The following is a 57,671-nucleotide window of genomic DNA, read 5'->3' as shown; positions in this document are numbered from 1 at the left end:
TGGTTAACCTCTCTAGAATATGAGCTATTAAAGAGATTAGTAATTGAGATATCTATGACAGCATTACCCATTATTGTCGGTATGGGAGGCGTGAACGCTGCCGGCCGTACATCATTTCATCAAGGTTTTAGAAGAATTGTACTCGACAAGCTTTCGCAAGAAACACGTCAGGAAACGTTTGTTGGTTTAGCCACTATGATGAATTTGTTGTCAATTAAAGATGATCAACTTGTCGATGGCGAAGGCAATGTAGTAGCTCGTCATGAAGTTGAACAAAAATTTGGTCAGCAAATTCTTGATGGTACGCTCATTCGAAAAATCGAAGATAATCACTTCGATCCTGATGCTACCCCTTGGCACCAGAAATTTACGATGCAATCAACTGAAAAGGGCATTTGTTTCGAGACGCGTGCTCGTGACTTACCAGTACCCTTGCCAAGAGCGTGGCAAGTAACCGAACTTGAAGATAAACGCGTTCGTGTTGAAATTTTTGATCAGCTTGAAGTCAAGCATGAAGCATTTAGAGACAATCCAATAAAAGCGGCGGGCCAGTTTCCTACTGGATTCGATCCTGCAATATTGTATAACAGCCGTTATCAACCACGAGGACTGCAAGCAACTATCTTTGGTGCTGCAGACGCAATCCACTCGTCAGGCTTTGCGTGGGAACAGATTATGACTCACGTGACACCAGATCAAGTGGGTACGTACTCGGCGTCTGTTTTTGGACAAATGCAAGCAGAAGGCTTTGGTGGCATGATGAAAAACCGATTAAACGGTGATCGTGTAACTACCAAGAATTTAGCGCTTGGCTTGAACACAATGTCAACAGACTTTATCAATGCTTATGTGACGGGCAGTGTAGGTACTACATTTACTTCTTCAGGTGCCTGCGCGACTTTCTTGTATAATCTAAAAGCTGCAGTTAACGATATACAGGCCGGACGTATTCGCGTGGCGATTGTGGGGAGCAATGATTGTGCGATTACACCTGAAGTCGTTGAAGGTTTTGGCAACATGAGTGCTCTTGCCAATGAAGAAGGTCTGAAGAAATTAGATGGTACCGACACCGCAGATCATCGTAGAACAAGTCGTCCATTCGGTGAAAACTGTGGCTTTACCATTGGTGAAGCTGCGCAATTTATCATGTTAATGGATGATAAGTTAGCGATTGAAATGGGCGCTAATGTTCTTGGTTCGATTGCTGACGTCTATACTAACGCTGATGGCATTAAAAAATCGATTACAGCTCCAGGACCAGGTAACTACATCACAATGGCTAAGTCGGTAGCGTTGGCTAAGAACATCTTAGGCGAAGAAGCGGTTCAAAAAAGAAGCTTTATTCTTGCGCATGGTTCTAGTACTCCTGCAAACCGTGTTACAGAGTCGTTGATATATGACAAAGTAGCAGAGAGCTTCAATATTAATGAGTGGCCAGTTGCTGCACCTAAAGCCTATGTTGGTCATACTATTGGACCTGCAAGTGGTGATCAGGTGGCTATGGCATTAGGGGTGTTTGCCCATAACATAATGCCAGGTATAACAACCATAGATAAAGTTGCAGATGATGTTTACGATGAACGTCTAAATATTGCGACAGAGCATTGGCATTGTCCTGAAATGGACGTTGCATTCATTAATTCGAAGGGCTTTGGTGGCAACAATGCAACAGCTACTTTGTTTTCACCTACTGTCACGCTAACTATGCTGGCAAAACGTTACAGCGAAAGTGACATGGCATCGTACAACGATAAGTTAGTATCAGTAAAAGCTGCGCAAGAAGACTATCGTGAGCGCGCAAATAATGGGCAGTTTGATATTATCTACAAATTTGGTGATGGCTTGGTAGATGAAAACGAAATCAGCATCAGCCAAGAAGCAATTCAACTTCCTGGTTTTACCCATGCGATTGACTTACCTACGAACAACCCATTTGAAGATATGAGCTAGTACAGCTAATCATTAGCTATATAAGCCAGAAAAACCACGTTTGCAGTGTTAAACGTGGTTTTTTTATATCGCAATCCTTATTGTTTCATCACACAAAAGCACTAATAGTTAAAGTCGAAGTAACAATCAACTAAATTCTCCTTTTAAGCTGTATATCGGGTCAAAAATCCAATCGAGCAGGCTTCGACTATCTAAATGAATATCGGCCTGAAAATACATGCCGCTTCGCAGTGGAAAGTGCTCACCGTAGGCGTTTACCGACTGTTCATCTAACACTGCTCTAATGCGGTACATAGGTTCTCTTATACTTATGGGAAGGCTACTCTCTTGTGCAGTAATTACTGTCTTTTCAATATGTGTAATAGTACTGTTAATAAAGCCAAAGCGTTGGTGAGGAAAAGCATCAAATCTCAATTTGGCGTGTTTACCTGTCGTGATAAACCCTGCGGAGCGCGTCGGCAATAATATTTCAGCAACCAGTTGTGCGCCTTTAGGTACCATTGTCAGAATTGGCTGGCTTGCTTCAATTGTATTACCTGCATGACGATGAATCGCAGTCACTTTCCCACTTTGATGTGCCTTTATGACATTGTCTTTACTTGCCTTAACTTCCGCCAATTGTGTGTTCAGACTAACCTTTTGTGCCTTTAGTTCTCGTCGCTTAACGGTGAAATCATTTTCAACCTGCTGTTGCTGGTGTTGTACTAGACTTACTTCGTCTGTGATGTTACTTAAAGTTGAACGATTTTGTTTAAATTCTTGTTTAATTTGTAAGTGCGCTTGTTCGAACTCTTGTACTGTATCACGCGAAACGTGTCCATTTTTGGCTAACTGTGTAATGCGTAAATGTCGTTGTTCAAATAAAGCGAGTTTCTCTTGCAAGATGTCGCCTATCTGCGCTGTTGCGTATGCCGTATTTTGCAATTTAGTGAGCATTAGCGCTAGGCGTTGTTTTTCGGCACCTTCTTGTTGGAAGCTTTGCTGAATATTACTCTCGACTAGCCCCAGTTGCTCTTCAATGTGCACAACTTTTTCGGCTAACAGGCTCTTGCCGTTTATATTGGGCGACTGGTACAAAACTCGGGCTATTATTTGACCCGCTTGAACAACGTCGCCTTCTTTAACTAAGATTTCCTCCAAAACACCTCGCCTTCCGGCGTATACCTTCAAAGCACCTTTATCGGGTTGAAGTATACCTTGCACTGTTTCTTTTCGGGTGTATTGAGAATTACAAACTAACAATGCAATGATTGTCGCACACGCGGCAATGAGAAGAACGCAGGTAGACAGTGACAGTGGTTGAGTAAGTATCACATCACCTGTTAATTTTTGTTGTTGTGCTTTTACAGCTTGTTGCCTAAAAAGAGGTGGCATTTGGGCTTCCTTTGCCTAATGAGTTCCGAATCTATTAATTAGCAACTCATAGACAAATGCTCAAGACCGTTGAAATGTAGTTAACGGCATTGCTTTGTTATCATGTTGAATCGTAAAGTATTTATGGATGTTGTGCTTTTATTGGATTTATATTGTGTGTAGCCCAACAAGAAAGAGCTATTGCGTCGCGGGTGCCATTTGCCATTTTTGTTTGATTTCTTCTAACTTACCTGAGGCGACTAATTTGCGATATGCAGATTGATAACGTTGGACAAGCTCGGGTGACGATTGCAAGTTAAATGCAATGCTCAAATCATTATTTAATTCTGGTACTTCTTTTAATTTGATGAGTTTTGCGAAGTTTAAGCCGAGTTTCTTTGCTCGGGTTTCAAGTGTCAGTTGCGTAGCAACAACTAAATCGACACGTCCACGATATAGCATCAGCATGTTTTGATCTTCCTTAATCAAGTGGTGAATATTAGAAAATTCTTCGTGCTCTAGAAACTCCGCCACGTTGGAATATCTGGATGCTGCGACTCTATAGCGTTGCAGTGCTTGATAGCTCTCTACTGGTCCTTCAAACCTGTCTTTTAGGCCCCAAAAATAGAGTCGCTCATTTTTAAGGCTACCTACCCACTGAAATAGTTGTTCTCGCGTTGGTGTACGTGCCATTGAAAATATCATTATATTGGGTTCACTTTTCGCTATTTCGTAAGCGCGAGCCCAAGGAAGCGCTCGTATGTCGGCGTGGTCGTGTGTGATGTCAAAAAGCGCTCTTACAACTTCGACACAATATCCATCTAAACTGCCATCGTCGGCTTTAATTTGATATGGCTCTAAATACTCAGTGACAACTTTGACGGTACGGTGGTCAGCAGTGCTAGCTGCACAGAATAGCAGGGAAAATATTAAAAGTAGTAATGTCGAAAATTCGCGGCGAGAACGCAATCTAATCGGCTTCATAACACCCAAAAACTCAAAAAACGATGACTTTTATCCATGTCAGCAAAACTGAATGGCGGATTCTACATGAATTGGACTAAAAAGTAGCCTATAAAATGAAAAAAAGTGGCAGTTGCCACTTTTTTATTACGTTACGACGGTGAAAACTAGCTAACAGCTATTGCTTGTTCTTGGAGTACAAAGTCAAGAATACCTAATGCCGCTTTTCTACCTTGGTCGATGGCGGTGACCACAAGATCAGAGCCTAGTACCATATCGCCACCTGCAAATACATTTTGTTTCGAGGTCTGCATGGCAAAGCTCGAATGCTCGCTCGCAATAACTCGCCCTCTATCGTCTAGTTTCACGCCTGCATCTATCATCCATTGGGGAGGACTCGGTAGAAAACCGAATGCGATTACTACCGCATCAGCGGGCATGACAAATTCAGAACCGGGAACTGGCTGCGGTTGTCTACGCCCATTTTGATCGGCTTTGCCGAGTTCAGTTCGGACGAATCTGACCCCCGTCACTTGCTGTTGTTCATTAACTTCAATATCCAGCGGTTGCACATTAAATTCGAAGTTTACGCCTTCTTCTTCCGCATTTTTTACTTCTCGTTGCGAACCCGGCATGTTGGCTTTATCACGACGGTAGGCGCAGGTTACGTTGGTTGCGTCCTGACGAATAGATGTTCTAACACAATCCATTGCTGTATCTCCACCGCCAAGTACTACAACTTGTTTGTTCGCCATTGATACATATGGTTTTACGTTGTTGGTCAAACCCATGATGTGTTGGGTATTGCCGATCAGAAAGTCTAACGCGCTGTATACACCGTTAGCGTTTTCATTATCAAATCCGCCAGTCATATCGGTGTAAGTTCCCAATGCTAGGAAAACGGCATCAAACTCATTACTCAACTGCTCAAAAGGTATATCTACGCCAATGTTTGTATTGAGACGAAATTCAATGCCCATTCCCTCAAAAATTTCGCGACGGCGTTTGATAACATCTTTTTCTAACTTAAATGATGGAATACCAAAAGTAAGCAAACCACCTATTTCAGCATGTTTGTCAAATACGACAGCATCTACTCCGTTTCGGGTGAGTACGTCTGCACAGGCGAGACCTGCTGGCCCCGCACCGACGATCGCCACGCGTTTTCCTGTCTTGATTACTTGAGACATATCGGGTTTCCAGCCCTGAGCAAAAGCGGTGTCAGTGATGTATTTTTCTATGTTTCCAATGGTGACCGCACCGAATTCGTCGTTGAGCGTACATGCCGATTCACAAAGGCGATCTTGTGGACATACGCGTCCACACATTTCAGGTAAACTGTTTGTTTGGTGGCATAGGTCTGCTGCCTCGAAGATTTTGCCTTCAGTGACTAATTCAAGCCACTGAGGTATGTAATTGTGGACAGGGCATTTCCACTCACAATAAGGGTTGCCACAATCGAGACATCTGTCTGCTTGTCCTGCACTTTGTTCATTACCCAACGGTTGATAGATTTCTACAAATTCAATTTTGCGTTGTTCAATCGGTTTTTTGGGCGGATCAATACGCTTAACGTCGATAAATTGATAAACATTCTTACTCATAATAGCTCCTTAATTCGCCCTTATTGTGCCTGAACGCGCAGTTCGGCTGATGAACGGCTGCGATGTCCTAATAAGGTTTTTACATCAGTAGCCAATGGCTTAATAAGTTTGAATTTTGGCGAAAATTCATCAAAACGGCTTAGAATATCTTGTGCTCTTAAGCTGCCAGTTTCTTCAAAATGTTGATTAATAAGGCCGCGCAAATGTTCTTGATGAATAGCTAATGTATCCATTGCCAGCATTTCTATCGATTCATCATTGAGACGATTTTCTAAATCACCGGCTTCATCGAGCACGTAGGCGAAGCCGCCTGTCATGCCGGCGCCAAAGTTAACGCCAACTTGACCAAGCACAGTGACAATACCGCCTGTCATATATTCGCATGTGTGGTCGCCAGTGCCTTCAATAACGGCGATACATCCAGAATTGCGTACTGCAAACCTTTCTCCTGCACGTCCGCAACCGAACAGTTTGCCGCCCGTTGCGCCATATAAACAGGTATTGCCCATGATCATGGTTTCATGGGTTTGATAAGCAACTCCTTTAGGTGGTTTTATCGTGAGTTTGCCACCAGCCATACCTTTGCCGACATAATCGTTGGCATCGCCGGTTAGTGTCATTTCCAATCCACCGGCATTCCACACTCCAAAACTCTGGCCCGCGGTGCCAGTAAGCTCAATTTTTATCGGTGCAGTTGCCATGCCTTGATCGCCATGGTGCTTAGCGATTTCACCAGAAAGGGCGGCGCCCACTGAACGATCAGTATTGTTAATCGAAAATCGGTATTCTCCGCCTTTGCTATGAGCAACGGCTTCTTGCGCAGCAGCTACCATTTGCTTGTTAAGTTTTCCTTCGTCAAACGGTTGATTGTCTTCAGTCTGGTAAAGTGCGGTATTCTCAGTTGCAATAACAGGCGCAATAATAGGAGACAAATCCAGCTTTTGTTGTTTAGCGCTTATGCCTGCAAGCGGTACGAGTAAGTCTGTACGGCCGATAATAGCAGTGATGCTTTCTACACCTAGCTGAGCCAGTATTTCTCGAACGTCCTGTGCGATAAACTTAAAGTAATTCATCACTTGATCTGGCAAGCCTTTGAAAAACTGCTCACGTAGCACATCATCTTGAGTAGCAACACCAGTAGCGCAGTTGTTTAAATGGCAAATTCGTAAGAACTTACAGCCCAGCGTAACCATAGGCGCGGTACCAAAACCGAAGCTTTCTGCACCGAGTATCGCTGCTTTAACAATGTCAGCGCCTGTTTTTAGACCGCCGTCAACTTGTAAGCGTACTTTGTGGCGTAGGCCGTTGCTGACCAAAGACTGATGTGCTTCTGCCAGGCCCAGCTCCCAAGGGCAGCCTGCATACTTAACAGAAGTAAGAGGGCTGGCGCCAGTGCCTCCGTCATAACCTGAGATAGTGATAAAATCAGCGTACGCTTTCGCAACTCCTGAAGCAATAGTACCCACACCCGGGCCGGAAACCAATTTGACTGAAATGACCGCTTTCGGATTCACTTGCTTTAAATCGAAGATCAATTGTGCCAAGTCTTCGATTGAGTAAATATCATGATGTGGCGGCGGAGAAATCAAGGTAACTCCAGGCACCGAAAAACGCAATTTAGCAATGAGCGGCGTAACCTTGTCGCCGGGTAACTGCCCACCTTCACCGGGCTTAGCACCCTGAGCAACCTTAATTTGTAATACGTCGGCATTCACCAAATAGTGCGGTGTTACACCGAAACGACCTGAGGCAATTTGTTTAATACGGGAGTTTTTCACCGTACCGAATCTGCGCTCATCTTCTCCACCTTCACCGGAATTGGAAAAGCCACCTAAGCGGTTCATGGCGATCGCTAGCGCTTCGTGAGCCTCAGGGCTGAGTGCGCCAATCGACATCGCAGCGCTGTCGAAACGTTTAAACAGCTCGCTATCGGATTCTACTTTGTTGAGAGCAATCGCTATAGTGTCCTTTTTAAATGCCAGCAAATCACGCAGTGTCGCTACGGGGCGTTCATTAACTTGTGTTGCAAATGCTCGATAATCCGAGTATTGGCCACTGCGCACCGCTTTTTGCAATAAACTGACGACATCAGGGTTATACGCATGATATTCACCCCCATGGACATATTTGAGCAGCCCGCCATGATTGACTTTTTGATGGGGCAAAAATGCGCGGCGGGCAAGATTAATGCTGTCTTGCTCAATATCTGAAAAGTCTGCGCCTTGAATTCGGCTAGGAATATCAGGGAAACACAAATCCATGATATTTTTATTGAGACCAATAACTTCAAACAAGCCTGCGCAACGGTAACTGGCAATGGTTGAAATCCCCATTTTGGATAAAATCTTAAGCAAACCTTTATTGATGCCGTTACGGTAGTTGGTCACAGCCTCTCGAGCAGTACAAGCAATCTGACCTTGCTCGACTAACTGTTCAATGGTTTCGAAGGCCAAAAATGGATAAATCGCCGTCGCACCTAATCCTAATAACACGGCAAATTGGTGAGAATCTCGCACCGACGCTGTTTCTACAATAATGTTGGAGTCGCAGCGTAATTGTTTTTCTACTAAACGCTTTTGCACTGCTCCAACTGCCATGGCCGCAGGTATAGGCAGTAGTCCTGGGTGAATCTGTCGGTCAGACAATACCAAAATAACCGTGTTTTTCTCTCTTACGAGTTCTTCTGCTTCGTCACATAAACGAACAATTGCGCTTTCTAACCCCTCTTCAGGATCGTAGTTGAGTGTTAAGGTATCGCTGCGATAATGCTCAGGATCAAGCTCTCTTAGCTGTTTTAATCCTGTATACATCAAAATTGGCGTTTCAAATAAAATTCGGTCAGCGTGTCCGGTCGTTTCATTGAACACATTATGTTCCCGGCCAATACAGGTAGCCAAAGACATCACATAGCGTTCACGCAATGGATCGATTGGTGGATTTGTCACTTGTGCAAATTGTTGCCTAAAATAATCGTAGAGCGATCGTGGCTGGCTAGAGAGAACCGCCATAGGAGTATCGTCACCCATGGAACCTGTAGCTTCTTGGCCATTCTCGGCGAGCGTCTTTATAACTTGATGAATTTCTTCATAGCTATAATTGAACATCTTATGAAATTGACTGATCGCTTGGTCGTCAAATACACGCTGTCCTATGAGTTCTGCTGGCAGCTTATCGAATGGGATTAACCGACGAATATTCTTATCTAACCACTCACGGTACGGGTGGCGCACTTTTAAATCGTTATCAATATCGGTGGAGTGAAAGATTTTTCCTGTATAGGTGTCAATGGCGAGCATTTCCCCCGGGCCCACACGACCCTTCTCAACAACTTCGTCTTCTCCATAGTCCCAAATGCCGACTTCTGAGGCTAATGTAATAAAACCATCTCGGGTAATCACGTAGCGGGCAGGGCGCAAGCCATTGCGATCTAGGTTACAGGCAACATGACGACCATTAGTCATTACTACACCTGCAGGACCATCCCATGGCTCCATATGCATCGAGTTGAACTCATAAAATGCACGTAAGTCGTCATCAAGCAATGGACTGTTTTGCCAGGCGGGTGGCATTAATAGCCTCATCGCTCTGAATAGATCCATTCCTCCGGCCAGAAACAGTTCTAGCATATTGTCGAATGACGATGAGTCTGAGCCTGATTCATTGACAAATGGCGCTGCGTCTTGCAGATCAGGTAATAGTGGCGATTGAAAACGGTAAGTACGTGCCCGACTCCATTGGCGATTACCTTTAATTGTGTTGATTTCACCATTGTGTGCTAAATAACGGAATGGTTGAGCCAAGTGCCACTGTGGTGATGTATTGGTAGAAAATCGCTGGTGAAATACACAAATGGCTGTTTGCATGCGGATGTCTGCCAAATCTAAATAAAAATTAGGCAGATCGACAGGCATCATTAAGCCTTTATAAATGGTAACGAGGCAAGATAAACTTGCGACATAGAACTTTTCGTCAGTTATTCGTTTTTCAGCACGTCTTCGTGCCATGTATAAGCGCCTTTCAAGATCTTTATTTCGCCATCCCGGAGGTGCGTTGACAAAAACTTGTTCAATGCGTGGTAAATTACTCGCTGCTATTTCGCCTAAGATTGACGTGTCGGTAGGTACTTCTCGCCAGCCAACGAGTGACAAGGTTTCACGAGCAAGCTCTTCTTCTAAAATTGTTTTGGTTTGGCAGGCAGTAGCCTCGTCGGGGTTGAGAAAAATCATACCAACGGCGTATTTTTTTCCTAGCTGCCATGCATTCTCTTCCGCAATCGATCGGAAAAACGAATCTGGTTTTTGCATGAGTAGGCCACAACCGTCGCCTGTTTTTCCGTCTGCCGCAATACCACCGCGATGCTGCATACGATCCAGTGCAGATATTGCTGTCTTGACCAGCTTATGGCTGGTTTCCCCTTTTTGGTGGGCGATAAGCCCGAACCCGCAGTTATCTTTTTGGTAACTTGGATCGTATAGCTGCATGTTAATTCTCCTAAATCTCTCCGGGTTCAGATTACAAATTAATCGCTTGGAATGTTTTGTGGTTTTAAGTGAATAAATAATCTGTTTTGTGGCCAAGCGAACTTCTAACATTAAACCCTAAATACGGATACGTCAACAAAAATAGAGTTTTTGCTCGTAACTTATTTACATTTTGTTATTCTCTTATTTTATAAGGGTTGCGGGTTGTTTTGTTGGTTTTTTGATTGATCTAAATGTAAATTATTTGCAGTTAACTAAGTTTTTGTCGCTTTGAACTGTTAGTTGTGTAATTTAATTACATTTTGTATGGGAAGTGGGGTTCTAACGTTTAAATAGCTATTTATTCACTTTTTATTCTTTTTGGACGTGTTAAATGTGGTGAGTTGTCGACATTTTATACGGATTAGTATTATGAATGCAGGAAAAGCGCAAATAAAAAACGCCAGCGATTATCTTGCTAGCGTTTAGTCATTGAACTTCAACTTATACGGATTGGTATTATTACGCAGACGATAACGCAAGGTCATCGTTTTCGACGAAAAAGTTAAATTATTAAGGGCGATAGCCGCCGGGAACACCTTTTGTCGTTATACTGACAGCATCATGGGCATGAAGCGACTCTAGATGGTTGATTTTTAACCAGTAGTCTGAGAAATCCGTTTGCTCATTCAAAGTATGCTGTAGATGTCTTGCAGCGTCTTCACAAAACATTAAATTTTGGCCATTGAGGCGAGCGAACTCTTGCTCATCTTCACGTTTCACTGCTGCCTGTACAGGTGTTTTTAATGATTCTTCCGTTACATCAATCAACGCTTTAATAGGGAATTGAGTCACGTGTGCAGCAAGTTTTACTTTCATTTGCCCAATCGATCGTTGACTGTGTGGCGTTGCAACTATTCCCTCGGTTGTTCCTAGCCATTCGTGTATTATTGATTGAGATATTTCTTCTTGATCGGCAAACTTTTCGGTAAACGCTCTCTGGATTAACTGTCTGGCAAGCGCAGCAGAACAAGGGCACGTAGAGGAATAGCGAATATCGACAGCCAATTCAACGTCCATTTTGCCATTGTTAAGCTGCCCAGTAATGGTAACCGGGTAGGCTTTCCAGCCCTGTTTGCCACTGATTAACGATTTTCTTCTTAAGTGATAGTCAAATCGAATAACAACGCGAGCGCTATCGCTTAACTCTTGGTGAGTCGTAACGAATGTATCAAGTAATGCCGTAAGTGTTTGAAAATTTAGAGTGTTACTTGTAGAAAGTTCGTCTAAAGCGAGATACAAACGTGACATATGAATGCCTTTTGCTTGCGGCTCATTTAAATTAACGAAGGCATCAACATATGCCGAAATCATCTGATCTGCCTCATCTTTACTCGCAAGCATTATTGGCATTTCTATATTGCTCATCCCTACCCAATCGAGCGTCCCTTCGGTTTGGGCCGTAGTGTGGTTGGCAATATCTGGCATTGTTGGTGACATTTTTACTCCGAAACTTACTATCGAATACAGCGCTATTTGAATTCAACCTTTAAGAAAACTTTCGCGACTCTTAAAGCCCTAATCCGAGTGTGGTCATTAATATACAAGGATTTAGGGGCGGGTATTTTGAATGAAAAGTACGCTAAAATCAATCATTGAGGTATGCTAATGCATGGTTAGTATTGATAGTTTTTGTTCATTGATAGAGTGACAACTGGTTTTTAACTGATAGAATAAATGCACGGTCAAGATAAGGTTATGATTTATGTCCGATTTTAAAGAAATAGATCAGGAGTTGCTTAATGGTTACTTGCAATCATTAGGTCGTGATGTATTGGCAAAAATGTTGGAGCTGTATGTTCGTCAATCTACGACATATATCGAGAATATTCAGCATGCGCTAACGTCTCAATCACAAGAGTTATGGGAAGAAGCGTGTCATAAAATGAAAGGGGCTGCGGGCAGTGTCGGCTTAATAGAAGCGCATGCTCAATTGGCTATGCTGGAAAAATCTACCCAAAGTTGGAATGAAAAAGCGCACGCATTCCAAAATTTGCAAGTATGTAATCAAGATTCAATTGCAAAGTTTAATCTGTGGTTAACGCAGTAACTCTACGTATTCACGCCAATAAAAAAAGCTAGCAAATGCTAGCTTTTTTTTGTCGCTGAATTGCTATTAGCTCTGTAGCGTGCCAACAAATCGATAGCCTTCACCATGAATGGTATTGATCAATTCAGGCGAATCTTCGACTAGTTCAAAATGCTTGCGCAAACGGCGAATTGTAACATCTACTGTTCTATCGTTTGAACGTAAATCGCGACCAGTCATCTCTTTAATTAATTGTTGGCGTGTAACGATTTGGCCTTGGTTCTCAATAAGTAAGCGCAGTGCACGGTATTCACCGCGCGGAATGGCGACATTATGACCCGCAGGTGAAGTCAATTGACGTGAATTGCCATCAAGAGTCCATTCGTTGAATTTAATGATGGCGTTATCTACTTCATTCTTGCCTTGGTTGATTCGATTCAGAATATTACGAGCACGAATCGTAAGTTCTCTTGGATTAAAAGGCTTAGTGAGATAGTCATCTGCACCAATTTCTAATCCCAATATCTTGTCGATATCGCTATCACGACCCGTTAGAAATATCAGCCCAAGCTCGTTATTATTAGTGAGCTCGCGTGCTAGAAGCAAGCCATTTTTTCCTGGTAAGTTAATGTCCATAATAACTAGATTTATGGTGTTTAACTGAAGTTGCTGGTCCATGCTTTCGCCGTCTGTCGCTTCGGAAACATTGTAGCCTTCTGCTTCAAACAGGTTACGAAGATTAAAGCGTGTTACCTCTTCATCTTCTACTATCAGTATATGGGGTTTCTGCATGCTCGATTTCCAGTTTAATAACTTATTAATATTCTATTTTTTTAGTGTAGACCAAGGGCAATCAACTTTCCTTAATGGATGGTTTACAATTGTAAAATATGCCCTGCGTAATGTTATAAAACCTTTGACGAAAAGACAATTGCTTATTGTCGACATGCTTATAACCATCCGGTATTAAAGTATGCTTTGACTTAGTGGAAAACTTATATCAAACGTGACACCTTGGTTTACTTTACTTTCTAACGAGATATTTCCGCCTAACGCTTGCGTAACAAGGTTATAGACCAAGTGCAAACCTAATCCACTACCTCCAGCGCCCCTCTTGGTCGTTGTGAACGGATCAAAAACTTTACTTTTAATGCTATCGTCTATTCCTTTACCATCATCACTATACTGCAAGTGGAGTTGGCCACTAAGTGACATAAAGCGAATGTCAATCTTACCGTGATCTCGTTCGTCAAACCCATGAATGATTGAATTGAGAATCAGGTTAATCAAGACTTGATTCAAAGGACCCGGTTTACTGACAATTGTTAAGTCTTCAGGACAATCTATGGAAATCTGATAAGGGGTGTTTTTAATTTGAGGTGCAAGAGTCAGTAAGACTTCATTGATAAGTTCATTGATATTAAACTCACGCACTTCTTCACTCGACTGATCAACGGCAACTTTCTTGAAGCTTGAAATAAGCTCTGCGGCGCGTTTCAAGTTGCGATAAATAATGCCAACATTTTCTTGCCCTTCATTTAGAAAACGTTTTAGCTGACTCGATTTTAGTGTCTTGTCCTGAAAAGCCGTATTAATTTCATTGAGTCTGTCTGACAACAATGTGGAAGCGGTTACGCCTAAACCGATAGGTGTATTAACTTCGTGTGCGACTCCTGCCACCATATCACCGAGCGATGCCATTTTTTCACTTTCGACGAGCTGGTCTTGAAACTGGTGAAGCTTCTCCAATGTTGACAAAAGTTCTTGGTTTGACTCTTTTAGGGCTTCAGTACGCTTGGCAACCTTATCTTCGAGTTCGATATTTAGTTTGACGCTGTGTTGTTCAGCCTCGCCGAGCTTAGCTACGTGTTTCTCGGTTCGGGTCAGCAATACGTTTAAATTTCTGGCCAAGATGTCAGCCTCTTTATACGGCATACTGCTGAGGCGTGTACTGTACTGTTTAGTCTGCGAAATTTGCTGAATCATGAGCGCCATTTCTCTCATTGGATTGGTGACAATACGCTCTAGCCTAAAAGTGATCATGAACACAGCGATTAACAACAATATAAAAATAAAACTTAATGTAATAAGTAGCTGATTATCAAAGGTTAACCCAGCATTGATGTTCATTCGAATGTACATGTAGCCAACGACTTGGTCCTGACTATATATCGGTGTGTAGTACTCAATAATCCCATCGTTAATAAGAGGAGACTTTAGGCGCTTCTTATCTGATTCTTGTACATGGATAGTTGGAAAGTTTACGCTTTTATTAAATCGCTTTTGATAATGATAACTTACAACAAATGAGGTGCTTTGGTTGTCGGCGTTATAGTGATATACATCAATTGCTTCTATCGTTCGCATCGCTGAAAAATGGGCCAGCTTGTTATACACTTTTTCCGTATTGTCTGTTAATAGCACCTCATCTTGGTTATCGAGCGTTAGGTCGCTTTCAATCAAACTGCTAATAATTAATGACCAGTTGATTATGCTTTGTTTTGCTTGTTGTTTGGTGTTATTGAGAAATAGGCTAGATACAAATAATGTACTGATTACGATAAATACAAACACAAAGCCCACAATAGAAATCAAAAGTGCACTTCTTAATGGTTTAATGTTTTCAGTCGAACTCATCGCGGCCTATTAATATCTATTGATGTTGTGAACGGATAATTGTTTAAAAAAAACGTGATTGCAAGCACTGAATGTACCTAAGTGATGCGCACGATACAATTACCTGACCTTATTTCTTATTCATTATAGCTTGATACAAGGAAAATCCCTGCTCCTGATGCAACTTTACGGTTTTTCCTATATGTTTTTCCATGATAGGTGGGTATTTCAAGAAACTATTGGCGACAATAGTAACACCTGCATTATTGGCCATATGTTTAGCTATGCCAGCAAGGAAAGATTCTGTGGCAGCATAATGGGTTTTAATTCCTTGGTGAAAAGGCGGGTTTGATATGATGTGATGATAATGGCCACTTATTTCCGATAAACTATCTGTTGCAATAACCGTGGCACATAGGTTATTGAGTTCCATGGTTTTTTGAGCCGATACTAATGCTAGTGCACTGACATCTGCCATGGTAATGTCTAACGCAGGATTGCGCATACCATAAAATGCACCTATAACACCGGCTCCACAGCCAAAATCAAGTATCTTTCCTGTCATCTCTGGGTGAAAATTGTTGAGCAAAACTGATGTACCAACATCTAGTTTTTCTTGGCTAAAAACCCCAGGTAATGCGGCGATTTTAATCTCGGTGTTTGCTACATTTAACGAGTAATAATGGAACCAATCTTCGAGTTTGAAGGGATTGGATTCTGGTTGAATACTCGCTTCAAATAAGACGCAGTGACGAGCGCTGTCGAGCTTTTCACAATACGTAAGTTGCTTATTGGCGAGTTTAGCTAAAGATTTAATGCCACCTTTGTTTTCGCCAACAATCAGTACTTTAGTATCATCTAAACAACAGGAGGAGAGCATAGCCAGATTTAAAAATAGCTCTTTCTTACTTTTAGGAAATTGCATGATGATTAAATCATGTTTAATGGCTGTTGTGTGATAGTAGGCACCGAATTGGGTTTGTGCGTTAGGGGAGAATGTTCGGGCAAGGTGGTGATTTTGAAAGTTATTGTTAAATATAGACACAATGCCGTTAGGGTTAATTTCGGCGAGTTCATTGGTCAGGTTGTCAGCCGGCATGTTGACTAAAAGCGGCGCTTTGGCTTTCAAATAGTCGGTATTTCTAAGCAAAAGCTGGCTAACATTACTGAATGGCATAATAAACCTTGAGAATATATAGGAAACATGTGTAATAATGATTCACATTCTACTTGAATATCATTGCAGTACCAAGGTAGCAATACCTATTAATATCGGATAGCGTTTTTGTAAATGGAGACAGAGTTATCTTTTCGAAACAAGTTGCTCGAATCTTTACACACTGGTTAAGAAGTCGATTGCGCAAAACGGCAAAACGTGTTCGGCATACTTTAATCCCTCGATTGCTAGGCGTTCAGCCAAAGGTAGAGGTGTATGTATCGCTCGCTGATCCGCATTGCTTCATGTTGATTCAAGCATTAATGCGAATACAACATAAGTATCAGGTGGCATTCAGTTTTTATCTCGTGACAGATTCATTGCCAGGGACAACTGTTGCGCCAGAGTTGCACCGCCGATGGGCACATGATGATGCTAATCTGGTTGCGAACTTATATGGCTTTGAGCCGGTAGATTCTTTGCCAAATTCTTCGGCCATTATCAGTGGTCAACAATTATGGCAACTTACCGATAAATCAATTAGCGCTATTTTCGAGTTATACAAGCAAACTTGGTCTGATAGCTTCAATGCCAAATATCATCCTTCAACCCCAGTGATTAATCACATCATTAAGAATCAACAACGACTGATACATAAGGGGCATTATCAATCAGGCGCGATGTTCTTTGATGGACAATGGTTTGTTGGCGTAGATCGATTATCTTGCTTAGAAGCGCATCTATGTAACACGGGTTTAAGTGTAGACAAGCATGATTGTGTATTTACCAAGAATGAATTGAGATTTGTTGAGCCGGAAGAATCATGGCAAGCACCGAAACATCCCATTGAAATATATCTATCGCTACGCAGTCCATATTCGTATGTTGGGTTTATGAAAGCATTACGGATGAGTGAGCACTATGGCACAGAATTAGTGATTAAACCTGTGTTGCCACTAATGATGAAAGGTCTGCATGTGCCTCGCAACAAACAAAAATATGTCTATATTGACGCTCACAGAGAGGCATCCAAAGCGGAAATACCATTTTCAAGTTTTACCGACCCTATTGGTAAAGGAATAGTTAATTGTTATCACTTGTATGGCTATGCCAAAAGCCAAAACAAAGCAAAACAGTATATAGAACATGTATTCAAGGCGATTTACGTTGACGGTATCGATGTGGCTGATGAAGAAAATATTGCCAAAATTTGCCAAAAGCTCGAAATAGATTATCAAGCGGCATGGCTGTTCGGAGAGACAGATGACTGGCAAGCATGGGCAGATGCTAATTTTGCAGAAATGGAAGATCGAGGTTTATGGGGGGTACCTTGTATAAAATACGGTGATGATATTTATTGGGGACAAGATCGCCTGCCATTTATTGAAAAGGCTATTCTGGCAGATATTTCTGGCGAAAAACGATAACTAGAAAACCTGTAGCCGAATAAGTAAATAATTCTAAATTATTGATTTACCTTGATTGTTGTGTATTTTCCAATGATATCAAGTCTCCAGGTGTACACTGCAGAACTTGGCAAATCTTAATTAACGTAGAAAACCTAATGGCTTTGGCTCTACCGCATTTGAGTTTTGATAGATTGGCTATGGTTATATCCACTTTTTCCGACAACTCAGTCAGTGTTATTTGTCGTTTTACTAGAAGTAGATCCAAATTTATTTTCAGCGTTACGTCCATTAAACCTCCTATCAATAGTTCAGAAAACTATTTATGTAGATACTATAGTGAGTACTTTATATCGTTTATCGATAAAAACAAGTTGTTTTTCAATAAAGCGTGCTGTATGTTTATTGTGCATTACTTGATTTTCACAAGGAGAGAGATATGTGGGTATTTATTATTGCTGTAATCGCGTTGAGTTATATTGCAACGGTAACTTGGTTGAGTTATCACTTAGGGTGTACTAAAACAGAAAATCCAAAAGCATCTGCAATCATAGGCTTTGTTTTGTCTTTTCTACCACCTCTATGTTTAATTTATCTAATTTGTTTATCGCTAAAAGATGAAGTCGCGACCGTTTGATTTGACATAGCGAGCGGTAAAATCAGTGCAAGCTTGTAATTAGGTCATTCTCGTACTGGGAATCTAGCGGATTAGTCATTGCTAGCGTCAAGTTTCTAAGTTTGGTTAGCAATAGTGTCAATACGAGCAATTACAAGCTAGTACAAAATAATATATGTATACGTTTAGGCGTCTGTTGATCATTTAAAATAAAAGTGATTAAATAGCGCCCGTCCCTTATTTAACACATATTGCTTTCTGCGATATGTCGAAAAAGGGCCAGAAGAGGAGCGTTAACCAGGTAGTTATTGCGAAGAGATCAAACTCTGACGACCAATAATGAGGGGGATTAACGCCGAGGTGAGCACATTTTTGATGGTGTGTTTGCCGGTTGAATTAGGTTGAATCCTATCGACTGTCACCTTCAATAGGTGGAGAGCTTCTGGCCTTTGTTAAGCTCGTGTCGAGATCGGTGCGACCTTAGCAAATGCCCAAAAGTTCTCCGAACATATAGAGTTCGAGAGACATGACAATACAACATATAAAATCAAAGCGTCCGCCCTGTGTGTGGACGGCGCTCATTACGCCATTATCATCAGATGGCTCAGTCGACTTTAATTCCTTATCAAACATAGCAAGAGCTCAAGAAGAAGCGGGTAATGGTATTCTGTTACTTGGCAGCACTGGAGAAGGTCTTGCGCTTTCAGAACATGAGCAGCTAGCCGTTGTTCGCCACGTTTGTCAGCTAGCGCTGTCAGTTCCCATAATGGTGGCCGTGGGAGGCTATCAACTAGCCTTGCAAGAGCGCTGGATACAAGCATGTAATGAACTGCCTGTAAGTGCTTACTTGCTGGCTACGCCATTGTATGCAAAGCCTGGGCCTAGCGGGCTAACGCAGTGGTTTTCAACATTGTTAAACTGCGCACAACACCCTTGTATGTTATATAACGTACCCTCTCGCAGTGGTGTCAATATACCAATTTCAACGGTACAACAGCTCCAAAAACACCCCAATTGTTGGGCGATGAAAGAAGCGAGTGGCGACCTAGCTACATTCTTATCTTATAAGCAACATTGCGCTGAAATCGCTCTTTTTAGTGGTGAAGACGCCATGATGCCTTACTTGGCCGGTGCAGGTGTTGAAGGTTTGGTATCTGTTTCCGCGAATGCATGGCCGAAAGAAACCAGAGCTTATGTAGAAAAAGCACTTCGCAATGAGCACAGCGGATTATTCCCTGTATGGCAAAACGCTGTTGATGCGCTGTTTCAGGTCGCGAATCCAATCCCCGTAAAAGTATTAATGAAAGAAAAAGGAATGATTGCCAGCGCTACATTACGCGCACCGCTTACGGAGCATGAAATTCCGACCAATCATCAGCTACAGCAAGTAGACCAATTAATCGCAAATTGGTTTTTAGAGAATCATCAACAAGTTATTGGAGTACAGTCGTAATGAATTGGCAAGATGTATTAGCCCAGTTAGAAGCAGGAACAGTTAGAGCAGCAAATCAAGACGCTGAAGGAAATTGGCATGCTAATGTCGAAGCGAAGCAAGCAATACTTGCTGCATTTAAAGCTGGAGAAAATATAGAGTTTAACGGTAACTACCAAGGGTTTGTTGATAAACATAACTTGCCAGCTCGCCAGTTTAATACGGCGGACGGCGTACGCCTAGTTCCTGGTGGTTCATCGGTGAGAGCTGGTGCTTATGTAGCCCCTAGCGTGATTATCATGCCGCCGGCCTACATAAATGTTGGCGCATATGTAGACTCGGGCACTATGGTTGATAGCCATGCATTGATAGGTTCTTGTGCGCAAATTGGTAAGAATGTCCATGTATCTGCCGCGGTACAAATTGGCGGAGTTTTGGAGCCGGTTGGTGCGAGCCCTGTTGTCATTGAAGACAATGCTTTTCTGAGCGCGGGTGTCGTCATCGTTGAAGGCGTAGTGGTAAAACAAGGTGCGGTTATAGCGCCTGGCGTTTCGCTGTCAGCGTCTATTCCTGTGTACGACTGCGTTAATGATCGATTATTAGCGAAAGGAGAGCCGATACCAGAACGTGCGGTAGTCGTTTCAGGAACGCGACCGGTTAAAGGGGTTTGGGCGCAAGGTCATGGACTCAATGTAGCATGTGCACTCATCGTTAAATATCGTGACGAGAAAAGTGATGCCTCGTTAGAACTTGAATCTCTGTTACGTTAGGAATTTGAGATGTCGACTTTCTCTTGTGTACCCAATTGGTTAAACCCAGAAATTCGTGAACTTGTTTGTACACATCGTAGCGATAATGCGGAGGAGACCGCATTTTTTGCCTACCATCTAGATGATTTAGCAGCCCATCTTGCACAGTTACAGGCGCAGGATGTAGTTAAATTATGGTTTGCGGTAAAAGCCAATCCATTGTCGCGTGTTATACAAACTTTGCATCAAGCTGGGTTTAACTTTGATGTAGCGAGCACAGGTGAACTCCAGCAAGTGCTTGAACAAGGCGTTAATCCTGAATGCATTCTCAATACAGGTCCTGCAAAATCTGCCGAGCATTTTGCTCATTGTCTATCTCAAGGCGTGAATACTTTTGTCATTGAAAGTGTAAACCAATTGATTTGGCTTGAGCGCGCGGCGCATGCCTTAAATAAATCGCCTCAAGTTTTGTTACGTGTGCAATTGCAATGGTGCGAAGGAGAAAAAAATCCACTTGGCGGTAATGAGTTAACACCATTTGGCCTGTCAATTGATGAATGGCAATCGATTTGCTTGTCTGATTTCCCTTCTCTCAATGTGTGTGGCTTGCATATTTTTCAATGGGGCAACATGTTGTCTAACGAGAAAATGTATAGCCTGTGGCAACAAATGGTACCGCCATTAGTTAACTTAGCGGCCAAGTTGGGCTTTCCGCTAGACATTTTAGATCTCGGTGGTGGGCTAGGTATTGATTATCTGGGGTCAGGCCAAACGTTGTCATGGTCGCAAATAGTTAGCGATTTGGCCAAAATAAAGGCGGAAGCTGGTGTTAAAGAGCTTTGGTTGGAGCTTGGACGATATGCCGTAGCTCAATGCGGTTATTACGTCGTGCCAGTTGTTGATAGAAAAGCCAACTATCAGGCGCAACAGTTGGTGCTGTCAGCTGGCATTAATCATTTACTGCGCCCAGCCATTACTAATCAGCCTTTTCCTGCTGCACTGGCCAGAGCTTCCAAACAAAGCGAAAGCACGTTTCATGTGCATGGCCCACTGTGTACTAGCATGGATAAATTGGGCGAACTGCCATTACCCCATGACGTCGCTGTAGGTGACCAACTCATATTTGGCTATTGTGGCGCATATGGCTTTACCGAAAGTATGCCATTTTTTCTCTGTCACCAACTAGCGGCTGAATATGTCATTGAACATGGCAAATTAGTAGAGATTAGGCCTGCACAACCTGCGTCATCATATTTATATTAGAGGAAATAACAGTGACTGTATTGAAAGAAGTTATGCACGTTGGTGAAATGGCCAGTGGCGCGGCACTTACTGTCCCTATTTACCGCATTAAGGGCAGCGGTGTTGGCCCCAGTGTTTATATTCAGGCCAATATGCATGGTGCAGAAGTACAAGGTAATGCGGTTATTTTTCAATTACTGGAATTATTGCGCAATACTGATGTTTTGGGTGACATAACGCTTGTTCCTTATGCCAACCCTGTCGGTTGTAATCACAAGAATGGTGAATATACCTTAGGTAGGTTTGATCCCATTACTGGCGTGAATTGGAATCGCATGTATCATTTTGACGAAGCAAAAATTAATGCGTTTGCACATCAGGTACTTCATGAAGAGGATGACGGTGTTATTGCTCAGAAATTTCGCGCGAGTTTGCTCAGTCAAATTGATCAAAAACTCGAACATAATCCATATGGATTAACCACAGGACAGCGGATTGCTTATCAATTACAACGTATGGCACATCAGGCTGACTTAGTGCTTGATTTACATACGGGGCCGATTTCAAGTAAGCATTTATATTGTCCCGAATATGCAAGGGAAAGTGCCAGCTATTTCGATATTCCACATACACTACTTATACCGAATGTGTTTGATGGTGCGTTAGATGAAGCAACGTTTTGCCCGTGGTGGACATTGCAATCTTTGTTGCATGAACAAGGACGCAACTTTGTGCATAACAAGGAAAGCTTTACCGTTGAATTGGGATCGCAGGAGCAAATTGACTTGGATGTGGCGCTTGAAGACGCAAGCAGTATCCTCAGTTATCTCCAACATAAAGAAGTGATTGTTTCAGCTAATTTCCTGCCCGCAAAGATGACACGATATGCATGCTACTTGGCGGACTATAAAGCGTTTTATTCGCCTATGGGGGGGATGGTTGATTACTTGGCTGAATTTGGCAAGCCGCTTTCTGCTGGTGAGCCTTTGGCGCGTATACTGCGAATGGATAACTATGGTGATGGTGATCCGTTACATTACATAGCGCTCGATCACGAGGTCATTCCAATACTTCATTTTGCGTCGGCCAGTGTGAACCAAGGCACCGAACTTTATAAAGTATTTAGTAAATTCTTTGTGTTGTAATTGGCTAGTAAGACGATCAGGCTAAAGAACTGCGTAGCCTGATCGTAACATAGAGTGTTGTGTCTTAAAGCATGTGCTCTTTAAGATAAGTAAACAGTGTTTTATAGCCTTTTCCCGGTTTTTCCGCTGATTTTTCTTTATTGGCTTGTCGCACCAATTGGCGAAGTTTCTGGCGTTCCATCGCTGGGTGGTTAGCTAACGCTTCTTCAATTTTTTCGTTGCCTAATGCAATGAGTTCATCGCGATAAGCTTCAAGCATTTCAATTTGCCTCGTTTTTTGCTGGTTCTTATTCGCCATTAAATCAAGCGCTTGATTAATGGGAGCTAAGTCCATCTCTGACAGCATTCGGCTGATAAAGCGTACATGTCTGCTCAGCGCCTCTGGCTTATTGATGATCTTGTCTGCTAGTACCATTGCCTCTAGCAACTCTTCATTTAGTGGTAATTGCTTTCGTTGATGTTTGCTAAGCTTAACTAAACGCATCGCGTAATCTTGCAATTCATGCATTTCGCGTTTTAGTTGCGTTTTACTTTTATAATCTTCATCGAATTCATCGATATCGTGTTCATTGTGCGGCATAATAGAAAAAAATTTAAATCGATAATAAATTGATTATACATAAAAGCACGAAAGCTCGACATAGCTGAGTGCAACCAATTTTAGCGGATAAGGTAAGCATACGTATAATGACGGAATCAAATAACATCGCAGAACAAATGAAACAAGTTGAAGCGCGCGTTGCTGATGCATTGGCTATGGCAAAATCTTTAGGTGCCGATGGTGCGGAAGTGGCGATGAGTCGTCAACAAGGACTAAATGTATGTTCCCGATTAGGTGAAGTAGAAACAGTTGAGTTTACAAATGACGGAGCACTCGGTATTACCGTTTATCAAAATGGACGCAAGGGCAGTGCTTCAACCGCTGATTTGTCAGATGCCGCTATCAAACAGACAGTAACCGCTGCGGTAAATATTGCTAAATATACGTCTGAAGATAAATTTTCCGGCTTGGCTGATAAATCGTTATTAGCGATGGCACCACAAGACTTAGATCTGCATCACCCAAAAGCGATTGATACTGATAAAGCAATTGCGCTTGCGATTGAGTGTGAGCAAGTTGCTCGTGGTTACGACAAACGCATTACCAATTCTGATGGCGCATCACTGGCGTGTTTTGAAGGGTTTAAAGTATATGGTAATAGCAATGGTCAACTGGTCGGTTACCCAAGCTCGCGTCATAGCTTAAGTTGTGTTGTGATTGCGAATGAAAATGACGATATGCAACGAGATTATGCTTATACCGTCAATAGAGACTTTGACTTAATGATGTCGCCAGAACAGGTTGGCGAAAAGGCAGCAAAAGAAACGCTCGCCAGGTTGCACGCAAGAAAAATTGCGACTGCTAAGGTACCTGTAATGTTTCGTGCTGATATCGCAAATACGTTCTGGGGACATTTCATTGCCGCTATCAGTGGTGGCAATTTATATCGCAAGTCATCGTTCTTGTTGGATAGCCTAGGTAAGGAAATTTTTCCTGAATTTTTGCAAATTAATGAACGCCCACATATTAAGAAAGCGTTGGCTAGTAGTGCTTTTGACAGTGAAGGCGTTGCAACGCATGATCGTGAAATCATCAAAGCGGGTAATCTGGAAACTTATCTTTTAACAAGTTATTCGGCACGTAAACTTGGCATGCAAACGACTGGCCATGCAGGTGGCATCCATAATTGGCTGGTTGAGCCAACAGGTGGCGACTTTGACGCAATGTTAAAAACCCTTGGTACAGGCTTACTAGTGACGGAACTGATGGGACAGGGCGTTAATGTCGTGAATGGAGACTATTCACGTGGCGCTGCTGGTTTCTGGGTTGAAAACGGAGAAATCGCTTACCCAGTATCTGAAATTACCATTGCGGGCCGATTGCAGGACATGTTCAAAGGCATAATAGCTGTGGGTAACGACATTGATATGCATGGCAGTATTCGCACTGGGTCTATTATTGTAGACGAAATGCAAGTGGCAGGTAATTAAGCAATAACTTGCAGATTAATTGGTAGTATATCGGAAAAAGCGATGAACATTTTTAATGTTCATCGCTTTTTTAATGGGCTAAACAGCCCTTAATTGGACAATAACAGCGTTGCCGTACCCAAAAAGGCAAAAATACCTACCACATCAGTTACTGTTGTAAGAATTACGCTTCCGGCAAGTGCTGGATCAATTTTCATACGCTTAAGTATTAATGGAATAGAAACCCCGGCAATACCAGCTGCGGTTAAGTTCATTAACATCGCAAATGCGATAATGCCACCGAGTAACAAATCTTGCTGCCAAATTGCGACAACGGTTGCGATCAGAAACGCCCAAATTAAGCCGTTGAGGAAACCGACCGCTAGTTCTTTTATGAGCAATGCTCTCGAGTTACTGTCGCCAACATGGCCCAACGCCATACCACGAATAACCAGTGTCAACGTTTGGTTACCTGCAACCCCGCCCATGCTTGGCACAAGCGAATTTAAAATAGCCAATATGGCTAATTGGCTAAGAATGCCTTCAAACATACTCGATACTGCAACGGCCATTAGGGCGGTTATCAAGTTGACGCCTAACCAGATTGAGCGTTGTTGAGTACTTTTTACAACGGGGGCAAAGGTATCCGCTTCGTCATCTAGACCCGCCATACTCATCATCGAGTGTTCTGCTTCTTCACGAATGATATCGATGACGTCATCAATAGTGATACGGCCTAGTAATCGACCGTCGTTGTCAATAACGGGAGCAGAAAACCAATCGTAGCGTTCAAATAGTTGTGCTACATCATTTTCAGGCATATCGACTGGCACCGCTTCAATTTCTGAATCAATTAGCGTAGAAATTATAACATCGGGTTTGGCAGTAACGATGGTAGATAAACTTACAGAACCAATGAAATGATCTTTTCTGTCGACAACATAAAATGAGTCAGTAGACTCTGGCAATTCACCTTTTAATCGTAAGTAACGTAAAACCACATCAACGCTCACGTCAGGACGCAACGTGATGGTATCGGTATTCATGATACCGCCAGCGGTATCTTCTTCGTAAGATAAGGCTTGCTCTACGCGTCCACGGTCTTGAGAGTCCATAGACAGCAGTACTTCTTGATAAACCGTATCAGGAAGTGTTCTAAGTACTTCGGCTACGTCATCAACATCCATGCCTTCGGCAACCGCGGCCAATTTTTCTGGACGCATGTTTTTGAGGATTCCCTTACGGACTTCCTCGTTGAGCTCTTCTAGAACTTCACCGTGATGATCGGGATCGATAAGCTGCCACAGTATGGTACGACTTTTGGTTGGTGACGATTCAAGTAATAGAGCAAGGTCGTAGGCTGGCATGTTTTGCAATAGTTTTCGAACGTAAACGAACATACCACTGCCGAGGGCTTGGTTTACCTCGAGTAGCTTTTGTTGACCAAAATCTTGTTCAGAAATCTCCGGCATAATACTTTCCTGTGCCGTTATATTAATTGGAATTAATTATTCGAAAAACTATGCACCATAACAAATGCACTGCCACTTAGGCTCAGTGTTATTAGTGTCTACTTATTAAGCGCAACTGTGGTTTTTGGCGCTTGCTTGAATGTAAGTGTATCTTAAGTCGGAAGTTTTAGCAGCTTTTTTATTGCTGTGAAATACTTTACAAGAGGGATAAATGAAGGGGAAGAATTGAATTATGGGGTTTAATCGTCTTCATCAAATTTATCAGAAAACAATTGGCATACTTCGGTAAGAGCCTGTTCAGCGTCCTTACCATCTGTTTCAATCAAAACTTCTTTGCCTTGACCTCCCGCAAGCAACATTAAACCAATAATACTGCTGGCGTCAGCTTCCTTGTTGCCAAGCTTTACTGTGACCTTGGCATCAAATGCCTGACATACTTGCGCTAATTTGGTTGCCGCGCGAGCATGTAATCCTAGCTTATTGGTTATCGTAATCTGTCGCTGAAAGTTTGGCATGGTGTTTCCTAAATTACAGCTCAATATCTCTATGTCTTGATTGAACGTCTGAACGTTCTTTCTTAAGATTCTTCGCTAGCAATTCTGCAATGTATACGGAACGATGCTTTCCACCTGTGCAGCCTATTGCAATCGTGATATAGCTACGGTTGTTGCGTTCAAGGTGTGGTAGCCATGTCATCATAAAGCTATTAATTTGCCAAATAAACTTTGTCACGATAGGTTGGCTTGCAAGAAAATCTTGCACGGGCTGATCTAATCCTGTGTAGGGTTTTAGTTCTTTTTCCCAGAAAGGGTTTGGAAGAAATCGGGCATCAAATACGTAGTCTGCATCTTTTGGGATTCCGTGTTTAAAACCGAAGGATTCAAATACGACAATCATAGTGCCAGTTTTCTTACCTAATATGCGTTCACGGATCATGTCTGCCAGCTGGTGTGGTGATAACTGGCTGGTGTTAAAATATAAATTAGCGCGACTGGCAATAGGTTCCAGTAGCTTTTTTTCCAAAGAAATAGCCTGATCTAATGCAATGTTTTTGCGGATCAATGGGTGTAATCGTCTTGTTTCGCTAAACCTACGAATAAGGTCTACATCTTCTGCGTCCAAATAAAGAATACTCAACTCAACATTATTGGGTAAGTAATCAAGGATTTCTGCGACATCGGAAGGTTCGTCAGGCAAGTTACGTACATCGATACTTACTGCAACAGTTTCATAGTCGTTAATTACTGTATGCGTTAAGGCTGGTAACAAATTAACGGGGATGTTATCAACGCAGTAATAGCCTAAATCTTCCAGAACTCTTAAGGCAACACTCTTGCCCGATCCAGAACGGCCACTAACAATAATTAACTTCATTTAAGGGGTTCCTTGGTAGGTTTGTTATACCTTAACAGAAATGTATGCACGCTACATCTATCAATGGTTGGTTTGCTGTACGAGCGAATACAGTTCATGACTGGTTTCACATTTTCTCGCTTGTTTGCAAATTCGTTTGTCGCTAAACACCTGGGCAATACTTTGCAAAGTACAAAGGTGCTGCTGGCATTGTTCTTCAGGAACAAACAAAGCGATAAAAATATCAACCGGGCGATTATCGATAGAGTCAAAGGAGACAGGTTCAGATGTTGTCACTAATACCGCAATGACTTTCTCCGTATTGGGCAAGCGTCCGTGAGGTATAGCAATGCCATTACCTATGCCGGTAGAACCCATCTTCTCACGCGTAATTAAACTATCGAGTAACTCAAAAGTTGTAGAGCCACTGATGTGTTCAGCGGCTTTCTCACTGATGGTTTCAAGTATTTTTTTCTTGCTAGTCGCTGGGACTGCACATAACGTGCAGTCCTCGGTTAATATTTCATGTAACTTCATAAGGCGTGTGAAGGATTATTACTTCTTTAGTATTGGTTTAATTTGCCTTTGTACTTAAGTACTTGGCGATCAAGTTTATCGATAAGAGAATCAATTGATGCATACATATCGCCATTTTCGGCTTTACCGTGAATTTCAGTACCATTCAAATGTAAAGTTGCTTCGGCGATTTGACTTAATTTTTCAACTGTTAATACGACATACACGTTATTGATATGCTCAAAATGTCGTTCTAGCTTGGCAAATTTCTCATTAACGCATTGGCGAAGTGAATCGGTGATTTCAACATGATGACCTGAAAGATTAATCTGCATATGCGTATTCCTTATCGTTGGGTGAGTTAAAGTAAACTTTTTCGTTGGTTTGAAGGTGGAATAGACAAGGACTCGCGGTACTTAGCTATCGTTCTTCTCGCAACATTTATTCCTTGTTCAGCGAGTAGCTCTGCCATTTTGCTGTCGCTTAGTGGCTTAGCGGGTAGTTCGGCTGCAACAAGTTTTTTGATTAATGCGCGGATAGCTGTCGATGAACATTCACCGCCATTTTCCGTGCTTACATGACTCGAGAAGAAAAACTTCAACTCAAATATGCCTCTCGGAGTATGCATGTATTTTTGTGTGGTAACACGAGATATTGTTGATTCGTGCATATCTACAGCTTCAGCAATATCATTTAAAACCATCGGACGCATCGCTTCAGGGCCATGTTCAAAAAAGCCTTGTTGGCGTTGCACGATACAATTAGACACTTTTAATAAGGTTTCGTTTCGGCTTTCTAAACTTTTAATGAACCATTTAGCTTCTTGGAGATTAGAGCGAATGAATTGGCTGTCCGTGGTCGATTTCATTGAACGAGCCATAGAAGCATACTGTTGGTTAACTGTTAATCGAGGCGCAGTATCAGGGTTTAATTCTACGACCCAGCGACCATTCTTTTTCTCAACAGATACATCCGGTACGATGTATTGATCGTCACCTTTAATTACGCTATCACCAGGGCGAGGATCCAAAGACTGGATTAATCGAATAACTTCACGTAGTTGGTCTTCTTTTAAGCGTGTTTTACGCATTAATTGACGATAGTCACGATTACCCAGTAAGTCGATGTGCTCAGACAATACCACTTTACTTTCTTTTAACCATGGCGTGGCAGGGTCGAATTGATTAAGTTGAATTAATAAACACTCAGAGATAGAGCGAGCGCCAACGCCAACGGGGTCAAACATGTTTATACGCTTGATTACTGCTTCTACTTCATCAACTTCTACGTCTTCGACACCTAAGCTCTCTAGAATATCTTCGGCGGTAACGGTTAAATAACCAGCGTCGTCGATTGCATCGATAATCGCTGTGGCGATTGCGCGATCTGTTTCAGTAAATGGCGTTAAATCCATTTGCCAACGTAAGTGATCTTGAATAGATTCTGTGGTCTCACCTTGATAAGTGTAATCATCTGAAGGGCCAACGCCGCCACTCGATACACCTGCGCTAAAGCTTTCATCCCACGTCGTATCAATATTCAACTCTTCAGGGATATCATTTTTATCCATTGCTTCGGTCGTGGTGATTTCATCAGCCGAAGGCATGGCGTCTTCAGAACCATCGGAACTAGCATTATCGGATGAGTCATTTGATTGTGCTGAAAACGCTTCTTCGAGGTTGTCAGGTTTATCTTCTTGGTTAGTTGGAGCTGATTCATCTACTTCCAGCAATGGATTGCTTTCTAGCGCTTCTTGGATTTCTTGTTGTAAATCCAATGTCGACAATTGCAACAGTTTGATTGCCTGTTGCAATTGTGGGGTCATGGTGAGTTGTTGACCTATTCGAAGTTGCAGAGTAGGGCGCATCTAAAAACTTACTTTCCTGTTATTGTTATTAAACATAATTAGCTGGATTACCTTAACTATAACGTGAATTGTTCACCGAGGTACACATCTCTTACGTGTTGATTCGCAAGAATTTGATCTGCGTCACCCTCAGCAATTAACTCACCATGACTCACAATGTAAGCACGTTCACATACATCGAGCGTCTCTCTTACATTGTGGTCCGTAATGAGAATACCTATACCGCGCATTTTTAAGTGTAGAATAATTTTCTTTATATCTCCTACGGAAATAGGGTCTACACCAGCAAATGGTTCATCTAATAGAATAAATTTAGGATCAGCGGCAAGTGCGCGTGCAATTTCAACACGACGCCTTTCACCACCAGAAAGGCTCATCCCAAGATTATCCTTTATGTGTGAAATATGAAACTCTTCAAGCAGTTGCTCAAGCTTTTCTTCACGTTCTACTTCTGTGAGCGATTTACGTGTTTGCAATATCGACATAATATTGTCGTATACACTCAGCTTTCTGAATATCGACGCTTCTTGAGGCAAATAGCCAATGCCTTGTCGCGCTCTTTCATGCATTGGAAGCAGTGTAATGTCTTCATTATTTAGCGTAATACTTCCGCTATCATTTGGTACCAGACCTACAATCATATAAAACGATGTAGTTTTACCTGCACCATTAGGGCCTAGTAGACCAACAATTTCACCTGCGTTAACAGACAATGAAACATTTTTTACTACACGTCGCCCTTTGTACGCTTTTGCGAGTGCATTCGCAACTAGTACTGATTCACTCATCTATTTTTTCTTCTTTTCTAGATGCTGCGGCTGTAAAACAGTCTCAACCTGTGCATCATCGTCACTCGATGCGTTGACCTGTTCAGTTCTGAAATTGTAGGTGATGGTATCACCCGTCATTTGTGTACCGTCTTGCTCAAGGTACGCATCGCCAGAAATGATGATTAGGCTATTAGCCGGATCATATTTGATTTCATTTGCTTGTAAATTGATGGGGGTTCCATCGGCAAGTGTTCGGCTAAATTTTGCAGGACTACCTTTAGCAATATAAATTTTTTCCTTAGCGTCAGTCGAGGTAATAACCTGTACCAAATCGGCATTGATCACAAGAGAGCCTTGTGTAATAACCACGTTTTCTATGTAGCTAAATATTTTCTTCTTTAAATCACCGTCTTGGCTTTCAGATTTTATGATAACTTCTTGATCAAAGTCACTTACTTCAGCAGATATTGCGGTAGGTGAAGTCGCGACGGTAAGGCTAAGCGCCAAACTAAGAGTTAGATTTCTTGTAAATCGTTTGTACATGTTCATTCAATGTCATTTGTGTAGTGTTTAAGTCAACAACGAGTCCTGAGCCGTATATGGTAAATCCGTTGCCGATAATCATAATTGCTTGTTCTGAACTTAGTACATTCGTACGTAAATTCAGCTCCAAGTAGCTACCGTGAATTTCTCGCACCAAACTACTGGCGTCAGTAGACATAAGTGTTACGCGGTTCTCAAGTTTCACGAGGTTATTACTATAAAGGGTGCCATCAATGGCACTGACTTTCCAAGGTGCTTCGCCACCTTTTGGATATAGCGTGTATTTGGGCTGATCAAAGTGGGTAACTTCGTAATCTGCAAAATGCTCCATACGTTTGGCGTCAATATTGTACGCAAGTTTACCTTCTTTGTTATATATATCGCTGCTCAGCGTTTCCGCGATAAAATCAGGTGCGATATCATTGTCTAGATCGGTCAATGTTGGTTGTTTAGATTGATGCCATTCAACAACGGCATATATCAATATGGCAAACACAAAGAAAGAGAATGCTGCGCCATAGAGTCGATTCATATACTTGCACCCTTTGCATGCGCAAGTGTTCCTTGAGCCAGCATCATTAAATCACAAACTTCTCTTACTGCACCAAAGCCACCGCGAATAGTTGTTGTATAGTCGGCCATCGCTTTAATAGTCGGGTGGGCATCATTAACCGCGATGCTTAAGCCAACAAAGTTCATACATTCAAAATCTGGCATGTCATCGCCTATGTAGGCGACTTGTTCTGGGGAAATGTTTAGCGATTGAATCAGTTCGACTAAGCAAGGCAATTTGTCTTCTTTGCCTTGAATAATATGCTTAACATTCAGAGCTGACATACGTGTTTGCACGATATTCGATTGTCGTCCAGTGATAACTGCAACATCAACGCCACTGGCACCAAGTGCTTTAACGCCAAATCCATCTTTGGTGTGGAATGCCTTCAGCTCTTCGCCATCATTTCCCAAATAAATACGGCCATCAGAGAATACGCCGTCGATATCACAAACAAACAATTTTATAGCTTTTGCTTTTTCGATGAATTGGTCGGCGACTGCACCGTAAAGTGTTTGCATCACAGCACCCCTGCACTAAGTAAATCATGCATGTTCATAGCACCAATGGGATGATTGGCATCATCGACAATAATAAGACCATTGATCTTTTTGTCTTCCATCACTTTAAGTGCTTGGGCTGCGAGCATTTCTGCTTTGGCAACAGTTGGTTGGCGAGTCATAACAGATGCAATCTCATCTTTATGTATATCTATTCTTTCATCAAGAATACGCCTTAAATCGCCGTCCGTAAACAGGCCAATAAGTTTTTGATTATCGTCGACTACTGCTGTCATCCCCAAACCTTTAAGTGACATTTCTACCAATGCGTCTTTTATGAGTACATTCTTGGTCACAATGGGTAAACGTTCTCCAACATGCATAATGTCGGCAAGTCTAAGCAAAAGGCGTTTTCCTAAGCTACCACCAGGGTGTGAAAGAGCAAAGTCTTCAGCGGTAAAATCGCGCGCGTTGAGTAAAGCGACTGCCATGGCATCACCCATAACTAAGGTAGCCGTCGTACTAGATGTTGGTGCGAGACCCAAAGGACAAGCTTCTTGGGAAACACCGACATTGACATGTACGTCAGAAAGTTTGGCCAACGTTGACTTATTATTGCCAGTAAGCGCAATTAGCTTTGCTCCGATGCGTTTTATCACCGGCATAATCTGTACAACTTCACCGGTTTCACCAGAATTGGATATCGCTAACACGACATCATCACTGGTGATCATACCTAAGTCACCGTGACTCGCTTCACCGGGATGAACGAAGAATGATGGTGTGCCAGTACTGGCGAGAGTCGCTGCTATTTTTCCACCAATATGTCCAGATTTCCCCATGCCAATAACGATGACTCGCCCAGAGCAACTAAACATTAATTCGCAGGCATAGTTGAAATCATCATCAATAAAGGTACGCAAGTCTGCAACAGCTTGTTGTTCAATATCGATAACTTTAAGGCCTTGGGAGATAAAATCTTTCATGAACGATTAACCTTTTAGCTGGCTGAATAACAGCAGTTGATAGGCAATAAATACCATTACTAATATGCCGCCTTTTAGGCGCGTAATACGGAAGTTTCCTGACTTACGACTAAAGCAAGCTAGGAATAGTAAAAAGGTGACGCCGAGCATATACGGTGCGTCTCGCAAAGCGGCGTTGCTGTCAATATTACCTGGCGCAATAATGCCGGGTAATGAAAGTACCGCCAAAATATTAAAGATATTGGAACCAATGATATTGCCAAGTGCGAGATCGTCTTCTTTTTTGATGATACTCATAATACTGGCAGCCAACTCAGGTAAGCTGGTGCCTATGGCAATAACTGTCAGACCTATTACTAGATCACTAATGCCAAATGCCCGCGCAATAAATACGGATGAATCAACTAAGTAAGTGGCGCTCAATGGCAGTAAAACCATTCCCGTTGCCAACCAAAAGAGTGACCAGCCAGTGCTAACGGCCTCAGGAACCTCTTGCTCTGCTTCGATAATCATCGCATCGTCTAAAGCATGGTTTTTTGCCCCATTTAATGTAATCAACAATAAGGTTGCTATGTAAGTAAAAAAACCAATCATTAGTATCCAACCTTCAGTATGGCTGAAGTATTGGTCAAAAAGCATCCAGTAGGCTAATCCTGTGATTCCTAATACTAAGGGTAACTCGCGTTTTACCGTGGCAGATGATACAAGCAAAGGTTGAAAGAGCGCAGTAATACCAAGTACGAGTGCAATATTAGTAATATTGGAACCTATGGCGTTACCAACAGCGGTGTCGACATTACCTTGAAAGGAAGCTGTCGCTGCAATCATCATTTCTGGCGCAGAAGACCCCATGGCAACAATAGTTAAACCAATGATCATGGGGGAAATACCGAAATTTCTCGCAATAGAAGAGGCACCGAAAACGAACTTGTCGGCACTCCAAACAAGTGTCACCAAGGAAATAAGTAAAATTAAAATCTGTACAAGCATCAAAAACTCCCAATTGAACCGCGAATTGTCGCTGGTTGTGACATAAAAAAAAAGAGTTATTCGTGTTTGTTATGAAAAAAACATGAATAATGCAGGTTTCTATTAGTTTTTCGCCATTATTTTTGGATAAAAGCGCATTAACTTGTACTGACTCCTTGTAAATCGACAACCCTAGCCATATTTAATTCACTCTACTTTGTCTGAAAATTAGCTTAGTTGTGGCGTAATGCCTTATAAATAATCGAGGCGAGGAGCTAATCTTTCAAGGGGGGCTTACACTTTCTTACGCATTGATACGTTTTCTTACTAATTTTCTAACAATTTATTCGGTATTTTCTAATGAAGAATTTGCGTGGCTAAGGTAGAATTCCGCCTTTAATGCATAAAGTTAACATGACGCTTGATGAAGGATCTATGTCGGATACAATAGTCGATATTCAAAACATGACGTTTAAACGCGAAGAACGCGTTATATACGACAATATCAGCCTAACCATTCCGAAAGGCAAGGTTACTGCCATCATGGGGCCAAGTGGTATCGGTAAAACAACATTGCTAAGACTGATAGGAGGGCAAATTCGCCCCGAGTCTGGGCAAATACTGTTTGATGGCCAAAATATACCTTCACTGAGTCGCAACGAGTTGTATCAAGCACGTCAACGTATGAGCATGCTATTTCAAAGTGGTGCATTATTTACCGATATGTCTGTCTACGACAATATCGCGTTTCCTATTAGAGAGCACACGCAGTTATCAGAAGCTTTAATTGAAAAGATGGTGTTGATGAAACTCGAAGCTGTTGGCTTACGAGGTGCGCGCCATTTAAAACCAAGTGAGTTATCTGGTGGGATGGCGCGTAGAGCTGCATTGGCTAGAGCGATTGCTCTCGACCCAGAGCTTATCATGTATGATGAACCCTTTGCCGGTCAAGATCCGATATCAATGGGAGTTATCGTTAAATTAATCAGAGAGTTAAGTGATGCACTTGGCTTGACTTCTGTTGTGGTTTCGCATGATGTGCCTGAAGTAATGAGTATTGCAGATTACATCTACATTATTGCTGAGCAAAAAATTATTGGCCACGGAACACCTGACGAAATCAGGCAGCAAACATCACCTTTAGTTCAACAATTTGTAAAGGGTGAATCTGATGGGCCAGTACCTTTTCATTTTAAAGCTGCACCGTATATGCAGGAATTAATCGGGTAATTAAATGGTTGGAGCTATTCAAAGTTTAGGACGTAACATTATCGGACAAGTGTCCGGCTTAGGCCGCGCGCTGTTAATGTTAATGTCAGCATTGTTGCGTGTGCCAAATTTTCGCAAAGGGTACCCGCTGCTGGTCAATCAGCTTTACTCTGTTGGTGTACTGTCGTTGGTGATCATTGTGGTATCCGGCACATTCATCGGCATGGTACTAGCGCTGCAAGGGTATACCATACTGGTTGGCTATGGTGCTGAAGCGAGTTTAGGGCCTATGGTCGCGCTTTCATTATTACGTGAACTAGGGCCTGTAGTTTCAGCACTCTTGTTTGCTGGTAGGGCAGGCTCAGCATTAACAGCTGAAATAGGCCTTATGAAGGCGACCGAACAATTATCGAGTCTTGAAATGATGGCCGTTGATCCGCTTCGCAGGGTCATAGCGCCAAGGTTTTGGGCAGGGTTTATTAGTTTACCTTTATTAGCAGCGGTGTTCTCAGCGGTTGGAATTCTAGGTGCTCACTTAGTTGGTGTGGATTGGCTAGGTGTTGATAGCGGTACTTTCTGGTCGGTAATGCAAGCACAAGTATCATTTGAAGGTGACATTTTAAATGGCATCATTAAAAGCTTAGTGTTTGCATTTGTCGTCACTTGGATCGCGGTATATAAAGGTTATGACTGTGAGCCAACATCTGAGGGAATTAGCCGTGCTACGACAGCAACGGTGGTACAGTCATCGCTATTGGTTTTAGGTTTAGATTTTATTTTGACTGCATTAATGTTTGCTAAATAAATGCGGTATTTTTTGGGGTAGGTGAAAGACATGGTGTCTAAAAAGGTAGAGTTATTTGTCGGATTTTTTGCTGCGATAGGTATTGCAGCACTACTTATGCTGGCATTAAAAGTTGCAGATAGCGGAATTTCGGGTAATGGAGAAACTTACCAGCTGTATGCTAAGTTTGACAATATTGGTAGCTTGAAAGTTAGGTCGCCGATAAAAGTTGGTGGTGTTGTGGTTGGCAGAGTAAGTAAGATAGCGCTAGACCCAGAAGATTATACGCCAGTTGTTACATTGGATATTTACGCGCAGTACAATAACTTTTCGGAAGCGACGTCTGTATCTATTTTAACTGCAGGTTTGCTAGGTGAACAGTATTTGGGTTTGTTGCCTGGGTTTATAGATGAGTCAGTTGATACACTAGGGCCAGGCGATTATATCGAAGACACAAAGCCTGCGTTGGTGCTGGAAGAGTTAATTGGACAGTTTTTATTTAGTCAGGGAAGCGGTGATTAATTTGCCATTGGGAATGAATATGAAAAAGATAACTAAATCCTTATTGGTTGCCTTGTCGTTAACAAGTTTAACAATGGCATTACCTACAGTTTCTGCTGCACCATTCGTAGCAGAAGCAGGGCCTTCAGCCCGTGTTGACAAAAATGATCCGTATAAGATGATCGAAACTGTGGCTGATATTACCTTCAAGCGGTTTGCTGCCGAGCAAGAAATGATTCGAAAAAATCCGAATCTGCTCAAGAATATCGTGCGTGAAGAGTTGATGCCTTACGTCAACTACAAATATGCAGCGTTCAAAGTGATTGGTAATAATTTCAAAAAAACGAATAAACAAGAGCGTGCAGAGTTTGTCCCAGTTTTTAGAGACTATTTAATAACGTCTTATGCGCAAGTTTTTACCTTATACAAGAATCAGCAAGTAAATTTTGCTCCTGCGAAAGACTTTAGTAACGATAAAGTTGTTGCGGTAAACACAACTGTAATAGAGCCAGGCCGAGCACCGATTGATATCTCATTTCGCGTGCGAAAAGACAAAAAGACAAAAGAGTGGAAAGCCTATGACATGGTTGCTGAAGGGATTAGTTTACTTGACAGCAAACAAGCCGAGCTGAGTAGCTTAATTCGTCAAAAAGGTTTGGCTCACGTTACAAAAATGCTCAGAGAACAAGCCGCAAAAGACATCGTTTTTAAGGATTAGTAGATATTGTGAGTGCAACAAAACTTCAACTTAATGGCAATGTACTAGCGATAGAGGGTGAGTTAACTCGCCATACTATTACGCGTGGGTTTGAAAAAGCGGGAAATAAGTTTCAGTCTACCGCTTTGACGGCTGTTGATCTGTCACACGTCCCCCGTGTCGACACCGCCGGTTTAGCTTGGCTTTTATCTTTAGTTGAGTGTGCAAAACGGACTGGCAATGAGCTCAGCTTCTCGCCTGTAAGCCATGACTTATTAAAGTTGGCAAAATTAACTGGCGTTGAATCTTTCTTGCAGCGCCAATAACACATATAATCTCCGCTACGCTTTTTATTCGGAGATATATGTGGAAGTTTCAGAAATAGAAAAAATTATCAATGATGCGCTCGAATTAAACGAACTACACGTAAAATTCGATGGCTCTCAATGTGCAATTATAGCTGTAGCAGATTTTTTTGGTGAGATGAGCCGAGTGAAAAAGCAACAGACAGTATTTGCTCCCTTAAAGCAAGCTATCGCTGATGGCGCTATTCATGCCGTTTCAATCAAAACATTTACCACGTCTGATTGGCAGCGTGAGAAAATGTTCAATTTACCGTTATAACGAGCAAAGAAGAAGACTCTTTTGGATGCATTTAAAATAACAGGTGGCAACAAGCTATCTGGTGAAGTAAAAATTTCAGGCGCAAAGAATTCTGCGTTACCGATTCTTATGGCAACTTTATTGTCAAATGAGCCAATTACTATTAGTAATGTACCGCGATTAAACGATATTGACACGACGGTAAAACTGTTAGGTCAGTTAGGTGCTAACGTAGAGTGGACATCTGAAAATGAGTTATGCATAGATGCTAGCTCAGTGACTCAGCATAAAGCTTCTTATGAACTTGTCAAAACGATGCGCGCTTCAATACTCGTACTTGGACCGTTGCTTGCCCGGTTTGGGCACGCAGAAGTGTCATTGCCTGGTGGATGTGCAATTGGTGCTCGCCCAGTTAACTTGCATATTCAAGGCTTGAAGGCAATGGGTGCCGATATAGAAGTAGAAAATGGCTATATCGTGGCAAAAAATAATGGTCGCCTTAAAGGGGCTACTATTTTTATGGACACGGTTAGTGTTACTGGTACCGAAAATCTTATGATGGCTGCTGCAATCGCTGACGGTACAACCATCATCGAGAATGCAGCACGCGAACCAGAGATTATTGATCTTGCTAATTGTTTGAATGCCATGGGGGCAAAAATTAGTGGTGCTGGTACTGATATGTTAACTATTGAAGGTGTCGAAAATTTAAATGGTAAGCATTATCGTGTGATGCCAGACAGAATTGAGACGGGTACCTTTTTAGTTGCTGCTGCTGTAACACAAGGTCATGTGAAGTGTATTAATACAGATCCTAGCGCACTTGATGCTGTGCTAAGCAAACTCAAAGAAGCTGGTGCAACTATTGATGTTGGTGAAGATTGGATTGAGCTGTCTATGACAGGTAGACCAAAAGCCGTTAACATTAAAACCGCTCCGCACCCGGCGTTTCCAACAGATATGCAGGCACAATTTGTGGCATTAAACTGTATTGCCCAAGGGACTGCGACTACTACAGAAACGATCTTTGAAAACCGATTCATGCATGTACCTGAACTACAGCGCATGGGAGCTAAAATTAGCTTAGAAGGTAATACCGCGATTTCAACAGGCGTGGATCGTCTTACTGGTGCACAGGTGATGGCGACCGATTTGCGTGCTTCAGCAAGCTTGGTTATTGCAGGTTTAGTGGCTGAAACCGAAACACAAGTAGATCGTATTTATCATATCGATCGTGGCTACCAACATATTGAAGATAAGCTTCAAGCGTTAGGTGCTAATATAACGCGCATTGTTGCTCAACAGTGATCCGTTAATAGAATATGCTAGTTCGCAATGTTGAACTAGCATATTTCCTTTTCCATACGCCTATCTAATATTGCGTAACTCACCGATTGTAACGTCAATGTCCATCGGGGCGCCATCGCGATATATCTTAAAGTTTAATACTGTACCTGGCTGTGTTTCAGCGACAATATCTAACGCTTCATTGATACCATTAATAGGTTTATCTGCTATTTGATAAACAATATCGTTGAGGCGCAAGCCTGAAATATCTGCTGGCCCCCCCTTGGCGATTGCTCTAATGACGAATCCTTTAATGTCATATCGATATTCATTTGACGTGATACCTAACCAACCACGGACAACACGCCCATTTTCGATGATTTGCTTCATTACTTTGTAAGCAAGCTCATAAGGGATAGCAAAGAAAATGCCTTGAATATTGATTTGTGGATTGGATTGGGTAAATTTTCGTGAATTGATACCGACTAGCTCACCACGCGTGTTTATCAGCGCACCACCAGAATTACCTTCATTAATTGCGGCATCCATTTGTAGAAATTCTTGATAACTGGTACTACTCAAACCATTGCGACCTGTAGCACTAACAATACCTTGTGTTACTGTTTGTCCTAAATTAAGCGGGTTGCCAATCGCTAAAACAACATCACCTACGCGCGATACGAGTTCTGGTGCTTGTGGAATAGTGGGAAGGTTTACGGCATCTACTTTCAATACGGCTAAATCAGTATATATATCGTAGCCAATAATTTGTGCTGGATATTCTTCACCCGTTTGTAAGACTACGCGGATCATGTCAGCGTTTTGCACCACATGGTAATTGGTTAACAAGTAACCATTAGCATCCATTATCACGCCTGAACCAAGTTCGTTGATTACCCGCTGACTGCGACCGTATGAAATACCATTTTGTATTTGTTCTGAATAAATAATGGCAACAGATGGACTCGCGCGCTGAACAGCGTTTGCATAGGAAAGGGCTTGTTCCTGTACAACAATAGGGTTAAAAGCCGTCCAAAAAGGTGTTGATGCATTGCGTAAATTGGGAAATAACAAAAGCAATACTGCAGCAAGCACGATACCGTAGCCAATCGCGCTGGCAATGTAATTGATAACCGATTTAATATTCAAAATATAATGCTTTATTGATGTGTCGAGTTTTTGATAAGCCTATCACAAATTGGCAAAAATCATAATGTTTGATATTTTCTTATGCATGGAACTGGTGAAAATAAAAAAGGCTCTCGCGAGCCTTTTTAAATATTGATGGGGGTCTATTTGCTTATCGAATACGAATAAACAAGTTTGTGTTACCTCGTACAATATTAAGTAACGACACGCCTTTATTTTCAGTTAAGTAATCGCGTAAGTCAGCAATATTGGCGATACGTTTACGGTTAACGCCAACAATATAGTCATCTTTACGCAACCCAACGATATCCGCTGGTGAGTCTTCCTCTATAGCGGTAACTAATACGCCTTTGCCGTCTTTGTTTTCTAACGATGCGCCTTCAAGCATGCGATGAATACTCGCGGGTTCTACGCCTGCCGCTTCGACTTTTTTCAGTGTTGCGGTATAGCGTTTTTCGTCACCGTTAGACTTGATGACAGTGACTGATACTTTGTTACCTGCACCAATTGAACCGATTTTTCCGCGCACTTCTTCAAATGATTTAATGCGAATGTCATTAACTTTAATGATAACGTCGCCCGCTTCAATGCCTGCATCTTCCGCTGCTGAACCTGGTTCTACGCTTTCAATAAAGCCGCCTTGCTGGGTATCTAATTCCATCGCTTTGGCAAGTTCACGTGTAAGCGTGTAACCTCTAATGCCTAGAGCACCACGTCTCACTTCACCATACTCGATGATTTGCTTAACCAAATTACTCATCATATTACTCGGGATGGCAAAGCCTATACCAACGTTACCACCGTTTGGTCCTATGATTGCAGTGTTGATGCCGACAAGTTCGCCGCGAAGATTAACCAATGCTCCTCCAGAGTTACCGCTGTTGATTGCTGCATCTGTTTGGATAAAATCTTCATAATTTGCATTGTTTAATCCGCTGCGCCCTAACGCACTGACAATACCAGAGGTGACGGTTTGTCCAAGACCAAATGGGTTGCCTATTGCAACCGTAAAATCACCAACGCGCAGGGCGTCTGAATCAGCTATTCTAATTTCAGTTAAGTCTTCAGCATCTATTTTTAAAAGTGCAATATCACTACTTTCGTCTGCCCCAATTTTTTTGGCTTCTATTTGGCGACCATCTTGTAATGAGATCATAATTTCATCAGCTTCGTTAACCACATGATGATTGGTGACAATGTATCCTTTGTCTGCATCAATGATGACACCAGAACCTAACCCTTGAAATGGGCGTTCCGGCGTTGATCTTGGCGTGCCGAAAAAATACCTAAATGCTTCAGGCACTCGCCTATTTTGTACCTCGTGCGTCCCTTTTACAGAGATGAGAACAACGGCAGGTGTGACTTTTTCAAGCATAGGTGCAAGGCTGGGTAGTGCCTGACCATTTACGGAATACGGCAAATTTGCATAAGCTGGAGCACTTGAGAATGCCAATGTGCTTGATAAAAGAACGGTACTTAATGCTAATGAAATTTTATTCATACTTGATATAACTCCTCACTAAAGTATTGATACCCAATAACAGACTTAGCTGAATTCAATTAGTTCCTATTCGCTTGTCTCAGCATTTGTAACACTATGTTTCTTTCCTTCAAATAATCCGCTTGAACCAGCTGAATAATCCAGTGGTGGTTCAGACAATGATTCTTTAGTTTTCTTTTCGCTACGATCGTGACGAAGATTCACTGTTTTAGCTAATTGCTCCTGTGTTTCTTTAGAAAAGAAAGGCATTGCATCGTTTATATCAGGCGTTGCTTGTTGCAATAGCTTGGTACTCGTTTCCATTTGTTGCATTGCTTTTTGGCATGTTTGATTCATTTGTTCGAGTAACTGGGTCGAATTGTCCAAATGTTCAGCAACGTCAAGCTTGTATTGTGCAAGTGCTGCATCACTTTGTGTGACTTGCTCTCGCAGTTTTTCTGCATCGTGTTGCGATGAATAAAAACGATTTGCCAAAAAGCCAGCAATCCCACCTAAAATAAAAATTCCGATGCCTAAAATAATACTCATACTCTGTACCTTCGTTGTATTTGCGCTAGAAATTAGTGAAAATAATAGTCTATACCTAATTGGTATAATAATACCGCGCTTGCTTACGCTTACCTACAGGATATTTTGGTTAAATGCTAAAATTCAAGCGCTATTTACTGACTTAATACCAATATGGTTAATCAATGATTAAATTATCTCCTATTGAAAAGTATAAACAAGACTTAACGCGCGATGATTTTCAGCACGATAGTGCACAAGAAAATGCAGTTCGTCACTTGCAACGGCTATATGAAGACTTACAGAGTAAGCCTTTGCCCGTAACAGGATTTAAAAAAGTGTTTAATCGTTGGAAGCGGGTTGTTGCTAAAGTGGAAACGCCTACGGTAAAAGGTTTATATTTTTGGGGGGGCGTTGGTCGAGGCAAAACATATCTAGTCGATACCTTCTATGATTGTTTGCCTTTTGAGAACAAGATGCGTGTGCACTTTCATCGATTCATGCATCGTGTTCATGAGGAACTCAAAACGCTTGCAGGACGGTCAGATCCTCTTAAGATCATTGCTAAACGCTTCTCAGAGGAAACTTGTATCATATGCTTTGATGAATTTTTTGTTTCTGATATTACAGATGCAATGATACTGGGCACACTATTTGAAGAGTTGTTCGCCCACAAAGTTACCCTAGTGGCAACCTCTAACATTATCCCTGATGAACTATACCGAAACGGTTTGCAGCGAGCGCGATTTTTACCTGCCATCGCCTTGATTAATGAAAACTGTGAAGTAGTTAATGTTGATAGCGGTGTTGATTACCGGTTACGGACGCTCGAACAAGCTGAAATTTATCATTCGCCACTAGATATTCAAGCCGAGGATAACCTTAATCGCTACTTTGCACAGTTGTCTGTTGAAGCTGGTACGCAAGAGAAAGTTATTGATATAAATAACCGTCCTTTGAATACCATTCAGGAGTCAGATGGCGTAGCGCATTTTGATTTTTCAGTTCTTTGTGAATCAGCAAGAAGCCAAAGCGATTATATGGAACTGAGTAAACTCTACCACACGATCTTACTGGCCAATGTTAAGCAAATGAATGTGGATTGCGATGATGCGGCCAGACGATTCATTGCGTTGGTGGATGAATTTTATGAACGAAAAGTTAAATTGATCATTTCCGCAGAAGTTGAAATGGAATCTCTCTACACGCATGGTGGATTGTCATTCGAATTTAAGCGTTGTTTGAGTCGTTTACAAGAAATGCAATCACATGATTACTTAGCAAGCGAACACTTACCGTGAGGCCTGTAGGTAAGTATTTACTTATGTTGTTTAGGATGAAAATCAGCCGGCGCATACAGTAGAGAATAAGACGAGATAAAAAGTTTAAAAAGATTAAAAAATAATCGTGATCTTCTTTATGAACTTCTGTATAATTCTGCGCTCCCTACGTTACACATGCCTTTTAGGCGTTAGACTCGATACTCGAAGGGGTAATAGCGTAGTCTTTTAACCGGTTATTTGCATGACAAGTAACCTTATTAAGTAACAATTTAAAATTGGGTTTTTTTGATGAAAACTTTTGTAGCTAAACCAGAAAGCGTACAACGCGAATGGTTTCTAGTGGACGCTGAGAATAAAACTCTTGGTCGTATCGCTACTGAAATAGCAAGCCGTTTACGCGGTAAGCACAAGCCAGAATATACTCCTCACTGTGATACAGGCGATTACATCGTTGTTGTAAACGCAGAGAAAGTTAAAGTAACTGGTAACAAAGCGAAAGGTAAAATTTACTACTCGCACACTGAATTCCCTGGTGGTCTTAAGCAAATTAGCTTTGAAAAGCTAATCGACAAAGCGCCAGAGCGTGCAATTGAATTCGCTGTTAAAGGTATGTTACCTAAAGGTCCTTTAGGTCGTGAAATGTACCGCAAGTTAAAAGTGTATGCTGGCCCTGAGCACAAGCATGCTGCACAACAACCACAACTTTTGGAGCTGTAAGCAATGGCTGATAATCAATATTACGGTACTGGTCGTCGCAAGAGCTCAACTGCTCGTGTGTTTATGAAAGCTGGTAACGGTGCAATCACAATTAACAAGCGTGACATTTCTGAGTACTTCGGTCGTGAAACAGCTCGCATGGTTGTTCGTCAGCCACTTGAGCTTGTTGAAATGATGGAAAAGTTTGACTTCAACATCACTGTAACTGGTGGTGGTATCTCTGGTCAAGCGGGTGCAATTCGTCACGGTATTACTCGTGCATTGATGCAATTCGACGAGACATTACGTAGTGACCTACGTAAAGCTGGTTTCGTTACGCGTGATGCTCGTAAAGTTGAACGTAAGAAAGTTGGTTTACATAAAGCACGTAAACGTCCTCAATTCTCGAAGCGTTAATCTACTTTATATTTATATGCAAAAAGCCGACATTATGTCGGCTTTTTTTATGCCCTCAAACTGGTGCTATTGAGTATTTTGGGCGTAGATGCCCTACGTACTAGCGCAATTTGCGCGAACAAAACCGAATGATTTTGGCGCCGCTTAACCAAATGGTTAAAATGCCGAAGATTGGAGAGTCTCGTTCTAGTATTTATTCGGTGTTGTCGATATTAGTCAAGTTTTTGCACTACTGTATTGTTATTAAAGAGTATTTCCCATTCTGGTTCGCAAAGTGCTATGAATCATCTATAGTTGTCTATGTAAAAACGCAATGAATTGAAATTTAAAACGTATACGGATTGGTTTGAGAGCGTAGCGATAATTATTCGCATCTGTGGTGGGTACTAAGAAACATTTTGTCATAAATTTCGATTTAACCACTGACAAACAAGTGAATTGCCTTGTAAAAAATAGGGCTTTTCTTTATGATCAGAAAAATTTTTTACCGCTAAGTTTAATCGAGCAAAATTTATCTAGCTATTGGCTATTAATAGCACAGGTAGTCGTCTATTTTGTTCATTAATATAATAATTGGAGATGTTGGATGAGCAATACGCCCGTTAACAACGGCCGTCGACGCTTTTTGACCGCAGCTACGTCTGTAGTCGGTGGTGTCGGTGTAGTCGGTGTGGCTGTGCCTTTCATTGGATCCTGGAACCCTAGTGCCCGTGCGAAGGCTGCTGGTGCTCCTGTTGAAGTCAATGTTAGTAAAATTGAGCCTGGACAATTGGTTCGTGCCGAATGGCGCGGTAAACCAGTTTATGTAATCCGCCGTACAGAAAAAACCGTTGCTGAATTAGCAAATCACGAAGAACAATTACGTGATCCGAATTCTGTTGAAGCACAACAGCCTGAATATGCTGCAAATGCTCATCGTTCAATTAAACCGGAATTTATGGTTGCGTTAGGGGTTTGTACACACTTGGGTTGTGCACCTACTTACCATAAAGGCGACTTTGCAGAAAAAGTTGAAGGAGTGACTGACGGTTTCTTCTGTCCTTGTCATGGTTCAAAATTTGATATGGCTGGTCGTGTTTTCCAAGGTGTACCTGCACCGTTAAACTTAGTTGTCCCAGAGCATTCTTTCCCAACTGAAAACACCTTGTTAATTGGTGTTGGTCAAGGAGCTGCATAATGGATAATTTCTTAGCCTGGATTGAAAAACGCATTCCAATGATGGAAGCGATGAACAAGCACGTTGTTCAATACCCAGCTCCAAAAAACTTTAACTTTTGGTACTTTTTTGGCTCATTAGCCATGCTAGTGCTTGTTAACCAAATTCTTACAGGTATTTGGCTAACAATGAACTATGAACCATCTGGCGACGGCGCTTTTGCGTCAATTGAATACATCATGCGTGATGTTGATTACGGTTGGTTGTTACGTTACATGCACTCTACAGGTGCTTCAGCGTTTTTCGTTGTTGTATACCTGCACATGTTCCGTGGCCTAATGTATGGCTCATACCAGAAACCACGTGAGTTATTGTGGATTTTCGGCATGTTGATCTTCTTGGTCTTGATGGCAGAAGCTTTCATGGGTTACTTATTGCCTTGGGGGAACATGTCGTACTGGGGGGCTCAGGTAATTATCTCGCTCTTTGGCGCCATACCTTTAGTTGGTGAAGAACTCACGATTTGGATTAAAGGTGACTACGTTATCTCTGGTGCAACACTCAACCGTTTCTTCGCGTTGCACGTAATTGCATTGCCATTGGTACTTGTTGTATTGGTTTTCTTACACATTATTGCGTTGCACGAAGTAGGTTCAAACAACCCAGAAGGTATTGATATTAAAAAGCCTAAAGGAAGTGTTAAGCCTGAAGAATTGAGCAAGTTTAAGTATCACAAACAATATACTGAAAAGTATGACATCGTAGACGCAGTACCGTTTCACCCGTACTACACCGTTAAAGATATTATGGGCGTAGCTGGGTTCTTGATTCTGTTCTGTTGGGTAATGTTCTTTGCACCTGAAGGTGGTGGATACTTTATCGAAGCGCCTAACTTTGAGCCTGCTAATGGTCTTAAAACACCTGAGCATATTGCGCCTGTTTGGTACTTTGGACCGTTCTACACTGTTTTACGTGTTGTTCCTGATAAGTTATTTGGTGCGATTCTAATGTTCGCGGCAATTGGTATGCTATTCGCGTTACCGTGGTTCGACCGAGGCGTAGTGCGTTCAATTCGTTACCGTAGCAAGCTGCACTTATTCAACTTAATTCAATTTGCAATTAGCTTTATTGTATTGGGTATTTTAGGTACTAAACCAGCAACTGACTTGAATAACTTGATCGGTGTAATCGCTACATTTGGTTATTTCGGCTTCTTCGTTGCACTATGGTTTTATAGTAAAACAGAAAAAACTAAGCCAGTACCAGAGAGGATCGCAGAATAATGAGAAAGTTAATTATAACTATTTTAGCATTAGTGCCTTTCTTGGCACTTGCTGCAGGTCCTAGTTTACCATTAGACAAAGCCAACAATGATTTAACTGATAAGGAATCATTGAAACGTGGCTTTGAATACTACCTGAACTACTGTTTAGGTTGTCATCAGCTTCAATATCAGCGTTACAATCGTACGTTTGCTGACCTTGGCATTGATGAAGAAGAAGGTAAAGCGAAGTGGATGCCGACAGGCGAAAAGCCGGGTGACCATATCAAAAACACTATGCCAGCAAAAGAAGCGGCAAAGTGGTTTGGTACTGCGCCACCTGACTTAACATTAGAAGCACGTTTAAGAAGTCCAGATTGGATCTATACTTACTTACGTTCTTTCTATGTTGATCCAGAGCGTCCATTTGGCGTTAACAACAAGATATTCAAAGATGTTGGTATGCCGCATGTTTTACAAAACTTGCAAGGTGTACAAACAATGGATGAAAACGGAAATTTAACCCCTGCGACAGGTGGTTCAATGTCTGTTGAAGAATATGATGAGTTTGTACGTGATCTCACTAACTTCTTAGAGTATGTTGGTGAACCAAACAAACTAGAACGTCAAAACTTAGGATACTGGGTAATCGGTTTCTTAGTGATTTTGTTTATATTCTCTTATTTACTTAAGAAAGAATATTGGCGAGACGTACACTAGTTGACAGCACAAGCTGAATTTATTTACGGGGGCTAATGCCCCCTTTGTTAGTTTTTATTAGTTATTAATTTTGGAGGCAAAATGGCCGTTGCTGCAAACAAACGCTCAGTTATGACCCTTTATTCTCTTGCAGATGAGATGTATAGCCATCAAACGCGTATCGTTTTGGCTGAGAAGGGCGTTAGCGTTGATATCCACATCGTAGATCCGGCGAAATTACCTGAGGATTTAATTGATTTAAATCCATACGGTACTATGCCGACTCTTATTGACCGTGAATTGGCGTTGTATGAAGCGAAAATCATCATGGAATACCTTGATGAACGATTTCCACACCCACCATTGATGCCTGTTTACCCAGTATCAAGGGGTCGTAGCCGTCTTATGATGCACCGCATCGAACAAGACTGGTATTCTTTGGCCGATAAGATTTTTAATGGTCCGGCAAATGAAGCTGAAAAAGCGCGTACTGAGTTAAGAGAAAGCTTACTTAGTGTTGCACCTTTAGTGTCTGAAACTCCTTACTTCATGAGTGAAGAGTTTAGCTTAGTGGATTGCTACTTGGCACCGCTTTTATGGCGTTTACCTGCTATGGGCATTGAATTATCAGGTCAAGGTGCTAAAGAGTTCAAGTCATACATGCTTAAGCTATTTGAACGTGAGTCGTTTCAAGCTTCATTGACAGAAGCAGAACGCGAATTGCGTTTTGGAAATTCTGCATAATGAATATCTCTATGACCTCGAATAAGCCCTATATTGTTAGGGCATTTTATGACTGGATATCGGACAACCAGTTAACACCATACATTGTTGTTGATGTAAGTGTAACAGGGGTGTTGGTACCCATGGCATATGTAAACGATGGTCAAATAGTGCTTAATATCTCTTCATCAGCCGTTGGTTCAATTTCTTTGGCTGGCGATGCAATACAGTTTAGCGCTAGGTTTGGTGGTCAGTTAGAACATTTGACTGTACCTTTTGGCGCAGTTGCAGCTATTTACGCAAAAGAAAATGGCGCTGGCACGTCTTTAGCGATTGAAGACACGTTTGCTGAAGAGGACAGTGCTGAGCAGCATTTATCGGCAGTAGAAGCGTCAGACGATGAAGATACTCAAGATAGTGGTGAATCGCTAAAAGAAAAAACAAAAGGTAGGCCAAGTCTTACCGTTGTTAAATAGGTACTTGAATAATGCAGTGAGTTAAAGCTTGCTGTCTTTATACCAATCTCTTATACGGATTGGTATAATAGCCAAATACAAAAAAGCTCGGTTAACCGAGCTTTTTTATTTCTATACGGATAGGTATTAGGTTAATTGATATATTCAAACATCTTAAATACGCGATTAACTCCACCGACATGGCGTGCGATATTGACCGCTTCGTCACCTTCAGCGCCAGTAATTAAGCCCATAAGAAATACTTCACCATTTTCAGTAACCACTTTAATATTTGTGGCATCTATCTTGTCGCTGCTAAACAATGCCGTTTTAACTTTGGAGGTCAGCCAGACATCGTTACTGCGCGTGGTAAATGAGGTTTTGTTGCTGATGCGTATTTGATCAAAGATATGCTCAATACCTTCAACTTTATTTAAAATCTTTATTGCTTCATCGCGCAGATAAGCATTAGGGGCTTGTCCTACAACTAACACCTTACCGTTAACACTCACTACCTGAAGGTTAGTATTCTCATTGATACCTTTGTGTTCAGACAAACGTGCATGGGCAGTAAACTCAATGCCATGATCATCTATTTGTTTGCCTAATGTGCGGTTATCATTGGCCATGGTCGCACCGCCAACTACTGTGACGACAGCGGCCGCTGCACAGCCTTGTAAAATACCTATAGTACTTAATGTAATGAGTAATTTTTTCATAATTTATTATGCTTCTTGAGGGAACAAGGTTGTATCAATAATTTCACATAAACAATGTATAACAAGCAAGTGCACTTCTTGAATACGTGCCGTTCTTGCTGACGGAACACGTATCTCTACATCATTCTCACCAAGCAAACCTGCGATATCGCCACCATCTCTACCCGTAAGGGCGATGATAGGCATATCTCGTGCGACAGCAGCTTCTATTGCTTTAATCACATTAGTTGAGTTACCACTGGTTGAAATCGCTAGCAAGACATCGCCTTGGCTACCAAGCGCTCTTACTTGCTTAGAAAACACTTCATCATAGTGGTAATCGTTGGCAATTGAGGTAATGGTTGAGCTATCGGTTGTTAGTGCGATAGCTGGCAAGCTTGGACGTTCTGTTTCATAACGATTAAGGAGTTCCGAGGAAAAGTGCTGTGCATCACCTGCCGAGCCCCCGTTACCGCATGACAATATTTTATGACCATTAAGCAAGCTGTTTACCATGATCATACCTGCTTGTTCGATGGGAGCCGCCAACGCTTCGCTAGCAGCGATTTTGGTCTGAATACTTTCGGTAAAATTATCTTTAATGCGATCTAACATTTGTTCATTGAACTCCATTGAAGGCGTCTTTCAGCCAAGTAATTTGTGGTGATTCTTTTGTCCCTTGAATTGCCACAACATCAAAACGACAAGCCGTATTATATGCATTAAGCTTCATTTTTTGCAGGTAAAATGTTGCGGTTTTTACAATTCTTTGCTGTTTTCGTATTGGTATTGCGTTAATTGCACCACCATATGTGGCGCTTTGTCGGTATTTGACCTCAACAAACACAATAAATTCATTGTCTTGAACAATCAAATCGATTTCACCAAAGCGGCAACTAAAATTTCTCGCTAAACAGGAAACACCCTGCTTTGCTAAATAGGCCTCGGCCTGTTGTTCCCAAAAGTCCCCCCAATCCTTGGTGTTAGATTGACTATTCCATATCAGTTTCTTGAACATTGCTACGCGAGTATCGCCCCCAAATTAAGCTTCTTGTCAGAATATTTTGCGTGTTCAGCTTTAAAACACCAGTTTGACCATAGTGCCTTACATAGCTATTAGCTTGCATGGCAGGAAGCTTATCGACGAGTTGATAGCTATCATAACCCATGGCAAAGATACGTTGTAATGAGTCTGAACGATCTGGCCACAATTGCTGAGTTAGCGCAAGCAAAGCTGTATTTTGCTGACTGCTGGCCAAAAGCCAAGGCATTTCAGTAAATACTAATCCCTCTAAATCTCTAGTGTCACTTGAATCTGCGTGGATGCTATGGCTACGTGAACTGGCAAACACAGGAATCGTTTCTGAAAACGTACTCGTGTTTACGTCAATAAAAGGCTTCATAAGACGCGTCTCAGTTGGTGAACCGATTAAATAGGCCATATCTACATCTCGACGATTGCGTTTCTCAAATTTTATATTCTGATTTACACGGCTGTCGATTGCCTTAATTCGTGCCTCACTATCATTTATCTCTAAGCTTTCCTTTAGCGCTTTTTGCATGTCAGCACTAGAGTCAATATAGATCAAATCGGGCTTCGTGCCGGTAATATGCGCCCAATGATTAACAAATGTTGAGGCGATTCGTTGCATCACGGGATCTTTATGGCTAATAACTAAAGGAGATTTGAATCCACGCTGGCTTAAGGTATTTGCAGCTTGAATAGCCTCATCTTCTGGGCGCATAGAAATCGCCGTGTGATGTGGCGCAAGTGGCAGCGTTGATGGAAGGTTCAAGAATAGCGTAGGTATAGTAAGCTCTTCGAGTTGCTGGTAATGATCAACGTTGTGCTTTAGTAGCGGACCTATGACAAATTCAATTTCTTTTTCTGCCAAAAGTTGTGGCAAGGTTGCTATGTCTAATTGTGCTGAATCGATGAAGGTAATTTGACGTTCTGGCTTTTGCTCAAAGGCCGCTAAAATTCCTTGTTGTGCCACTTTTCCCGCGCGCTGTTGGTTGCCGGACAAAGGTAAAATTACAGCAATTTTATTAATCGGCTGAGGCGTTGCCATATTGCTTGCGAAATTAGGCAATAAAGCTTGAGCAGGATGCGCTGGATATTCGCGTTGCCACTGTGTTAAGTATTGAGACAATAGAGCACTGTTATGGCCGTATCGGTTGGCATAGTGATACAACGCTTGCCAGCCATCGATATAGGGCGGCGACAGCTTTGCAAGTTTGGTCATTTCCCATTGAGCTAACGGACTAATTTGCTGCCATAGTTGCTCAATATCCTGTTCATTGGCAGAAATACTTAGCGCAAACGCTCGAAGTTGTGCATCAATGGCCAGTACAGATTGTTCCAATGTAATAAGCACATCCGCTTTCAACTGAAAATAATCAGCAGGTAGCGAAACAGAGCTTTCTTTATTGAGTCGTTCTGTCGCAACTAAAGCATCGTAGGCTGCTTCAGTTTGCCCTGTCAAAAATAGTCCCTTTGCAATGTTCAGATGTAATGTCATGCGTTGACTCGGGAGTTTAGCAATGGCGAGTGTTTGTTTACTTAGCCATATTCCTTGATGTAATCGACCTTCCTTAATAAGGTGTGTTGTGGCACTGGTCATTGCCGCAATGCTATTCGCAAGATTTTGCTGTGTACTTTCTTGTTGCGCAAGTGCTAGATAATAATCGGCGTTTTCAGTGGTAACGGCGTTATCTGTTGGGCTTTTGGAAGCGCTAGGTGATACGGATTTCTTCGGAGTAGCACAACTCGAAATGATGAGAACGCAAAATAACGAGCAAATTAATGATGAAAAAGAGGTTTTAAACTTAATAAGACTCACAAATCGAAATTCCGTGCGTTACAATAGGAGCATATAATAAACGTCATCTAGCAGACTCTCAACTTACTTCGCCATTATGAACACAACACAAGTGAACCCAAGTACTTTTTACGTCGTTTCAACGCCAATTGGTAATCTATCTGATATAAGTCAGCGCGCTATAGATGTGTTATCGCAAGTAGATATGATTGCTTGTGAAGATACTCGTCATACACAGAAACTGCTGACTGCTTATTCTATTAAGAATCATACGATATCTCTGCATGATCATAATGAACGCCAACGTCAAGAATATATCGCGTCGCAACTGCAAGAAGGTAAATCTATTGCACTGGTTTCAGATGCTGGTACGCCACTAATCAGCGATCCAGGGTTTCACGTAGTTCGCTATTTGCGAGAGCTTGATATCAAGGTAGTTCCTGTACCCGGAGCGTGCGCGGCCATTGCAGCATTGTCTGTTTCTGGTTTGCCGACAGACAGGTTTACTTTTGAAGGGTTCTTACCGTCAAAATCTGGCGCGAGACAAAAAGTACTAACAGAGCTGGCCAACGAATCGCGCACTATGGTGTTTTATGATGCACCGCGTCGCGCGATTGATACGGTAGCCGATATCGTTGCTGTGCTGGGTGAATCGAGACAAATTGTTATTGCACGTGAACTAACTAAAACATTTGAAACTGTCCACAGTGATACCGCGGGTAACATGTTAAATTGGCTTAACGAAGACCCTAACCAACTCAAAGGCGAAATGGTGCTTATCATTGAAGGCAAAGTACGTGAAGACGATGGTGTGCCAGATGAAGCTAAAAAAGCGTTGAGCATTTTACTTGAGGAGCTACCACCGAAAAAAGCCTGTGCTGTCGCGGGTAAACTGTATGATGTTAAAAAGAACACCTTATACGATTTAGCCATGTCGCTGAAAAATGGTTAATCGCACATTTCGTTAGGTATTGCTTGGCGCTAGGTAGCAATTAATATAAAATGCGCTGTGAGTTGACCAGACAATCGCTGCTTTACCGTTGTATCTTCGGATAGACAGGTAAAGGGGAGGAAAGTCCGGGCTCCAAAGAGCAGGGTGCCAGATAACGTCTGGGGGGCGAAAGCCTACGACAAGTGCAGCAGAGAGAAGACCGCCGATGGCTGGCAACAGCACAGGTAAGGGTGAAAGGGTGCGGTAAGAGCGCACCGGGCCGCTGGTAACAGTTGGCAGCAGGGTAAACTCCACCCGGAGCAAGACCAAATAGGGTTTCATATGGCGTGGCTCGCGTTGAAACCGGGTAGGTTGCTTGAGCCTTAGAGCGATTTAAGGCCTAGACGAATGATTGTCACTTTTCTTCGGAAGAGATACAGAACCCGGCTTATGTGTCAGCTCACCAAATTCAAAGAAAAGCCTCAACAGAAATGTTGGGGCTTTTTTGTGGCTAACTGTTCACTCCACATATACCTAAACTAAAGCGGTTTATGCGGTAGAACATCAAATTTTAGCAACCGCTTGAGCTATATGATATAAGTAGTTGGTTTTGTAAAATACTTTCTTATCATGTTGTTACAAGTAAAAGTGGTACGTAATCCTGTATACGGCCTAGGATTTCACCTACTTAAATTTAGTCATCATTTTTTTGGCCTGTCACATAAGAATTTCTCAATTAAATTGATTTAGGCTGGGCGCTTTGCCTGAGAAAATTTTCTCAACGATTTCAAATATTATAAAAATAGCAGCGTCAGAGTTTTAAATTTGTGGTACACACTTTGGTACACGGTTGTTAAATGTTGGCCAGCTTAAGTGATCAACGTGCAGGTAGTTTCCCGCTTTAAGTATTTATTTCTTAGAAAGTGTACTTTCTACTTGAGAGTGAATGTACCTAAATGCCCTGATGCTCGGGAAGTGAGGTTTTTTTTGAGGACTAGAAGCATAGCGTTGCCGTACTCTTGCTGGAGCTTTTACTGCCATTAGTTTAAAGGCTAAAACAATTTGTCACCAGATCAAGAACGTTTGACACTTATACTGCAAGATATTCTTTTACGAGTGTAATGTATTTGATATCGAGATTATTACCTATGTACTTTTGTATCGGTGAGACTTTGGCTAACAGCAATTTTTTATAATTTTAAAAATTTATTCAAACTTTTAGCCTGTTTTTTCGACATATTTAGTTAGAACAACTAAACGAACATTCTGTTCTTTTTAAATGAGACTAAACAATTATGAAAAAAAAGCTTACTGTCACAATCGTTGCTTTGTTAGGGATGCTGTCTAGTGCATATTCGGCTGAGTTTTGCGACTCTGAATGTAACAAAAAGTTAGAAGCATACATAGATTCAAAAATGAAGATTCACGGTGTCCCAGGGGTATCTGTTTCAATCATCAAAAATGGAGAGCTTGTATTTAATAAACAGAGTGGTGTTTCATCAATAGAACATCAGGCTTACGTAACAAAAGATGACGCATTTAGACTATATAGTGCTACCAAGATGCTGGTTAATGTAGCAATTTTTCAGTTGCTAGAGCAGGAAAAATTATCACTAGAAGATCCAGTAAAAAGGTTTATCGATTCTGCTCCTGATAGTTGGCAAAATGTCAAAATAAAACACCTACTCAGTCATTCTTCAGGAATCCCTAATTTTATTTTCTACGAAAACAAGGAAGACATAAGTAACAAAGAGGTGTGGAAAAAAATAGTGAGTTTGCCTATCGAGTTTGAAGCAGGAAAAAAGCACTCCTATAACCAGACCAACTATTGGATTCTTGCCAGAATAATTGAAAAACTGTCTAACAAATCGCTACAAAAGTACATTGTCGATAATCAGTTTTATGGAAAAGAGGACGGTATTGTTTTTTCAAGTTGCGATACTGAAGCGATTCCAAAAAGGTTAACTAAATATATATATGATAAAGGGCGAAAAGTATATAAACGTTCTACATATAATGGTGAAACCCGAGGGTTAGCGGGCAATGGAATCAGTATTAGCGGTGCGAAGTTAACTCGTTGGCTTGTTGACTTTCAGCAGAATAAGTTACTAGCTCCGGAAACTTTGTCCTTGATGTTGTCTCCATTTGAGTATATCGATAGCTCTTATCGCTTTTTACACGGGTTAGCTAGTTATGGTAGCGAAGATGGCTCAGCGTTTGGCTTTTCTGGCGGTGGCGTGTCTGCTATTCGCTGTTGGCAACAAGATGCACTATGTATATCGGTTCTCAGTAATGGCTACAAACATTATCCAGTTATAAACGAGTTCGTAGAAGAAATATCATGGCTTATAGATGAAAAGTATATTGAGCCGAATAAGCAGCGGTTGTATGAACTATCAGAGAAGGCCTTGTTGTTGCCTGACTACAGTATTGATTATAGTTTGGAGTATTCGGAAGGTTTTCTTAATAGTTTCGGGTATACGATGCTTAATGCTGGCAAAGTTGAACTGGCTTTGAGTGTATTCAAACTAGCGGTGAAACGTTTTCCAAAGTCATGGAATGCGTATGACAGTTTAGCAGAAACATTTAATAAACGTGGGAACCACGTAAAAGCACTTAATATGTATAAAAAAGCATTGGCATTGAAACCTGATGACCAGCGGCTTTTGTCTATTGTTAGCAAGTTAAGTACTCAGCAATAGGTAATTTGGAGTTTTATATGGGAGGCTAGGTGAAGTAAATGGGGTCGGTGGCAAATGATAACGATTCGCATGTGTCACCGACCCTTTTATTTGGTACGTGCGGAATATGACGACAGTTCATCTTATGATTTTGTTTACCAAAATGCACTGATGGTTGAAGAAACTGATACGCTCAATAATGTTTTTACCAAAAGCTTTGATAGCTCTGGCCGAATAATTGATAGCGAAGATCCAGAAGGAGGCAAATGGAGTTTCTACAGTGCTAAAGATGAGTTGACTAAAATACTTACTTACGGATATTCAACGGTAGAAAATAATACTTATGAGTCTCAGTTATCATATTTGCTAAATGGTGATCGTAAAATAATCACAACTTTTGCTGACAATAGTACGTATGAAAAAATAACCCAAGCAGATGGGTTCAAAGAAACATATAAATTATCTGGCATACAAAGTGTGATAGATAATGTAGTTGATGAAAAAACCAAACGAAAAATTCCACAAACAATAACGGTCGCTCTGCCAAGTGGTAAGCAAGGCAGTGTTCAAATAAATAAAACTTATGCAGAAGGAGGAACCGACACCAGTAAATCAACAGTTACTCTGACTAACAACGGTAGGTCATCTACGGTATCAGTCGATATTAAAACTGGCCAACAAGTAATTACTTCACCAGAAAGCAGAACGGCTACTTCTCAATGGGATCCATTAACAGGGCTTCAAACTGGTCAACAAATTGCTGGATTAGAGCCTATCAGTTATCAATATGACAGTAGAGGTCGCCTGACTTCTGCAACGAGTGGCGATAGGATAACAAGCTATAACTACAATGATCAGGTTAGCAAAGGAGCACTAACATCTATTACCGATGCGGAGCAGCAAGTCACTGGATTTGAATACGATGTGATGGGCAGAGTAAGTAAAATTACCTATCACGATGGCAGAATATTAGAACAAAGCTACGACAACAATGGCAATCTCGTATCTCTCACACCACCTGGCCAGCCAACACATTATTTTAATTACAACGGTGTTGGCCATGAAACAAGCTATACCCCGCCAGATGTAGCAGATGTTACCAATCCTGCTACGACTTACGATTATGACCGAGACCGTAAGCTAACAACCATCACTCGGCCAGACGGGCAGCAATTGTTGTTTAACTACACTGCTGGTACTAATCAGTTGGCAAGCATGAGTATTCCAAGAGGAATATACAGTTATGTTTATGACAGTCATGGCAATGTAACAGATATTACTGCGCCAGATA

56 protein-coding genes, 1 other RNA gene and 1 riboswitch are annotated in these 57,671 nt (G+C 41.8%); of the genes, 28 read left to right on the top strand and 29 right to left on the bottom strand.

Features of this window, described 5'->3' with window-relative positions:
* The first annotated feature begins 54 nt into the window (after positions 1-54).
* Positions 55-1,950, top strand: coding sequence for a beta-ketoacyl synthase (locus tag ACSLUK_RS16335; RefSeq protein ID WP_448549755.1), 1,896 nt, complete (start codon positions 55-57; stop codon positions 1,948-1,950).
* A 126-nt stretch (positions 1,951-2,076) separates the two neighbouring features.
* Here the strand turns inward: ACSLUK_RS16335 and ACSLUK_RS16330 are convergent, their stop codons facing one another.
* From ACSLUK_RS16330 to folE2, 5 genes are all read right to left on the bottom strand, one after another.
* Positions 2,077-3,324: an HlyD family secretion protein gene (locus ACSLUK_RS16330; protein WP_448549754.1), complete on the bottom strand. Its 1,248-nt coding sequence runs from the start codon at positions 3,322-3,324 to the stop codon at positions 2,077-2,079.
* Between the two features lie 177 nt (positions 3,325-3,501).
* Positions 3,502-4,287 carry a substrate-binding periplasmic protein gene (locus ACSLUK_RS16325; protein ID WP_448549752.1) on the bottom strand — a complete coding sequence of 262 codons (786 nt, stop codon included), beginning with the start codon at positions 4,285-4,287 and terminating at the stop codon, positions 3,502-3,504.
* 146 nt (positions 4,288-4,433) lie between these two features.
* Entirely contained in the window at positions 4,434-5,870 is a 1,437-nt protein-coding gene (locus tag ACSLUK_RS16320; RefSeq protein ID WP_448549751.1) for a glutamate synthase small subunit GltD family protein, read from the bottom strand.
* A 20-nt stretch (positions 5,871-5,890) separates the two neighbouring features.
* Positions 5,891-10,351: a glutamate synthase large subunit gene (gene gltB, locus ACSLUK_RS16315; RefSeq protein ID WP_448549750.1), complete on the bottom strand. Its 4,461-nt coding sequence runs from the start codon at positions 10,349-10,351 to the stop codon at positions 5,891-5,893.
* A gap of 552 nt (positions 10,352-10,903) precedes the next feature.
* Positions 10,904-11,830 carry a GTP cyclohydrolase FolE2 gene (gene folE2, locus ACSLUK_RS16310; protein ID WP_448549749.1) on the bottom strand — a complete coding sequence of 309 codons (927 nt, stop codon included), beginning with the start codon at positions 11,828-11,830 and terminating at the stop codon, positions 10,904-10,906.
* A gap of 265 nt (positions 11,831-12,095) precedes the next feature.
* Here folE2 and ACSLUK_RS16305 point away from each other — a divergent pair, with 265 nt between their 5' ends.
* Entirely contained in the window at positions 12,096-12,440 is a 345-nt protein-coding gene (locus ACSLUK_RS16305) for an Hpt domain-containing protein (RefSeq protein WP_448549748.1), read from the top strand.
* Positions 12,441-12,506: 66 nt separating this feature from the next.
* On the opposite strand, the gene arcA is transcribed toward ACSLUK_RS16305, so the two are convergent.
* The 3 genes from arcA to ACSLUK_RS16290 all read right to left on the bottom strand — a co-directional run bounded on the left by arcA (position 12,507) and on the right by ACSLUK_RS16290 (position 16,212).
* Positions 12,507-13,211, bottom strand: coding sequence for a two-component system response regulator ArcA (gene arcA / locus ACSLUK_RS16300; RefSeq protein ID WP_448549747.1), 705 nt, complete (start codon positions 13,209-13,211; stop codon positions 12,507-12,509).
* A gap of 174 nt (positions 13,212-13,385) precedes the next feature.
* Positions 13,386-15,056 carry a sensor histidine kinase gene (locus ACSLUK_RS16295; RefSeq protein ID WP_448549745.1) on the bottom strand — a complete coding sequence of 557 codons (1,671 nt, stop codon included), beginning with the start codon at positions 15,054-15,056 and terminating at the stop codon, positions 13,386-13,388.
* Positions 15,057-15,165: 109 nt separating this feature from the next.
* A complete protein-coding gene (locus ACSLUK_RS16290) occupies positions 15,166-16,212 on the bottom strand; it encodes a methyltransferase (protein ID WP_448549744.1) in 1,047 nt (348 codons plus the stop codon).
* Positions 16,213-16,391: 179 nt separating this feature from the next.
* Here ACSLUK_RS16290 and ACSLUK_RS16285 point away from each other — a divergent pair, with 179 nt between their 5' ends.
* Positions 16,392-17,618, top strand: coding sequence for a DsbA family protein (locus ACSLUK_RS16285; protein WP_448549743.1), 1,227 nt, complete (start codon positions 16,392-16,394; stop codon positions 17,616-17,618).
* Between the two features lie 46 nt (positions 17,619-17,664).
* Here ACSLUK_RS16285 and ACSLUK_RS16280 read toward each other — a convergent pair whose 3' ends face one another.
* A complete protein-coding gene (locus ACSLUK_RS16280; protein ID WP_448549742.1) occupies positions 17,665-17,889 on the bottom strand; it encodes a helix-turn-helix domain-containing protein in 225 nt (74 codons plus the stop codon).
* Between the two features lie 147 nt (positions 17,890-18,036).
* On the opposite strand from ACSLUK_RS16280, the gene ACSLUK_RS16275 reads away from it, so the two are divergent.
* The 5 genes from ACSLUK_RS16275 (at position 18,037) to ACSLUK_RS16255 (ending at position 22,781) form a co-directional block, all read left to right on the top strand.
* Complete coding sequence (locus ACSLUK_RS16275) at positions 18,037-18,234, top strand: hypothetical protein (protein WP_448549740.1); 198 nt, start codon at positions 18,037-18,039, stop codon at positions 18,232-18,234.
* A 254-nt stretch (positions 18,235-18,488) separates the two neighbouring features.
* A riboswitch (Lysine riboswitch) is annotated at positions 18,489-18,663 on the top strand.
* A 76-nt stretch (positions 18,664-18,739) separates the two neighbouring features.
* Positions 18,740-19,666, top strand: coding sequence for a 4-hydroxy-tetrahydrodipicolinate synthase (gene dapA / locus ACSLUK_RS16270; RefSeq protein ID WP_448549739.1), 927 nt, complete (start codon positions 18,740-18,742; stop codon positions 19,664-19,666).
* Positions 19,666-20,415: a 2,3,4,5-tetrahydropyridine-2,6-dicarboxylate N-succinyltransferase gene (locus ACSLUK_RS16265; protein ID WP_448549738.1), complete on the top strand. Its 750-nt coding sequence runs from the start codon at positions 19,666-19,668 to the stop codon at positions 20,413-20,415. The genes dapA and ACSLUK_RS16265 overlap by 1 nt, the downstream gene beginning before the upstream one ends.
* A gap of 9 nt (positions 20,416-20,424) precedes the next feature.
* Complete coding sequence (locus ACSLUK_RS16260; protein WP_448549737.1) at positions 20,425-21,657, top strand: PLP-dependent decarboxylase; 1,233 nt, start codon at positions 20,425-20,427, stop codon at positions 21,655-21,657.
* 32 nt (positions 21,658-21,689) lie between these two features.
* Positions 21,690-22,781: a succinylglutamate desuccinylase/aspartoacylase family protein gene (locus ACSLUK_RS16255; RefSeq protein WP_448549775.1), complete on the top strand. Its 1,092-nt coding sequence runs from the start codon at positions 21,690-21,692 to the stop codon at positions 22,779-22,781.
* Between the two features lie 64 nt (positions 22,782-22,845).
* Here ACSLUK_RS16255 and yjgA read toward each other — a convergent pair whose 3' ends face one another.
* The gene (yjgA, locus tag ACSLUK_RS16250; RefSeq protein WP_448549736.1) at positions 22,846-23,361 is read right to left on the bottom strand and encodes a ribosome biogenesis factor YjgA; all 516 of its coding nucleotides are present in this window, start codon (positions 23,359-23,361) and stop codon (positions 22,846-22,848) included.
* A gap of 107 nt (positions 23,362-23,468) precedes the next feature.
* On the opposite strand from yjgA, the gene pmbA reads away from it, so the two are divergent.
* Positions 23,469-24,812: a metalloprotease PmbA gene (pmbA, locus tag ACSLUK_RS16245; RefSeq protein WP_448549734.1), complete on the top strand. Its 1,344-nt coding sequence runs from the start codon at positions 23,469-23,471 to the stop codon at positions 24,810-24,812.
* An 89-nt stretch (positions 24,813-24,901) separates the two neighbouring features.
* Here pmbA and mgtE read toward each other — a convergent pair whose 3' ends face one another.
* From mgtE to ACSLUK_RS16185, 12 genes are all read right to left on the bottom strand, one after another.
* Positions 24,902-26,263, bottom strand: coding sequence for a magnesium transporter (mgtE, locus tag ACSLUK_RS16240; protein ID WP_448549733.1), 1,362 nt, complete (start codon positions 26,261-26,263; stop codon positions 24,902-24,904).
* 239 nt (positions 26,264-26,502) lie between these two features.
* On the bottom strand, positions 26,503-26,778 hold the full coding sequence (locus ACSLUK_RS16235; protein WP_448549731.1) for an HPr family phosphocarrier protein: 276 nt from the start codon (positions 26,776-26,778) through the stop codon (positions 26,503-26,505).
* A 13-nt stretch (positions 26,779-26,791) separates the two neighbouring features.
* Positions 26,792-27,637 carry an RNase adapter RapZ gene (gene rapZ, locus ACSLUK_RS16230; RefSeq protein ID WP_448549730.1) on the bottom strand — a complete coding sequence of 282 codons (846 nt, stop codon included), beginning with the start codon at positions 27,635-27,637 and terminating at the stop codon, positions 26,792-26,794.
* Between the two features lie 60 nt (positions 27,638-27,697).
* Positions 27,698-28,153 carry a PTS IIA-like nitrogen regulatory protein PtsN gene (ptsN, locus tag ACSLUK_RS16225; RefSeq protein WP_448549729.1) on the bottom strand — a complete coding sequence of 152 codons (456 nt, stop codon included), beginning with the start codon at positions 28,151-28,153 and terminating at the stop codon, positions 27,698-27,700.
* 26 nt (positions 28,154-28,179) lie between these two features.
* A complete protein-coding gene (gene hpf / locus ACSLUK_RS16220; RefSeq protein ID WP_448549728.1) occupies positions 28,180-28,467 on the bottom strand; it encodes a ribosome hibernation promoting factor in 288 nt (95 codons plus the stop codon).
* 26 nt (positions 28,468-28,493) lie between these two features.
* Positions 28,494-29,999, bottom strand: a complete 1,506-nt coding sequence (locus ACSLUK_RS16215; RefSeq protein WP_448549727.1) for an RNA polymerase factor sigma-54 — start codon at positions 29,997-29,999, stop codon at positions 28,494-28,496.
* Positions 30,000-30,055: 56 nt separating this feature from the next.
* Entirely contained in the window at positions 30,056-30,787 is a 732-nt protein-coding gene (gene lptB / locus ACSLUK_RS16210) for an LPS export ABC transporter ATP-binding protein (protein WP_448549726.1), read from the bottom strand.
* On the bottom strand, positions 30,788-31,276 hold the full coding sequence (gene lptA, locus ACSLUK_RS16205; RefSeq protein ID WP_448549725.1) for a lipopolysaccharide transport periplasmic protein LptA: 489 nt from the start codon (positions 31,274-31,276) through the stop codon (positions 30,788-30,790).
* Position 31,277: 1 nt separating this feature from the next.
* The gene (lptC, locus tag ACSLUK_RS16200; protein ID WP_448549723.1) at positions 31,278-31,844 is read right to left on the bottom strand and encodes an LPS export ABC transporter periplasmic protein LptC; all 567 of its coding nucleotides are present in this window, start codon (positions 31,842-31,844) and stop codon (positions 31,278-31,280) included.
* Positions 31,841-32,386 carry a 3-deoxy-manno-octulosonate-8-phosphatase KdsC gene (gene kdsC / locus ACSLUK_RS16195; protein WP_448549773.1) on the bottom strand — a complete coding sequence of 182 codons (546 nt, stop codon included), beginning with the start codon at positions 32,384-32,386 and terminating at the stop codon, positions 31,841-31,843. Before kdsC ends, lptC begins: the two co-directional genes overlap by 4 nt.
* Positions 32,386-33,351, bottom strand: a complete 966-nt coding sequence (locus ACSLUK_RS16190) for a KpsF/GutQ family sugar-phosphate isomerase (protein ID WP_448549722.1) — start codon at positions 33,349-33,351, stop codon at positions 32,386-32,388. Before ACSLUK_RS16190 ends, kdsC begins: the two co-directional genes overlap by 1 nt.
* A gap of 6 nt (positions 33,352-33,357) precedes the next feature.
* The gene (locus ACSLUK_RS16185) at positions 33,358-34,341 is read right to left on the bottom strand and encodes a calcium/sodium antiporter (protein ID WP_448549721.1); all 984 of its coding nucleotides are present in this window, start codon (positions 34,339-34,341) and stop codon (positions 33,358-33,360) included.
* A 414-nt stretch (positions 34,342-34,755) separates the two neighbouring features.
* Between ACSLUK_RS16185 and mlaF the strand changes: the two genes are divergently transcribed.
* Genes mlaF through murA form a run of 7 tightly spaced genes read left to right on the top strand, consistent with a single transcriptional unit; the run spans position 34,756 to position 39,422 of the window.
* Positions 34,756-35,550 carry a phospholipid ABC transporter ATP-binding protein MlaF gene (mlaF, locus tag ACSLUK_RS16180; protein ID WP_448549772.1) on the top strand — a complete coding sequence of 265 codons (795 nt, stop codon included), beginning with the start codon at positions 34,756-34,758 and terminating at the stop codon, positions 35,548-35,550.
* Positions 35,551-35,554: 4 nt separating this feature from the next.
* A complete protein-coding gene (gene mlaE / locus ACSLUK_RS16175) occupies positions 35,555-36,334 on the top strand; it encodes a lipid asymmetry maintenance ABC transporter permease subunit MlaE (protein ID WP_448549720.1) in 780 nt (259 codons plus the stop codon).
* A gap of 30 nt (positions 36,335-36,364) precedes the next feature.
* Positions 36,365-36,835, top strand: coding sequence for an outer membrane lipid asymmetry maintenance protein MlaD (gene mlaD / locus ACSLUK_RS16170; protein ID WP_448549719.1), 471 nt, complete (start codon positions 36,365-36,367; stop codon positions 36,833-36,835).
* 19 nt (positions 36,836-36,854) lie between these two features.
* A complete protein-coding gene (locus tag ACSLUK_RS16165) occupies positions 36,855-37,532 on the top strand; it encodes an MlaC/ttg2D family ABC transporter substrate-binding protein (protein ID WP_448549718.1) in 678 nt (225 codons plus the stop codon).
* A gap of 8 nt (positions 37,533-37,540) precedes the next feature.
* A complete protein-coding gene (locus ACSLUK_RS16160) occupies positions 37,541-37,837 on the top strand; it encodes an STAS domain-containing protein (protein WP_448549717.1) in 297 nt (98 codons plus the stop codon).
* 40 nt (positions 37,838-37,877) lie between these two features.
* Positions 37,878-38,135, top strand: coding sequence for a BolA family protein (locus ACSLUK_RS16155; protein ID WP_448549716.1), 258 nt, complete (start codon positions 37,878-37,880; stop codon positions 38,133-38,135).
* Between the two features lie 21 nt (positions 38,136-38,156).
* The gene (murA, locus tag ACSLUK_RS16150; RefSeq protein ID WP_448549715.1) at positions 38,157-39,422 is read left to right on the top strand and encodes a UDP-N-acetylglucosamine 1-carboxyvinyltransferase; all 1,266 of its coding nucleotides are present in this window, start codon (positions 38,157-38,159) and stop codon (positions 39,420-39,422) included.
* Between the two features lie 60 nt (positions 39,423-39,482).
* Here murA and ACSLUK_RS16145 read toward each other — a convergent pair whose 3' ends face one another.
* The 3 genes from ACSLUK_RS16145 to ACSLUK_RS16135 form a co-directional block, all read right to left on the bottom strand.
* The gene (locus tag ACSLUK_RS16145) at positions 39,483-40,550 is read right to left on the bottom strand and encodes a trypsin-like peptidase domain-containing protein (RefSeq protein WP_448549714.1); all 1,068 of its coding nucleotides are present in this window, start codon (positions 40,548-40,550) and stop codon (positions 39,483-39,485) included.
* 151 nt (positions 40,551-40,701) lie between these two features.
* On the bottom strand, positions 40,702-42,051 hold the full coding sequence (locus tag ACSLUK_RS16140; RefSeq protein ID WP_448549713.1) for a Do family serine endopeptidase: 1,350 nt from the start codon (positions 42,049-42,051) through the stop codon (positions 40,702-40,704).
* Between the two features lie 66 nt (positions 42,052-42,117).
* Positions 42,118-42,579: a Z-ring associated ZapG family protein gene (locus ACSLUK_RS16135; protein ID WP_448549712.1), complete on the bottom strand. Its 462-nt coding sequence runs from the start codon at positions 42,577-42,579 to the stop codon at positions 42,118-42,120.
* Positions 42,580-42,743: 164 nt separating this feature from the next.
* Here ACSLUK_RS16135 and zapE point away from each other — a divergent pair, with 164 nt between their 5' ends.
* The 8 genes from zapE to ACSLUK_RS16095 all read left to right on the top strand — a co-directional run bounded on the left by zapE (position 42,744) and on the right by ACSLUK_RS16095 (position 49,269).
* On the top strand, positions 42,744-43,859 hold the full coding sequence (zapE, locus tag ACSLUK_RS16130; protein ID WP_448549711.1) for a cell division protein ZapE: 1,116 nt from the start codon (positions 42,744-42,746) through the stop codon (positions 43,857-43,859).
* 270 nt (positions 43,860-44,129) lie between these two features.
* Complete coding sequence (gene rplM / locus ACSLUK_RS16125) at positions 44,130-44,558, top strand: 50S ribosomal protein L13 (protein ID WP_448549710.1); 429 nt, start codon at positions 44,130-44,132, stop codon at positions 44,556-44,558.
* Positions 44,559-44,561: 3 nt separating this feature from the next.
* A complete protein-coding gene (gene rpsI, locus ACSLUK_RS16120; protein WP_448549709.1) occupies positions 44,562-44,954 on the top strand; it encodes a 30S ribosomal protein S9 in 393 nt (130 codons plus the stop codon).
* A 586-nt stretch (positions 44,955-45,540) separates the two neighbouring features.
* Complete coding sequence (petA, locus tag ACSLUK_RS16115; protein ID WP_448549708.1) at positions 45,541-46,131, top strand: ubiquinol-cytochrome c reductase iron-sulfur subunit; 591 nt, start codon at positions 45,541-45,543, stop codon at positions 46,129-46,131.
* A complete protein-coding gene (locus ACSLUK_RS16110; RefSeq protein WP_448549707.1) occupies positions 46,131-47,393 on the top strand; it encodes a cytochrome b in 1,263 nt (420 codons plus the stop codon). Before petA ends, ACSLUK_RS16110 begins: the two co-directional genes overlap by 1 nt.
* On the top strand, positions 47,393-48,091 hold the full coding sequence (locus ACSLUK_RS16105; protein WP_448549706.1) for a cytochrome c1: 699 nt from the start codon (positions 47,393-47,395) through the stop codon (positions 48,089-48,091). The genes ACSLUK_RS16110 and ACSLUK_RS16105 overlap by 1 nt, the downstream gene beginning before the upstream one ends.
* Before the next feature lie 81 nt (positions 48,092-48,172).
* Entirely contained in the window at positions 48,173-48,814 is a 642-nt protein-coding gene (sspA, locus tag ACSLUK_RS16100; RefSeq protein WP_448549705.1) for a stringent starvation protein SspA, read from the top strand.
* A complete protein-coding gene (locus tag ACSLUK_RS16095) occupies positions 48,814-49,269 on the top strand; it encodes a ClpXP protease specificity-enhancing factor (protein ID WP_448549704.1) in 456 nt (151 codons plus the stop codon). The genes sspA and ACSLUK_RS16095 overlap by 1 nt, the downstream gene beginning before the upstream one ends.
* Before the next feature lie 131 nt (positions 49,270-49,400).
* Here ACSLUK_RS16095 and dolP read toward each other — a convergent pair whose 3' ends face one another.
* The 4 genes from dolP to ACSLUK_RS16075 are packed head-to-tail and all read right to left on the bottom strand — an operon-like array spanning position 49,401 to position 52,789.
* Entirely contained in the window at positions 49,401-49,967 is a 567-nt protein-coding gene (dolP, locus tag ACSLUK_RS16090; protein WP_448549702.1) for a division/outer membrane stress-associated lipid-binding lipoprotein, read from the bottom strand.
* A 6-nt stretch (positions 49,968-49,973) separates the two neighbouring features.
* Positions 49,974-50,561 carry a phosphoheptose isomerase gene (locus ACSLUK_RS16085; RefSeq protein WP_448549701.1) on the bottom strand — a complete coding sequence of 196 codons (588 nt, stop codon included), beginning with the start codon at positions 50,559-50,561 and terminating at the stop codon, positions 49,974-49,976.
* Positions 50,562-50,565: 4 nt separating this feature from the next.
* Positions 50,566-50,964, bottom strand: a complete 399-nt coding sequence (locus ACSLUK_RS16080; protein ID WP_448549700.1) for a YraN family protein — start codon at positions 50,962-50,964, stop codon at positions 50,566-50,568.
* Positions 50,939-52,789 carry a penicillin-binding protein activator gene (locus ACSLUK_RS16075; protein ID WP_448549699.1) on the bottom strand — a complete coding sequence of 617 codons (1,851 nt, stop codon included), beginning with the start codon at positions 52,787-52,789 and terminating at the stop codon, positions 50,939-50,941. Before ACSLUK_RS16075 ends, ACSLUK_RS16080 begins: the two co-directional genes overlap by 26 nt.
* 76 nt (positions 52,790-52,865) lie before the next feature.
* Between ACSLUK_RS16075 and rsmI the strand changes: the two genes are divergently transcribed.
* The 4 genes from rsmI to ACSLUK_RS16055 all read left to right on the top strand — a co-directional run.
* Positions 52,866-53,720 carry a 16S rRNA (cytidine(1402)-2'-O)-methyltransferase gene (rsmI, locus tag ACSLUK_RS16070; RefSeq protein WP_448549698.1) on the top strand — a complete coding sequence of 285 codons (855 nt, stop codon included), beginning with the start codon at positions 52,866-52,868 and terminating at the stop codon, positions 53,718-53,720.
* A 58-nt stretch (positions 53,721-53,778) separates the two neighbouring features.
* Positions 53,779-54,166: RNase P RNA component class A (gene rnpB, locus ACSLUK_RS16065), an RNA gene on the top strand.
* A gap of 828 nt (positions 54,167-54,994) precedes the next feature.
* Positions 54,995-56,401 carry a serine hydrolase gene (locus ACSLUK_RS16060; protein WP_448549697.1) on the top strand — a complete coding sequence of 469 codons (1,407 nt, stop codon included), beginning with the start codon at positions 54,995-54,997 and terminating at the stop codon, positions 56,399-56,401.
* Between the two features lie 54 nt (positions 56,402-56,455).
* Positions 56,456-57,671, top strand: a 1,216-nt coding sequence (locus ACSLUK_RS16055; protein WP_448549695.1) for a hypothetical protein, incomplete at its 3' end; no start/stop codon positions are given.

It is taken from the genome of Thalassotalea fusca (genome assembly GCF_053485835.1).
This window is presented reverse-complemented; position numbering and strand designations above follow the sequence as displayed.

Excerpts from the sequence above, each read along its gene's own strand:
- dolP (WP_448549702.1), bottom strand. The coding sequence starts at position 49,967 with ATGAAAAAATTACTCATTACATTAAGTACTATAGGTATTTTACAAGGC.
- sspA (WP_448549705.1), top strand. The coding sequence starts at position 48,173 with ATGGCCGTTGCTGCAAACAAACGCTCAGTTATGACCCTTTATTCTCTT.
- ACSLUK_RS16295 (WP_448549745.1), bottom strand. The coding sequence starts at position 15,056 with ATGAGTTCGACTGAAAACATTAAACCATTAAGAAGTGCACTTTTGATT.
- hpf (WP_448549728.1), bottom strand. The coding sequence starts at position 28,467 with ATGCAGATTAATCTTTCAGGTCATCATGTTGAAATCACCGATTCACTT.
- ACSLUK_RS16080 (WP_448549700.1), bottom strand. The coding sequence starts at position 50,964 with ATGTTCAAGAAACTGATATGGAATAGTCAATCTAACACCAAGGATTGG.
- rapZ (WP_448549730.1), bottom strand. The coding sequence starts at position 27,637 with ATGAAGTTAATTATTGTTAGTGGCCGTTCTGGATCGGGCAAGAGTGTT.
- ACSLUK_RS16265 (WP_448549738.1), top strand. The coding sequence starts at position 19,666 with ATGAATTGGCAAGATGTATTAGCCCAGTTAGAAGCAGGAACAGTTAGA.
- ACSLUK_RS16110 (WP_448549707.1), top strand. The coding sequence starts at position 46,131 with ATGGATAATTTCTTAGCCTGGATTGAAAAACGCATTCCAATGATGGAA.
- ACSLUK_RS16280 (WP_448549742.1), bottom strand. The coding sequence starts at position 17,889 with ATGGACGTAACGCTGAAAATAAATTTGGATCTACTTCTAGTAAAACGA.
- pmbA (WP_448549734.1), top strand. The coding sequence starts at position 23,469 with ATGACGGAATCAAATAACATCGCAGAACAAATGAAACAAGTTGAAGCG.
- zapE (WP_448549711.1), top strand. The coding sequence starts at position 42,744 with ATGATTAAATTATCTCCTATTGAAAAGTATAAACAAGACTTAACGCGC.
- ACSLUK_RS16060 (WP_448549697.1), top strand. The coding sequence starts at position 54,995 with ATGAAAAAAAAGCTTACTGTCACAATCGTTGCTTTGTTAGGGATGCTG.
- rplM (WP_448549710.1), top strand. The coding sequence starts at position 44,130 with ATGAAAACTTTTGTAGCTAAACCAGAAAGCGTACAACGCGAATGGTTT.
- lptC (WP_448549723.1), bottom strand. The coding sequence starts at position 31,844 with ATGAATCGACTCTATGGCGCAGCATTCTCTTTCTTTGTGTTTGCCATA.
- ACSLUK_RS16165 (WP_448549718.1), top strand. The coding sequence starts at position 36,855 with ATGAAAAAGATAACTAAATCCTTATTGGTTGCCTTGTCGTTAACAAGT.
- yjgA (WP_448549736.1), bottom strand. The coding sequence starts at position 23,361 with ATGCCGCACAATGAACACGATATCGATGAATTCGATGAAGATTATAAA.
- folE2 (WP_448549749.1), bottom strand. The coding sequence starts at position 11,830 with ATGTCACCAACAATGCCAGATATTGCCAACCACACTACGGCCCAAACC.
- mlaF (WP_448549772.1), top strand. The coding sequence starts at position 34,756 with ATGTCGGATACAATAGTCGATATTCAAAACATGACGTTTAAACGCGAA.
- arcA (WP_448549747.1), bottom strand. The coding sequence starts at position 13,211 with ATGCAGAAACCCCATATACTGATAGTAGAAGATGAAGAGGTAACACGC.
- ACSLUK_RS16105 (WP_448549706.1), top strand. The coding sequence starts at position 47,393 with ATGAGAAAGTTAATTATAACTATTTTAGCATTAGTGCCTTTCTTGGCA.
- ACSLUK_RS16305 (WP_448549748.1), top strand. The coding sequence starts at position 12,096 with ATGTCCGATTTTAAAGAAATAGATCAGGAGTTGCTTAATGGTTACTTG.
- ACSLUK_RS16215 (WP_448549727.1), bottom strand. The coding sequence starts at position 29,999 with ATGCGCCCTACTCTGCAACTTCGAATAGGTCAACAACTCACCATGACC.
- ACSLUK_RS16135 (WP_448549712.1), bottom strand. The coding sequence starts at position 42,579 with ATGAGTATTATTTTAGGCATCGGAATTTTTATTTTAGGTGGGATTGCT.
- ACSLUK_RS16140 (WP_448549713.1), bottom strand. The coding sequence starts at position 42,051 with ATGAATAAAATTTCATTAGCATTAAGTACCGTTCTTTTATCAAGCACA.
- mlaE (WP_448549720.1), top strand. The coding sequence starts at position 35,555 with ATGGTTGGAGCTATTCAAAGTTTAGGACGTAACATTATCGGACAAGTG.
- gltB (WP_448549750.1), bottom strand. The coding sequence starts at position 10,351 with ATGCAGCTATACGATCCAAGTTACCAAAAAGATAACTGCGGGTTCGGG.
- mlaD (WP_448549719.1), top strand. The coding sequence starts at position 36,365 with ATGGTGTCTAAAAAGGTAGAGTTATTTGTCGGATTTTTTGCTGCGATA.
- ACSLUK_RS16185 (WP_448549721.1), bottom strand. The coding sequence starts at position 34,341 with ATGCTTGTACAGATTTTAATTTTACTTATTTCCTTGGTGACACTTGTT.
- ACSLUK_RS16085 (WP_448549701.1), bottom strand. The coding sequence starts at position 50,561 with ATGTTAGATCGCATTAAAGATAATTTTACCGAAAGTATTCAGACCAAA.
- ACSLUK_RS16275 (WP_448549740.1), top strand. The coding sequence starts at position 18,037 with ATGTGGGTATTTATTATTGCTGTAATCGCGTTGAGTTATATTGCAACG.
- mgtE (WP_448549733.1), bottom strand. The coding sequence starts at position 26,263 with ATGCCGGAGATTTCTGAACAAGATTTTGGTCAACAAAAGCTACTCGAG.
- rsmI (WP_448549698.1), top strand. The coding sequence starts at position 52,866 with ATGAACACAACACAAGTGAACCCAAGTACTTTTTACGTCGTTTCAACG.
- ptsN (WP_448549729.1), bottom strand. The coding sequence starts at position 28,153 with ATGAAGTTACATGAAATATTAACCGAGGACTGCACGTTATGTGCAGTC.
- ACSLUK_RS16320 (WP_448549751.1), bottom strand. The coding sequence starts at position 5,870 with ATGAGTAAGAATGTTTATCAATTTATCGACGTTAAGCGTATTGATCCG.
- ACSLUK_RS16260 (WP_448549737.1), top strand. The coding sequence starts at position 20,425 with ATGTCGACTTTCTCTTGTGTACCCAATTGGTTAAACCCAGAAATTCGT.
- ACSLUK_RS16290 (WP_448549744.1), bottom strand. The coding sequence starts at position 16,212 with ATGCCATTCAGTAATGTTAGCCAGCTTTTGCTTAGAAATACCGACTAT.
- ACSLUK_RS16325 (WP_448549752.1), bottom strand. The coding sequence starts at position 4,287 with ATGAAGCCGATTAGATTGCGTTCTCGCCGCGAATTTTCGACATTACTA.
- ACSLUK_RS16095 (WP_448549704.1), top strand. The coding sequence starts at position 48,814 with ATGAATATCTCTATGACCTCGAATAAGCCCTATATTGTTAGGGCATTT.
- dapA (WP_448549739.1), top strand. The coding sequence starts at position 18,740 with ATGACAATACAACATATAAAATCAAAGCGTCCGCCCTGTGTGTGGACG.
- rpsI (WP_448549709.1), top strand. The coding sequence starts at position 44,562 with ATGGCTGATAATCAATATTACGGTACTGGTCGTCGCAAGAGCTCAACT.
- petA (WP_448549708.1), top strand. The coding sequence starts at position 45,541 with ATGAGCAATACGCCCGTTAACAACGGCCGTCGACGCTTTTTGACCGCA.
- ACSLUK_RS16235 (WP_448549731.1), bottom strand. The coding sequence starts at position 26,778 with ATGCCAAACTTTCAGCGACAGATTACGATAACCAATAAGCTAGGATTA.
- lptB (WP_448549726.1), bottom strand. The coding sequence starts at position 30,787 with ATGAGTGAATCAGTACTAGTTGCGAATGCACTCGCAAAAGCGTACAAA.
- kdsC (WP_448549773.1), bottom strand. The coding sequence starts at position 32,386 with ATGCAAACACTTTACGGTGCAGTCGCCGACCAATTCATCGAAAAAGCA.
- ACSLUK_RS16330 (WP_448549754.1), bottom strand. The coding sequence starts at position 3,324 with ATGCCACCTCTTTTTAGGCAACAAGCTGTAAAAGCACAACAACAAAAA.
- ACSLUK_RS16255 (WP_448549775.1), top strand. The coding sequence starts at position 21,690 with ATGCACGTTGGTGAAATGGCCAGTGGCGCGGCACTTACTGTCCCTATT.
- ACSLUK_RS16335 (WP_448549755.1), top strand. The coding sequence starts at position 55 with ATGACAGCATTACCCATTATTGTCGGTATGGGAGGCGTGAACGCTGCC.
- ACSLUK_RS16190 (WP_448549722.1), bottom strand. The coding sequence starts at position 33,351 with ATGAAAGATTTTATCTCCCAAGGCCTTAAAGTTATCGATATTGAACAA.